Here is a 57,496-nt window from a genome sequence, read left to right on the forward strand (position 1 = left end):
AGCCCCGCGCGCAGCCCGGGGTCCGCGATGCGCGGCGCGAGCGCCCTCAGCTCGCCGTGGGCCGCCCGCACCTCCTCCCAGGCGCCAGGGGACAGCGGCGCGCCGGGACCGGCCGCCGCGGCGCCGTCCGCGCGGTCCAGCAGCCGGCGCGCCTCGTCGCCGACTGCCAGCGCCTGCTCCACGTCCCGTGCAGCGGCCACCGCCGCGTCGAAGACCCGGTCGCCGATCGGCAGCGGCGTCCGCAGCGCCCCGTACAGCACGCCCCGCACCCGCCGCCCCACGACCACCGGCACCGCGACGACGGAGCGCAGCCCCTCGGCCGCCACCGCCGTGTCGTACTCGTGGCTGATGTGGCGCGCCGCCGCGTAGTCGGCCACCCCGCACGGCCTCGCGAGCGCCAGCGCCTTCCCGCCGACGCCGAGGCCCGACGAGATCCGCAGGCCGCGCAGCGCGGCCGTGGTCGCGCCCGTCAGCTCGGTGAGCCTGAGGTTCGCCGCGTCGTGCAGCAGCCCGCCGAAGGCGACCGGTAGACCCGCCGATCTGCGCAGCCCGGCCAGCGCCGACCTGACCTCCCGCGACTCGCCCGCACCCGTCACGCGTCCGCACCTTCCGCCGCTTTTCCGCGTCACCCCCGTACGGGGGTGGTGAGACCTGTATCACTGATTGCACGATGCGGGTCAAGGGTCCGGCAAGGAAGCCGGCGACGAAGAGGGGCACCACGATGACGGCAGGCGGCACCACCGGCAGGGACGCGGCGCCGGACGGTCCCACCGGGCAGTTCAGGGCGGCACGCGACTTCCTGCTGGCACACCGCGAGGACTACCGGGGCGCGTACGACGGGTTCGCCTGGCCGCGGCCCGCGCACTTCAACTGGGCCCTCGACTGGTTCGACGAGATCGCCGCCGACCCCCGCAACGCGGACCGGCCCGCACTGCACATCGTCGAGGAGGACGGCACCCGCGCCCTGCGGACCTTCCCCGAGCTGGCCGCCCGCTCCGACCAGGTCGCCAACTGGCTGCGCGCGGTCGGCGTGCGGGCGGGCGACCGGATCGTCGTGATGCTCGGCAACCAGGTGGAGCTGTGGGAGACCGCGCTCGCCGCGATCAAGCTGCGGGCCGTCGTCATCCCCGCGACGCCGCTGCTCGGCACGGTCGACCTGCGCGACCGGGTGGAGCGCGGCGGGGCGCGGCACGTCCTCGTACGGGCCGCCGACACCGCCAAGTTCGACGGCGTGCCCGGGGGCTACACCCGGATCGCGGTCGGGGCCGACCCGCTGCCCCCGGGCTGGCTCGCCTACGAGGAGTCCGCGGCGGCGCCGTACGACTTCGCGCCCGACGGGCCGACCGCCGCCGGTGACCCGCTGATGCTCTACTTCACCTCGGGCACCACCGCGCGCCCCAAGCTCGTCGAGCACACCCATGTCTCCTATCCGGTCGGCCACCTCGCGACGATGTACTGGATCGGGCTGAAGCCGGGCGACGTGCACCTGAACATCGCCTCGCCCGGCTGGGCCAAGCACGCCTGGTCCAACCTGTTCGGGCCGTGGAACGCGGAGGCCACGGTCTTCGTCCACAACTACACACGCTTCGACCCGGTGCGGCTGATGGCCGAGATGGACGAGGCCGGCGTCACCAGCTTCTGCGCCCCGCCGACCGTGTGGCGGATGCTGATCCAGGCCGACCTGACGCAGCTGCGCACCCCGCCGCGCGAGGTCGTCGCCGCGGGGGAGCCGCTCAACCCGGAGGTCATCGAGACCGTGCGGCGCGAGTGGGGCGTCACCATCAGGGACGGTTTCGGGCAGACGGAGACGGCCGTCCAGGTCGCCAACTCGCCGGGCCAGCTGGTCAAGGCGGGCTCGATGGGCCGCCCGCTGCCCGGCTTCGCCATCGAGCTGCTCGACCCGGTGACCGGCGAACCCGGCGCGGCCGAGGGCGAGATCGGCGTCGTCCTCGCGGACCGCCCGGTCGGCGTGATGGCCGGATACCACGGTGACCCGGAGCGCACCGCCGAGGCCATGGCGGGCGGCCACTACCGCACGGGCGACATCGCCGCCAGGGACGCGGACGGCTACCTCACCTATGTGGGCCGCAGCGACGACGTGTTCAAGGCGAGCGACTACAAGATCAGCCCCTTCGAGCTGGAGAGCGCGCTGCTCGAACACGAGGCGGTCGCCGAGGCCGCCGTCGTGCCCGCGCCCGATCCGCTGCGGCTCGCCGTGCCCAAGGCGTACGTGGTGCTCGCCGAAGGCTGGGAGCCGGGACCCGACACGGCGAAGGCGCTGTTCGCGCACTCGCGCGCGGTGCTCGCCCCCTACAAGCGGGTCAGGCGCATCGAGTTCGCGGAACTGCCGAAGACCGTCTCGGGCAAGATCCGCCGCATCGAGCTGCGCGAGCGCACCGCCGCGGGCGCGGAGCCGGGCGCGGAGTACACGGAGGAGGACCTGACATGACGGAGGACTCCGGCGCGGCCGGGCTCTCGTACACCCACGGCACCGGCACCACGCCGCTGCTCGGCGACACCATCGGCGCGAACCTCGCCCGCGCGGTCGCCGCCCACGGCGCCTCGCCCGCGCTGGTCGACGTGGCCTCGGGCCGCCGCTGGACCTACGCGGAGTTCGGCGCCGACGTGGAGCGGCTCGCCCGCGCCCTGCTCGCCCTCGGCGTCGCCAAGGGCGACCGGGTGGGCATCTGGGCCGTCAACTGCCCCGAGTGGGTGCTCGTGCAGTACGCGACGGCCCGTGTCGGCGCGGTCATGGTCAACCTCAACCCCGCCTACCGGGCCCCGGAGGCCGCGTTCGTGCTGCGGCAGTCCGGCGTCTCGGTGCTGATCGCCACTCCCGCCCACCGCACCAGCGACTACCGGGCGATGGTCGACGCGCTCAGGCCCGACTGTCCTGCCCTGCGCGCCGTCCACTACATCGGGGAACGGTCCTGGGACGAGCTGACGGCCGCGTCCGACGGCGCCACCGCCGGGGAACTGGCCGCCCGCGAGGCCACGTTGTCCTGCGACGACCCCATCAACATCCAGTACACCTCCGGCACCACCGGCTTCCCGAAGGGCGCCACGCTCTCCCACCACAACATCCTCAACAACGGCTATTTCGTCGGGGAGTCGGTGGGCTACACCGCGGCCGACCGGATCTGCGTCCCGGTGCCCTTCTACCACTGTTTCGGCATGGTGATGGGGTGTCTCGCGGCCACGTCGCACGGCGCGTGCCTGGTGATCCCCGCCCCGTCCTTCGACCCGGCCGCGACCCTGGACGCCGTGCGGCGGGAGCGGTGCACCTCGCTGTACGGCGTCCCCACCATGTTCATCGCGGAGCTCGGGCTGCCCGACTTCGCCGCGTACGACCTGTCCTCGCTGCGCACCGGCATCATGGCGGGCTCGCCCTGCCCGGTGGAGGTGATGAAGCGGGTCGTCACCGAGATGCACATGACCGAGGTGGCCATCTGCTACGGCATGACGGAGACCTCGCCCGTCTCCACGCAGACCCGGCGCGGCGACGACCTGGAGCGGCGCACCGGCACCGTGGGCAGGGCGCTGCCGCACATCGAGGTCAAGGTGGTCGACCCCGCGACCGGCACCACCCTGCCGCGCGGCGAGGCGGGGGAGCTGTGCACCCGCGGCTACAGCGTGATGCTCGGCTACTGGGACGACCCCGCCCACACCGCCGAGGTGCTCGACGCGGGCCGCTGGATGCACACCGGCGACCTGGCGGTGATCAGGGACGACGGCTATGTGGAGATCGTCGGCCGGATCAAGGACATGATCATCAGGGGCGGTGAGAACATCTATCCCCGGGAGATCGAGGAGTTCCTGCACACCCATCCCAAGGTCGCCGACGTGCAGGTGGTGGGCGTGCCCGACGAGCGCTACGGCGAGGCGGTGGCCGCCTGCGTGATCCCCAGGGACCCGGCCGACCCGCCCGGTGCCGAGGAGATCGCCGCCTACTGCGCCGAGCGCCTCGCCCGCCACAAGGTCCCGCACCGCGTCGAGGTCGTGGACTCCTTCCCCATGACCGTCAGCGGCAAGGTGCGCAAGGTCGAACTGCGCGAGCGCCTGGCGGCCGCGGCGGGGGAGTGACCCCGCGCGGGCGGCCGTCACTTCGTGTCGACCCGGCCCAGCGGGGCGTCCGCCGCGGCCAGGGCCCGCCTGGCGGCTGGCCACGCCCCGTCGTCGAGCCGCAGCGCCGTGCGCAGGTACGCGAGCGTCGCCTGCCCGACGAGCGCCACGCGCTCGGGGTTCTCGTCGGTGGTCCGTGTGTCGTGGGAGCCCTGGATGCCGCCGAGCCCGTGCTCGGCGCCGAACAGGGTCAGCAGATCGGTGGCGCCGGGGGCGAGGCGGTAGCCGTCGGTGAACCAGTCGGGGCCGCGCACCGTCAGCGGGGACTGGTCGTGGTCGCCCGCGACGACCAGGCTCGGCGTCTTCATCTCCGCGAAGTCGGGGCTCATGAACGGGAAGTGCTCGGCGGCGAAAGGACTCAGGCCGGCGCCGCCCGTCCCCGGCAGGCTGAGCAGCACCGCCGCGCGGACCCGCGGGTCGGCCAGGCTCTCACCGGGTACGCCGTCGGCCCCGACGACCCGCGCGCCCGCGAGCACCGAGGCGCTCTGCGCGCCCCACGAGTGCCCCGCGACCGCCACGCGGACGCGGTCGACGCGCCCGGCGAGGCCGGGCAGCGCGCCCGCGACGGCCGGCAGGCGGTCGAGGATCGCCGCCAGGTCGTCGACCCGGATGCGCCAGAGGTCAGGGGTGCGCGGGTCGTCGGGTGCGAGGCCGGCCGAGTCGAGGTGGGTGGGCTGGACGACGACGAACCCGTGGGCGGCCCAGCGGCCGGCCAGGGGCTCGTAGTCGTCCATGGTCAGCGTCGCGCCGTGCGAGAGGAGGACGACCGGCAGGCCGTCTCCCGTGACCGGCGCCGAGACCCGTACCCGCAGGTCCTCGCCGCGTCCCGGCACGGTCAGGGTGACCGGCGCGACGGAGACGACCGGGGCGGCCTCGGTGGTGTGGTTCATCAGGTTCATCAGGGGGATGCCTTTCCGAGTGGGCAGCACGGCCGGCGGCGCGCTCTGGCACGATGGATGCGGAGCGCCGCTCCACATCACCATACGGAGCATTGCTCCGCTTTGCAACGGGAGGCTTCCGCGATGCCCAGGGACACCACTCCGCAGGCCGGCGCCGGCCAGAGCAGGCGGTCGGACGTCCGCAGGAACGAGCGGACGCTCCTGGAGGCCGCCGCGGCCGTCTTCGTCCGCGCGGGGATCAACGCCCCCGTGCGCGAGATCGCCGCGGAGGCGGGGCTCGGCATGGGCACCGTCTACCGCCACTTCCCCACCAGGGCCGACCTGGTGGTCGGTGTCTTCCGGCACCAGCTCGACGAGCTCGCCGCCGCCGCGCGGACCCCGCAGGCCGCCGGCACCCCGTACGAGTCCCTGCGGCTGTGGGTGCACCGGTTCGCCGACTTCCTGGTCACCAAGCACGGTCTCGCCGAGGCGCTCCACTCCGACCAGGCCGGGTTCGAGAGCCTGCACGAGGAGTTCGTCGAGCGCCTGCTCCCCGTGCTCGACCAGCTGCTGAGCGCGTCGGCGGCGGCCGGGCGCAGCCGGGCGGACGTGCGGGCCTACGACTTCATGCTCGCGGTCGGCAACCTCTGCGTCGGCGTCGGGACCTTCCCCGACTACCGGGTGCGCCGCATGATCGACCTGCTCCTCGACGGCCTGGCGGCGCCCGCTGTCTGACGTCGCGCCAACGGGCCCGCGGTGCAGGCCGCGTGATGGGCCGTCAGGTGTATCAGGCAGGTCAGGTGGGCCAGGTGGGCCAGGTGGGCCGGGTGGGCCGGTCGCGGCACGGGGCGGCACGTGCGCGGGCCCCGCGCCGGTCGCGGCGCGGGGCCCTCTGCGCTCCCCGGGGCCGTCCCTCCCGGGGCTCCCGCCAGCCTCAGGCCAGCGGGAGGATCTCGGTGGGCGCGTGGCCCGGCGCGGTCGCAAGATCCTCGAACTCGTGGACCGAGGCGATGTCGGTGCTGCTCATCGAGATGTTCGTGACGCGTTCGAGCACCGCCTCCACCACGACGGGCACGCGCAGCTCCGCCGCCAGCTTCTTCGCCTCCTGGAAGGCCGGCAGCAGCGCGTCGGGCTCCGTGACCCTGAGGGCGCGGCAGCCGAGTCCCTCCGCGACCTTCACATGGTCGACCCCGTAGCCGCCGGTCTCGGGCGAGTTGATGTTCTCGAACTCCAGATTGACCTGGAAGTCCATGTCGAACGCGCGCTGTGCCTGCCGGATCAGGCCCAGATAGGCGTTGTTGACCAGCACGTGCACATAGCCGATGCGGTGCTGCGCGCCCACCGCGAGCTCCTCCAGCATGAACTGGAAGTCGTAGTCCCCCGAGAGCGCCACCACGCTCGCCTCCGGGTCGGCCGTCGCGACGCCGAGGGCCGCGGGGATCGTCCAGCCGAGCGGGCCCGCCTGGCCGCAGTTGATCCAGTGGCGCGGCCGGTAGACGTGGAGCATCTGGGCCCCGGCGATCTGTGAGAGCCCGATGGTGGAGACGTACCGGGTCTCGGGGCCGAAGGCGCGGTTCATCTCCTCGTACACCCGCTGCGGCTTGAGCGGCACGTCGTCGAAGTGCGTCCTGCGGTGCAGGGTGGCCTTGCGCCCGCGCGCGGCCGCCACCCAGGCGCTGCGGTCGGGGAGTTCGCCCGCGGCCCTGAGCTCCTTCGCCACCTCGACGAAGAGGGCGAGCGCGGCGCCCGCGTCGGAGGCGATCCCGTAGTCGGGCGCGAAGATCTTGCCGATCTGGGTGGGTTCGATGTCGACGTGCACGAACGTGCGCCCCGCGCGGTAGACATCGAGCCTGCCGGTGTGCCGGTTGGCCCAGCGGTTGCCGATGCCGAGCACGAAGTCGGACTCCAGGAACGTGGCGTTGCCGTAGCGGTGCGAGGTCTGCAACCCCACCATGCCCGCGTTGAGTTCGTGGTCGTCGGCGATCGTTCCCCAGCCCATCAGCGTCGGCACGACGGGGGTGCCGGTGAGCTCCGCGAACTCCACGAGCAGCGCGGAGGCGTCCGCGCTCACCACCCCGCCGCCCGCGACGATCAGCGGCCGCTCGGACGCCGCGAGCATCCGCACGGCCTTCTCCGCCTGCGCCCGCGAGGCCACGGGGCGGTAGACGGGCAGCGGCTGGTAGGTCTCGGGGTCGAACTCGATCTCCGTCTGCTGCACGTCGAGCGGGAGGTCGACCAGTACGGGCCCAGGCCGGCCCGACCGCATCAGGTGGAACGCCTGCTGCACGACGCCGGGCACCTGCGCGGCCTCAAGCACCGTCGTCGCCGCCTTGGTGACGGGCCGGGCGATCGAGGCGATGTCGACGGCCTGGAAGTCCTCCTTGTGGATCACGGCGGTCGGGGCCTGGCCCGTGATGCACAGGATCGGGACCGAGTCGCCGATCGCCGAGTACAGGCCGGTGATCATGTCCGTGCCCGCGGGGCCCGACGTGCCGACGCAGACGCCGATGTTGCCCCGGTGCGCGCGGGTGTAGCCCTCTGCCATGTGCGAGGCGCCCTCGACATGGCGGGCCAGGGTGTGCTGGACGCCGCCGGCCGCCTTGAGTGCGGCGTAGAAGGGGTTGATCGCCGCCCCCGGCACACCGAAGGCATGGGTGACACCTTCGCGCTTCAGGATTTCAACTGCCGCGCGGGCGGCGGTCATTCGAGGCATGAGCGCTCCTCATTCGGCTGGCGGATTCGGGCTCTGTCGCGCCACCTGAGAGCGCCAATTCCGTAATGTGGAAGTGTTGTTTTGCTATACGGAAAGAATGTAGGAGCCGATCGGCCGCGGGGTCAAGGGGGAGCCCGGGGTCCTCTCCCCAACGCGTCGCTCGTGGTGGACGATGGTCCACGCGGCGCAACCGGCCGCGCGGCGGCAACGGGCGTAGGGGGCACGTGATGGAGGCGCAACGACCGGTCGGCGTGGACTGCCCGGTCTGCGGGCGCAGACACCGCTACGCCCCGCCCGCCTACGCCTGCGCCTGCGGAGCCCCTGTCGTCCCGCCGCTGTGCTCGGGCGCCAGGCCCGAGCCGGTGCCGCACCGCTCCAGGAGTGACGAGTGGGTCCTCGTGCGCTGCCCGGCCTGCGGGCGCGAAGGGCACTGGCCGCAGCCCCGGCTCGGCTGCCCCTGCGGCACGGTGCTCCGCATCCCGGTCCAGCCCGCGGCCCCGCAGGCGCCCGCCCTGCCTCCCGGGGGGCAGGCGGGCCCCCCGCACATCCCGCTGCCCCGCACCGCGGCCGCGCCCCGGCCCTCGTTCCGCCCGCTGACCATCCGCACCGCGCGGGACGCCGTCACCGCGGCCGGGCTCTATCTGCGGTGGCTCGGTTTCCACGGCGTCGCCGCCGAGCGGCGCCCCGAGTCCGGCGTCGATTTGCGGGGGCCCGAGGTGGTCGCCCGGGTGGACCCCACCACCAGCCGCACCACGCTGCGCGCGGTCGAACGCGTCTGGCTGTACGGCCGGTACGACACGGTGGCCGCCGTGGTGTTCTCGCTGGCCGGATACACCGAAGGGGCCCGCGCCCGCGCCGACGGACTGGGCGTCCCCCTCTTCGTGATGGACCTCACCGGCACCCCGCAGCCGGTGAACGGGGCCGCCGACGAGCTCGTCTCGTCCGAGCAGTAGGGCGGCGCCCGGTTCGGAAGGCGCTCGTGCCCTCGGTGTCCGGCGCCGGGCGTGCCCGGGTGCCCGCTGCCTTCGAGGAACATCGCGGTGACGGCTCTGGCGCCGCGCCGCGGCGTCCAGGTGCCGGCCCCGAGGGCCTCGGCGGCCGACGTCGGCGCTCGGTCGCGAGTACGTCGTCGGACTCGGTGCCGCGGCGCCGGCCGAATCAGCGCGCGGCATACGCGCGGATGAACGCGCGCGCTCCGTCGATCATGGTCTGGCGGATCCGGTCGGGGTCGGCGTGGGCGGGGACCGGTTGGCGTTCGTAGGCCAGCAGGAGAGTCAGGGCGCCGAAGTGATCGGCGGCCAGACGCGGGTTGTCCGTGTCCAGGAGCCCGGCATCGGCGAAGTGGGCGATGCGTTCCGCGAGCGCCGCCTGCATCGGCGCCGTCTCGATGTCGTCCTCGGTCGTCGGTGTCCGCAGGCGCTCCTGGGCGACGAGGGCGAACCCGGCGGAGTAGTCGGCGGAGCCGACGACCGCCGTGCCGAGGTCGATCGCCAACGCGGTGAAGGCCGCCTCCAGTTGCGGCACCGTGGTGATCGGCGCGTCTTTCGCGAGGTGTTCCTCGATCGCCCGGCGGCCCGTGGCCAGCAGTGACTCGGACACGTCGGAGAGGATGGCCAGGAAGAGGCGCCGCTTGTCGCCGAAGTAGTCGTACACGGTGCGTTTCGAGACGGCCGCCCGGGCCGCGACGGCGTCCATGCTGACGCGGTCCACACCCTCGTGGACGAACAGGTCCCGGGCGGCGGCGAGGATCGCCTTCCGCTTCTCCGAGGAGCCCTCGCGCACCGTCTTCTCCCTGCCGGCAGAGTTCACTTCCACCTCCGAGGGCAACTTTACACCGTCCGGTTTACTTGCTGCACTGCACGGTGTAGTTTCATTGCAGGCGCCGGCACCTCCCGCCGGCCCAGGTACCGGTTCCTGCCCGCCGTGGGAGCGCTGGGCGACGCACTCCGGTCCTGGCTCGAACGGGCCGCCCACGACGACGAGTTCCAAGACCTCGACGGCGCCGCGCCGCTGGGCCGCGCCCCGTCGGGCCGGCGCCGGCGGCGGCGGGTACTGGCCGACAGCCTGAACCTGCCGTGCCGCGCCGTCACCACAGGGCCGTACCTGGCCACCGGCAGGGCCGGGCTGTCGTGCCCGCCGACACGACCAGCGGGGAGCAGTGCCCCGGGAAGCCCGTCCCGCCGAAGGCGCACCTCAGGAAAACACCGACAAACCCGAAGGACCGAACATGACCGAGACACACCGCCGCCACCGCGACCGCTCCGTCCTCGTCTCCGGTGCGAGTATCGCCGGACCTGCGATCGCCTACTGGCTGCACCGTCACGGCTTCGACGTCACCGTCGTCGAGAAGGCGGCCGCCGTGCGCGGTGGCGGCTACCCCATCGACATCCGCGGCACCGCCCTGGAGGTCGTGCGGCGGATGAACATCCTGCCCCGGCTGCGGAAGGCCCATGTCAACACGCGCCGTGTCACCTTCGTGGACGCCGACGGCAGCACCATCGCCGCCCTGAGCGCCGAGAGCATGGCCATCGGTGCGGACGGAGACCTCGAGGTCCAGCGCGGCGACCTGACCGAGGCCCTCTACGACGCCGTCCGCGAGTCCGCCACGTTCCTGTTCGACGACTCCGTCGCCACCCTCGACGACCGTCCCGACGGCATCGGGGTGACCTTCCGCAGCGGCGCCCGCCGCACCTTCGACGTCGTCATCGGGGCGGACGGAATCCACTCCCACACCCGCCGGCTGGTCTTCGGCCCAGAGGAGCCCTTCCACCACTACCTCGGCGCGTGCTTCGCCGGTTTCACCGTGCCCAACCACCTCGGGCTCTCCCACGAGGGCATGCTGTGGAACACCCCCAGCCGGCGCGCCGCCCTCTACGCCGCCGGCTCCGGAGGGCAAGTGTTCGGGCTGCTCTCCTTCAAGCGCCCCGACCCGCCCTTCGGCGTCTTCCGCGACCTGGACGCGCAGCGCGAACTGGTCGCTGCCGCCTTCCCCGACGAGTGCTGGGAGATTCCCCGGATGGTCGCCGGGATGCGCGCCGCCGCGGACCTGTTCTTCGACGCCATCAGCCAGATACGGATGACGAGTTGGTCCCGTGGCCGGGTCGCCCTGGTCGGCGACGCCGCCTACGCCCCGTCGTTCCTGACGGGGCAGGGCACCAGCCTCGCCCTGGTCGGCGCGTATGTCCTGGCCGGAGAGCTGGCCACGCACACCGGCCACGCGGAGGCGTTCGACGCCTACGACAGGGTGCTGCGGCCGTTCGTGACCCTCAACCAGGAACTCGCGAACGGAGGCGACACGGCCCTCTTCCCCGCGACCGAGGAGTCCCTCAAGGAGCGCAACGCGGCCCTCCGCGCGCTCTCGGCCCTCCCCGCCGAGCCTGCGCACGCCACATACAGCGCACTCACCCTGCCTGACTACGAGTGACCTCGTCCTCCCGGGCCGGCGCCGCCGAGCAGAACACCGCGGCACCCCGGGCACCCGGCCTCGGCCGCTCGCCGCGAGCCCGACAGCTCCTCTCCCCGGCCGGTGCCCCGGACACCACGCCGGCGCGGGACCCAGGTCCGCGCGCAGAACCGGGGATCAGGAACAGCCCCTCACTTCGTCAGCACGTTCACCACGACGATGAAGAGGCCGAGCAGCACGTCGGCGCCCCCGGCCCGGCAGCAGGCGAGCCACCTCTGCCCGGCGGCCCGCGCCGCCCACAGCCCCCACCCGAAGAGGGCGGCGGTGTTGAGCGCTAGCGAGACGTCGAGTGCGCCCTCCTCGCTCCACCACCCGGCGTACGCGCCGAGCAGGGCCACCACGGTCGGCGTCGCAGCGGCGAGCAGCGGCCACTCGCTGAGCACCGAGGCGAGGATCCGCGGGGTGACTCTGCCGCGGACGATCCTGCGGTGGGCGATGGCGTGCGCGTACCCGTGGGCGGCCGCGGCGGCCACCGCAGCGGCGCACACCCATGCCGCGTCGTAGCCGGGGTCGGGCCGCCCGCCCTCGTTGCCGAGCGCGGCGGCGAGCGCGCTCGCCAGCACCGAGCCGTACACCCCGCCGAACAGGAGCCGCTGCAGCGGCTCGCCGCGCCGCACCGGGCGCGGCGGCCTGGCCGGGCCGGCCGTCGAGCCCGAAGGCCCGGCGGCCGGCGCCGGCTCGGGCCCGGGCCCGGCCGGGCCCTGCGCGGGCTGCCCGCCGTGGTGGTCGTCCGACGCGCCGCCGCCTCCGGGAGTGCGCCGCGCCCGTCAGCGCGGCGGCTCCATGTCCTCGGGGGTGAAGCCGGTGCCCTGGGTGAAGTACAGCTGCCAGCCGGCCCTTGCCGTCCTGCGCCACAGAAAGCTGCGGTGCGCCCGCCGCTCCCCGACGCTGACGTCGAAGGTGAGGAGCACCAGGTCGGGGGCGAGCTCCCGGGCCACGCGCCGGCTGACCGTGCCCGCGGCCGTCACGGCAGGGCCCCACTCGCGCAGCTCGTCGATGTACGACTGGCGGGCCCGCGCTCTGCCGGAGGCGCCGGACGAGCGGAAATCCGGGTGCAGCAGCTCACCCAGCAGCCGCGGCGAGGTGAAGACCGCGGGGTCGAGGAAGCGCGGCTCGCCCTCGATAGCGGCGGTGGCGGCATCCGATGTGTCCCGATTGCTCACCCCCACCATCCTGCCCGAGCCGGGGCCGCCGGGCGCGCGGTGCGCCGCCGGACGCGCCCTGCGGTGTCAGGCGTCCGCCGGACGGCACGCGTCGCACACGCCCCACCAGGTGATCTCCGCCTCGTCGAGCGCGAAGCCCTTGGCGTCGAGCGGGTCGAGGCACGGGGCGGCCCCCACGGTGCAGTCGACGTCCTCGATGCGCCCGCAGGCACGGCACACCAGGTGGTGGTGGTTGTCGCCGACGCGCAGCTCGTAGCGGGTGGGGGAGCCCGCGGGCTCGATGCACCGGACGAGGCCGGCGCGCGTCAGGTCGTCCAGCACGTTGTACAGGCCCTGGCGGGACAGCCCGGCGGCCAGGTGCGCCGCCTCGATGCGCTGCTCGACCTCCGCCGCGGTGGCATGGGAGCCGGCCGTCAGCGCGTCGAGCACGGCGCGGCGCTGCGCGGTGCTGCGCAGCCCCTTCTGCCGCAGCAGCTCGGTCGCCGTCCTCGGCGGGTTCTTCGCCGATGTCTCCATGGTGGGGGTCACACTCCTTCGGCCACTCCCCACAGTAGGCGACACAGTTGACCGGATCAATTTTACGCGGGTGCGGGGGCGGTGTGCCCGGCCGTGCGGCACGTGGGGCAGGCGATCCTCGGGGCGCCCCTGCCGACGCGGGCCGCCGTCATGCCGCTGAAGTGGCGTACGGCCGGGCGTACGACCTCGCCGTGGTGGGAGCAGACGCCCACGCCGCAGTGCGCGCAGGTGCCGACCGCGGCCGTCCGCGCGCTCAGCTGCTGGCAGTCGTAGCAGTTCATTCCTCTGGCTCCTGGGGTGTCTCGGGTCGTGGCGGCCGGGGGTGCGCCGTCCGGCGGTGTCGAGCCGGCGCCGTCGAATCTAGAGGTCAGATTTGACAGAGTCAACTTAAGCCTCTGCCCGGATGTCGCTCGGCCGCCCTGGCCGGCCCGCTCCGGCGGGGCCGGCGGTGTCGCGAGTCTGGTGGCGCCGTGGTCCAGTCCTTTACGCTGGCGCCAGTTCATGGGGATACCTGCTGTTCATGGACGTGAATATCCGGTGTCTCCGGTCATCTCTGCTCCGACCCGTACGCCCCCACCCCCGTACACCACCCCCACCACGGAAGGCCCTCCCATGGACCGACGGCACTTCCTCGGCACCGGCGCCGCGCTCGCGACCGCAGGGGCACCCCTGCTCGGCGGCGTAGCGCGGGCCGCCGCACCGCGCACCGCCACCCGCCCGGCGTCCGCCGGCGCGGACGCCCTGCCCTCCCGGGCCGACATCACCGCCGTGCTGCGCAAGGTCGCCGACCGGTGGATCGCCGCCCACCCGGACACCGGCGACAACCTGTGGGCCAACGCCACCTTCTACAGCGGCCTCATGGCCCTGTACCGGCTCACCCGGGACGCCCGCTACCTCGACCGCGCCCGCTCCTGGGCGGAGAGCCGCGCCTACGGCCTGAACGGCGGCACCACCACCCGCGACGCCGACAACCAGTGCGCGGGACAGGTCTACCTCGACCTGTACGAGGCCGAGCCCGACCCCGCCAAACTCACCGCGATCGAGACCTGCCTGCACCGCATGACCGCCGTCGACCCGGTGGACAAGAACGACGACTGGTGGTGGGACGACGCCCTGCACATGGGCATGCCGCCGTTCGCCGGGCTCGGCGCCCTGCGCGGCGACCCGGCCTACTGGACCAAGCTGCACAGCCTCTACACCCACACCAAGAGCGCCGAGGGCGGCCCCGGGCTCCTCGACCCCGCCACCGGCCTCTGGTACCGGGACAAGAACTTCCTGCCCGGCGGCATCCTCTCGCCCTCGGGCAAGCCCGTGGTGTGGTCGCGCGGCAACGGCTGGGTCGCAGCCGGCCATGTCAAGACCCTCAAAGCCCTCCCCGCCGACCGCTCCGACGCCGCCGAGTACCGCGACACGCTCAAGCGGCTGATCGACGCGGTCGCCCGGGTCCAGCGCGCCGACGGCTTCTGGAACGTCAACCTTGCCGACCCGGAGCACTTCCCCGGCCCGGAGACCAGCGGCACAGTCTTCTTCGCCTACGGCACCGCCTACGCGGTCGCCGCAGGGCTCGTCGACCGGGCCGCCCGCCTGCCCGTCGCGGCCCGCGCCTGGAACGGCCTCGTCGCCACCGCCGTCCACCCGGACGGCACCCTCGGCTACGTGCAGAAGGTGGGCGACCGTCCCGACTCCAGCCAGCCGGTCACCTACGACAGCACCGCCGACTTCGCGGTGGGCGGCTTCCTCCTCGCGGGCACCGAACTGGCCGGCCTGGCCTCCTGAGCGCGGGGCGCCGGGCGCGGGGGGCTCACATCCCGCGCCCGCGCGCCCCCTCGCGGGTGCGCGCCGCCAGCACATGGCGCTTGGGGTGGCGCCGCAGGTACTCGCCCTCCAGTTGCGCCGTGCGCGTGTTGTGGGTGTCCAGGGCGTCCTGCGACCCGTGCAGCAGCGTGTCGTGCCGGGTGCGGTGCAGTGTCTCCAGCTCGCGCAGCAGCTGCTGGTCCCCGAGCCGCGCCGGGTCGACCCCCATCGCCTCGCTGCCCGTGTCGTCCTTACCGGTCATGGGACGTCTCCTTCCGTCGGGGTCCGCCCTCACATACGTACCCGCATACGTACCCGCTGAGAACGGAACGTCTCCGCCCCGGCGCCCGCCCGGGGCCGCCCCGAACCCCTCCCGCACCGAGCGTGTTCCTCCGTACGCGTACCGTTACGGAAGCCTGTGCGAATCCCTTCTGTGAATAACCCGCACATTGCAAGCGTCCTGCGCCCCGCGCTGCACAGCGCCTCCCTGGGCGCGCGCCCCTCCGGCCGCTCGGCAGGGACGGAATGCGAGGTTGGCGCGGGTGGGTCCGGCGGCCACTGACCGATGTTCGGACCGCGGTGTGAAGGAAGCGCACCGCCCCCATGGCGGGCCCGTCACAACACCCAACAGATCAACGGCACATGTGGACCGGGGGCCGCCGCCGCAGGTGGCTGCCCGGAAGACGTCCGTGCTTACATCCCATCGCACGCAGCCGGCACCACGGCGATTTCGTCCCTGACGGGGAAGGCGCAGGTGCCGGACGCGTGCCGAATCAGAGCCATCCGAAGGGAAGCATCACTGATGAACTCCACCCCCCAGGTCGAGACCCAGGAAATCGCCGACGCCGACCTGGACAACGTGTCCGGTGGCCTCGTCGGTGACACCGTCTCGGGTGTCGTCGGCACCGTTTCCGGTGTGGTCAACGTCAGCGGCGTGCTGTCGACCGTCGACAACACCGTCGACCCGCTGGTGAACACGTCCGCCGTGACGGGCCTCGTCAGCGGCCTCTGAGCAACCGGTCGTACGACCAGTTGTGACTGACTGACACGTGTCCCGGGCCCGTATCCCGTACGGGCGCCGGGGCACGTTTCCGTGTGAGCGAAGACCGGGAAGACCGCCGTGCAATTCCGCCAACAGGCGCTCAGTAAACTTCAGTCGCCGGAGGAGCTCGACCTCCCCGTGCGGCTCGCCCGCCCCCGCGGCCTGATCACCCTCGCGGTGACGCTCGCCGCCATGGCCGCGGGGGCGCTGTGGGCGGTCGCGGGACAGGTCACGTCCACCGTCTCCGCGCCCGGCATCCTCACCTACGGGCAAGGCAGTTACGTGCTCCAGAGCCCGGTCGCCGGGCAGGTCACCGCCGTGCTCGCGCAGGAGGGCCAGCGTGTCGCCACCGGCGCGCCGCTGGTCACGGTGCGCCTCGCGCACGGGGGCACGGACCAGGTGCGCGCCCTGGCCGCGGGGCGCGTCACGTCGCTGACCGCCACCATCGGGGCCGTCGTCACCACTGGCGCGGACGTCGCGACCGTCGAGCGGGCCGCCCACGCCGACGACCCCCTCCTCGCGATGGTGTACGTGCAGGCCTCCGGCGGCGCGTCCGTGGCACCGGGACAGCACGTCGACCTCAGCCTGCCCTCCGTGCCCGAGCAGCAGTACGGCGTCCTGCACGGCACCGTCAAGGCCGTAGGCCGGGGCGCCCAGACCCGGCGGCAGATCGCCGCCTTCCTCGGCGACCCGTCCCTCGCTGAGCAGTTCAGCCGCGACGGGCAGCCCGTCGCCGTCCTGGTCGGCCTCGACACCGCCCGCGGCACCAAGTCCGGCTACGCCTGGTCCACCCCGGCGGGACCGCCGTTCGCGCTCGCCTCGATGACCCCCGCCGACGGGTCCGTGACCGTCGCGCGCCGCCACCCCGCCTCCTGGCTGCTGCCGTGAGCGGGTCCACCGTGCCGCCGCAGCGGCAGCTCCCGCCAGGCGGCCACGGCCGCCACCGCACGGGCCCCGCCAGGTCCGAGCCCGCCCCTGCCAAGCGCCGCGCACGCACCGTGCGCACGCCCACCGTCCTCCAGATGGAGGCCGTCGAGTGCGGTGCGGCCTGCCTCGCCATGGTCCTCGCCCACCACGGCCGGCATGTCCCGCTGGAGGAGCTCCGCATCGCCTGCGGCGTCTCCCGGGACGGCTCCCGCGCCAGCAACCTCCTCAAGGCGGCGCGCGGTTACGGCCTCGGCGCCAAGGGCATGCAGATGGAGTCCGCCGCCCTCGCCGACGTCCAGGGCCCGGCCATCCTGTTCTGGGAGTTCAACCACTACGTCGTCTACGACGGCATGGGCCGCAGGTTCGGCACCCGCGGCGTCCACATCAACGACCCGGGCAAGGGCCGCAGGTTCGTGCCCGCCGAGGAGTTCGACACCAGCTTCACCGGCGTCGCCCTCGTCTTCGAGCGCACCGGCGCCTTCACCACCGGCGGGCGCCGCCCCGGCGTCCTGCGCGCCCTGCCCGCCCGGCTGCGCGGCACGGCGGGCACCCTGTTCGCCGCGCTCCTCGCCGGACTGCTGCTCGTCGCCACCGGCGCCGCGGTGCCCGCGCTCAGCCGCACGTACATCGACATGTTCCTGGTGGGCGGCCAGTCGTCGCTCCTCGGCCCGCTGTTCGCCGCCATGGCCGCGACGATCGCGCTGACCGCCGTCCTCACCGGGCTCCAGCAGGCCAACCTGCTGCGCGGCCGCATCATCTCCTCCACGCTCGGCAGCGCCCGCTTCATGCGCCACCTGATGCGCCTGCCCGTCACCTTCTTCGCCCAGCGCAGCCCCGCCGACCTCGTCCAGCGCCTCCAGTCCAACGACTCCGTCGCCGAGACCCTCGCCCGCGACCTGTCGGCGGCAGGCGTCGACGGCCTCGTCGTCCTGCTCTACGCCGTGCTGCTGTGGACCTACGACCCCCAACTCACCGTCATCGGCGTACTGGTGGCACTCCTCAACGTCGTCGCCATGCGTGTCGTGATCCGGCTGCGCGCCACCCACACGCAGAAGCTCCGCGCCGACAGCGCCCGCCTCACCACCACCTCCTACACCGGGCTCCAGCTGATCGAGACCCTCAAGGCGACCGGCGGCGAGGACGGCTTCTTCCGCCGCTGGGCCGGGCAGCACGCCACCACCCTGGAGGAACAGCAGCGCCTCGGCGTGCCCAGCGCGGCCCTCGCCGTCGTCGCCCCGCTGCTCGCCACCCTCAACAGCGCGCTCATCCTGTGGATCGGCGGGCTGCGGGCCGTCGAGGGTCATCTCTCCATCGGCCTGCTCGTCGCCTTCCAGGCCCTCGTCACCCGCTTCACCGCGCCCATCACCCGGCTCAACGGCGTCGCGGGCCGCATCCAGGACTTCGCCGCCGACGTCACCCGGCTCAAGGACGTGGAGAACTTCCCCGCCGACAGCCTCTACACCCGCGACGGCGGCGACCCGAGCACCCGCCGTCTCACCGGCCATGTCGCCCTGGCAGACGTCACGTTCGGCTACAGCCCGCTCGACGCCCCGCTGCTCAAGGGGTTCTCGCTCACCGTGGGGCCCGGCAGGCAGGTCGCGCTCGTCGGCGGCTCCGGCAGCGGCAAGTCCACCGTCTCCCGGCTCATCTCCGGCCTCTACCGGCCCTGGGAGGGCACCATCTCCATCGACGGCCGGCGCATCGAGGACATCCCGCGCGGCGCGCTCGCCGCCTCCGTGTCCTTCGTCGACCAGGAGGTCTTCCTCTTCGAGGGGACCGTACGCGACAACGTCGCGCTCTGGGACCCGTCCGTGCCCGACGAGGCCGTCGTCGCCGCCCTGCGGGATGCGGCGCTCTACGACGACGTGATCGCGCGCAGACCCGACGGCATCCATACCCGCGTCGAACAGGACGGCCGCAACTTCTCCGGCGGCCAGCGCCAGCGGCTGGAGATCGCCAGGGCCCTGGTGCGCGGCCCCAGCGTCCTCGTGCTCGACGAGGTCACCAGCGCCCTCGACGCGGAGACCGAGCGGGTCATCATGGACAACCTGCGGCGGCGCGGCTGCGCCTGCGTGGTGATCGCGCACCGGCTGAGCACCGTGCGCGACAGCGACGAGATCGTCGTGCTCGACCACGGCACCGTCGTCGAACGAGGCCGCCACACCGATCTGGTGGCGGCGGGCGGCCCGTACGCCGCGCTGGTCGAGGAGCGCTGAGATGACCACGGCGACAGGACCGGGCACAGGACACGCGGGGCACGACGCCGTCACGGCGGCCCTCGCGGGCAGCGGTACGCCCGCCGGCACCGCGGACGGCACCGGGGTCGACCTCGAAGGGCCGCTCGTGCTCTGGCTGGTGGCCGCCGGGGTCCTCGACCTGTTCGCCGTGGACGCGGCGGGCGGCGGGCCCTGGCACTTCCTCGGCCGCCTCGAAGCGGGCACCCTCCTCCTCGGGCCCGTGGAGGGGCCCAGGCACACCCTGCTCGGCAGGCCGGGGCCCGGCTGTGTCCTGCGCCGCATCCCGCTGCGCGAACTCACCCGCCACCCCCAGCAGCCGCTGCCGCAGGAGCAGTCGGCGCTGGAGAGCGCCTTCGCGCTCGGTATCGCCCGCGGCCTCGGCGCCCTCTTCGAAGCGCCGCTCGACGCCCGGCTCGCCGGGGACGACCCGACGGCCGACGCCGTCGCCGACGACGACGTCCTCTGGATGCCCGTACCGCCCGGCAGCGTCGAGCACGGCGCCGCGTACAGCGCCGACTTCGCGGGCGACCTCCTGGTCGACGCCGCCATGTGGCAGGGCATGGTCGCCCAGCAGTACCGCCTCCTCGCCGCCGTCGACCGGTGGATCGACACCCGCGAACAGGCCCACGAGGAGCGCACCGCCGCCGGCATCAGGGCGGGTGAGCGCGAGCGGGAGAGCGCCGACCGGGCCCTCGTCGCCTCCCTGGAGCGCCGCGGCCGCACGGCACGCGAGCGGGCAGCCGCCCCCGACACGGGCGACGACGCCGTCTTCGCGGTGTGCCGCCTCGTCGCCTCCGCCACCGGCATCGCCCTCGGTGACCCGCCCCGCGACGGCGGCGCCGCCCGCTCAAGGCTCGGGCCCGTCGAGCGGATCGCCGCGCACGCCAGGGTCCGCACCCGGCCCGTGCGGCTCGCCGGAGAGTGGTGGCGCACCGACGTCGGCCCGCTGGTGGGCGCGCGGGCCCGCTCGGGCGCGCCGGTCGCCCTGCTGTGGCGCCGTGGCGGATACCAGGCGGTCAACCCGCTCAGCGGGTCGCGCACCCGGGTCACCGCGGGTACCGCGGAGGACTTCGCGCCGCGCGCCGTCATGTTCTACCGGCCGCTGCCGCAGCGCCCGCTGCACCCGCTGCGGCTGCTGCGCTTCGCCCTGCGCGGCGCCCGCGGGGACCTGCGCGCCCTGGTGCTCGCCGGGCTCGTCACGGTCGCGCTCGGCGCGCTCGTGCCGCTCGCGACCGGCCGGGTCCTCGGCGCGTATGTGCCGCGCGCGCAGAGCAGCCTCATCGTGCAGGTCTCCGTCGCCGTGATGGTCGCGGGCGCGGTGTCCGCCGCCTTCGGACTGCTGCAGAACCTCACCATGCTGCGGCTCGAAGGCCGGATGGAGGCCACCCTCCAGCCCGCCGTGTGGGACCGGCTGCTGCGGCTGCCCACCGCGTTCTTCGGTGGGCGCTCCACCGGCGAGCTGGCCGGCGCCGCCATGGGCGTCAGCGCCGTGCGCCGGGTGCTCTCCGGCATCGCGCCCGTCGTCCTCCAGTCCACCACCGTCGGTCTGATGAACTTCGGCCTGCTGCTCTACTTCAGCGTGCCCCTCGCCTTCGCCGCGCTCGGCATGCTCGCGGTCGTCACCGCGGTCTTCCTCGTGCTCGGACTGTGGCAGGTGCGCTGGCAGCGGCGGCTGGTGAAGCTCGGCAACAAGCTCAACAACCAGGCCTTCCAGACGCTGCGCGGACTGCCCAAGCTGCGCGTCGCCGCCGCCGAGCCCTTCGCGTACGCGGCCTGGGCGCGGGAGTTCGCCAAATCCCGGACGATGCAGCAGCGCGCCGGGCACATCAAGAACGTCAACACGGTGGTCGACGCCGTCTACCTGCCGCTGTGCACCCTGCTGATGTTCATGGCCCTCGCGGGCCCCGCGCGCGGCACGCTCTCGTCCGCGGCGTTCCTCACCTTCAACACCTCCGTGACGATGCTGCTGACCTCGGTCACCCAGCTCACCGGCGCGCTGGTCTCCGCGGTCGCCGCCCTGCCGCTGTACGAGCAGGTGCGGCCGGTGCTGCGCGGCGAGCCCGAGGTGCGCGAGGGCAGCGCGGCGCCCGGCGTGCTCACCGGCGCCTTCGCCGCGCGCGGGGTGTCCTTCCGGTACGGGGACGAGGGCCCGCTCGTGCTGGACGACGTGACCGTGGAGGTCGCGGCGGGGGAGTTCGTCGCGGTCGTCGGGCCGAGCGGCTGCGGCAAGTCGACCCTGCTGCGGCTGCTGATCGGCTTCGACCGGCCGGTCTCGGGCAGCGTGCTCTACGACGGCCAGGACCTCGCGGCGCTCGACCTGTCGGCCGTGCGCAGGCAGTGCGGCGTCGTCCTGCAGAACGCACAGCCGCTCACCGGCTCGATCCTCGACTGCATACGCGGCGCCGAGCCGTACACGCAGGAGGAGGTGTGGGCCGCGGCCGAACTCGCCGGGCTCGCCGAGGACATCAAGCGGATGCCGATGGGGCTGCACACGATGACCGCGGGCGGCGGCGCCCTCTCGGGCGGGCAGCGCCAGCGGCTGATGATCGCCCAGGCTCTCGTCAGGCGCCCCCGGATCCTCTTCTTCGACGAGGCCACCAGCGCGCTCGACAACGAGACCCAGCGCGTCGTCATGGAGAGCACCAGGCGCCTGCGCGCCAGCAGGCTGGTGATCGCGCACCGGCTGAGCACCGTGCTCGACGCCGACCGGGTGGTGGTGATGGACGGCGGCCGGGTGGTCGAACAGGGCCCGCCCGCCGCGCTGCTCGCCGACCCGGCGGGCCGGCTGACCGGGCTCGTACGGCGGCAGGTGGCCTGACCGACCCGCGGGGACGGGGCGGTGGGGCCGCGGTGCGCGGCGCGCGGTCCCGCGCGCCCGCCCTCACGTCCGCGGGACGCGCGGCCCTCGGCCGCCGCACCGGCCTCCCGCGCACCGCGGCCCTTCGCGGTCCGCGCCGGGCGGGCCCCAGGGGCCCCGCGGGGAGCGGGGCACCCGTGGCGGGGTGCCGGGCACGGACGGCCGGTACCGGGCGGCGGCGGCGCCTGGGCGCGACATGACAGGTGTCGGCGCCACCGCCGCCCGGGGTCTTCCGGGGGAGCCGGCCGCGGGAGCGCCCCGCGGCCCGCGGCTCAGACCCGCTCGCCCGAGAGGCGCTCCACGGCGCGCAGCAGCGCCGAGTGGTCGAGCCCGCCGTCGCCCTGCGCGCGCAGCGAGGCGACCAGCTGCGCCACCACCGCGCCGGCCGGCAGGGCCGCGCCCACCGCGCGGGCCGCGTCGGTGACGATGCCCATGTCCTTGTGGTGCAGGTCGACGCGGAAGCCCGGCGCGAAGTCCCGCCGGAGGAAGTTGTCCCGCTTGCGGGCCAGGACCGTCGAACCGGCGAGCCCGCCGCCGAGCACGTCGAGCGCCGCGGACAGGTCGACTCCGGACTTCTCCAGGAAGACCACGGCCTCCGCGCACGCCTCGATGTTGACGGCCACGATCAGCTGGTTGGCGGCCTTCACGGTCTGCCCCGCGCCGTGCGGGCCGCAGTGCACGACCGTCTTGCCGAGCGCGTCGAACAGCGGCCTGGCCGCGTCGAAGTCGGCGCGCTCGCCGCCGACCATGATGGAGAGGACCGCCTCGACGGCACCGGCCTCGCCGCCTGAGACCGGCGCGTCCAGGACGCGTACGCCCTTCTCGGCGCCGGCCGCGGCCAGGTCGACCGAGGTCTGCGGGGTGATCGAGGACATGTCGATCAGCAGGGTGCCGGGCCGCGCGTGCGCGAGGATCCCGCCGGGGCCGTAGGCGACGGCCTCGACCTGCGGCGAGGCGGGGACCATGGTGACGACGACGTCCGCGTCCGCGACGGCCTCGGCGATCGAGGCGGCCGGGGTGCCGCCCGCGGCGGCGAGGCGGTCCAGCTTCTCCTGCTCCAGGGTGTGGCCGGTCACGGGGTAACCGGCCTTGATCAGGTTCTCGGACATGGGCGAGCCCATGATGCCGAGGCCGATCCACGCGATCTGGGGAAGGTCGGTCATGACGGGAACCTTTCGATGTGCTCGGGGTGGTGCCGCGGGCCTGGGCCCCGGCCGTGCGGGAGGACGGGCTCAGCCGGCCAGCCAGCCGAACGCCTCGGTGCTCGGCCGGTCGCCCGGCTTGTACTCCAGGCCGATCCAGCCGTCGTAGCCCGCCTTGCGCAGCCGTGCGACGAGGTCGTCCAGGGGCAGCGCACCGGTGCCGGGCGCGCCGCGGCCCGGGTTGTCGGCGATCTGCACGTGGCCGGTGCGGTCCGCGTACCGGCCGATCACCGCGGGCAGGTCGGCGCCGTTCATCGACAGGTGGTAGAGGTCGAGCAGGAAGGCGGCGTTGCCGAGGCCCGTCGCCTCGTTGACCCGGTCGGCCACGGCGACCGCGTCCTCGGCGGTCAGCAGGGGGTAGCGCGGCGACTCCGGCGCGTTGAGCGCCTCGATCAGGAGCGTCGCGCCCACGCGGTGCGCGGCGCGTGCGGCCAGCGCCAGGTTCTCGAGCGCCAGCACGTCCTGCGCCTCGGGGGCGACGCCGTCCACACGGTTGCCGTACAGCGCGTTGAGCGCGGTGCAGCCGACGGACGCGGCGAAGTCGGCCGCCACGTCGACGTTGGCGCGGAAGCGGTCGGACTCGTGGCCGGGGACCGACAGCGCGCCCCGGTCGGGGCCCGGCAGCGCGCCGGCGTAGAAGTTCAGGCCGACGAGCCGCGTGCCCGCGTCGGTGAGCGCGCTGCGCAGCGCGTCGAGGTCGCTCTGCGGGGGAGTGGCGGTGTCGGTCCACGGCCACCACAGCTCGACGGCGTCGAATCCGGCCGCAGCGGCCGCCGCCGGCCGTTCGAGCAGCGGGAGTTCGGTGAAGAGGATCGACAGGTTCACGTCGTAGCGCTCGGTGTCGCGGGGCATGGGTCTCCAGCGTCCGTCCGGTGGCGAGTAGCTCCGCAACCCAGTAATTTCGTATTGCGGAATCTGCTTTCTGCTTAATGGAAGAGTGCCCAAAGGGTCGGATGCGTGTCAAGGGGCCCGTACGCCGTGGACGTACGGGCCCCTCGCGGCAGGACGACGGCACCGGCGGCGCCGTACACGGACCGGGGCCGCCGCACCCGGTGCACGGCGCGGACCCCGGCCCGGCGGCTCAGCGCAGCCCGACCCGGGCGGCCGCCGCCGACCAGGCGCGCTCGTCGCCCGACGGCTCGTAGCGGCGCAGCGGCTGCGTCCGCGCCACCAGCGCGCGCATCGCCCGCACATCGGGCACGAGGCCGAACGCCCGTGCCTGGACGAGGATGTTGCCCAGCGCGGTCGCCTCCGCGGGGCCCGCGACCACCGGCAGGCCCGTGGCGTCGGCGGTCAGCCGGCACAGCAGCTCGTTGCGGCTGCCGCCGCCCACCAGGTGCACCACCCGCACGTCGCGCCCCGCCAGCTCCGCCGCCGTGCGCAGCACCGAACGGTGCGCGAGCGCCAGCGACTCCACGACGCAGCGCACCACCGCGCCCTGCCCGCGCGGCGGCCGCTGCCCGGTGCGCGCGCAGTACGCCGCGATCCGCTCCGGCATGTCGCCGGGCGGCAGGAAGGACGGGTCGTCGGGGTCCACGAGCGCCGCGAACGGCTCGGCTGCCGCCGCCTCGTCGAGCAGCGGCCCGAGCTCCGCGGGCAGCCCGCGCGCCCGCCAGGTCCGCAGCGTCTCCGTCAGCAGCCACAGGCCCATGATGTTGCGCAGGAAGCGGACGGTGCCGTCGACGCCGCGCTCGTTGGTGAAGTTCGCCGCCCGCGCCGGCTCGTCGATCACGGGCGCGTCCAGTTCGAGGCCGGCCAGCGACCAGGTGCCGCAGGAGACGTACGCGAACGCCTCGTCCGCCGCGGGCACGGCCACCACGGCGGAGGCCGTGTCGTGGGAGGCCACCGCCGTGACCGGGGTGCCCTCCGGCAGCCCGGTCGCGGCGGCCACGGCGGGGCGCAGGGTGCCCGCGGGGTCCCCGGGGAAGCGGAGCGGGGGCAGCAGCCCGTGCGCGATCCCCAGCCGGTCGAGGACCGGATACGACCAGTCGCCGCGCCGCGCGTCGAACAGGCCCGTCGTGGAGGCGTTGGTGGCCTCCGCGCCCACGCTCCCCGTCAGCCAGTATGTCAGCAGGTCCGGGATGAGCAGCAGGGTCCTCGCGAGGCCGCGCTGCGGCGTGCCCGCCTCCGCGGCCAGCTGGTAGACCGTGTTGAACGGCAGGTGCTGGAGCCCCGTGACCTCGTAGAGATCCTTCGCGGGCAGCACGCCCTCAAGGCGCGCGGCCACCCCCTCGGTGCGGCCGTCCCGGTAGTGGTACGGGGTGCCGAGCAGCCGCCCGGAGCCGTCGAGCAGCCCGTAGTCCACGGCCCAGCTGTCGATGCCGAGGGAGGCCGCGCCGCCCGTCTCCCGCGCCGCACGCGCCAGCCCCTCAAGGACGTCCCCGTACAGCCCGACCACGTCCCACCGCAGCCCGTCGGGGAGTTCGACCGGCCGGTTGGCGAAGCGGTGCACCTCGGTGAGGCGCAGGGTGTCCGCGTCCGCGCGTCCCACCATCACGCGCCCGCTCGTGGCTCCGAGGTCGACGGCGGCGAAGGACGACGGGCGGCTCGGCATGGCGGCTCTCTCGGTGGGGCGGACGGCCCGGACCTCCCGGTGGGGGCGGCCGGGGCCTCGGTGGGGGCCGGTCCGGGGCGCTCGCCGGACGGCCGGGGCCTGGGACCGGCCGCGCTCAGCGCAGGAAGGCGGCGGCCACCCCGGCGTCCACCGGCACGTGCAGCCCGGTGGTGTGCGTCAACTCCCCGCCGGTCAGGGCGAAGACCGCGTTCGCGACGTGCTCGGGCAGCACCTCGCGCTTGAGCAGCGTGCGCTGCGCGTAGAACTCGCCGAGCTTCTCCTCCGGCACGCCGTACACCGCCGCGCGCTGGGCGCCCCAGCCGCCCGCGAAGATGCCGGAACCCCGCACCACGCCGTCGGGGTTGACGCCGTTGACCCGGATGCCCTGCCCGCCGAGTTCCGCCGCGAGCAGCCGCACCTGGTGCGCCTGGTCGGCCTTGGTCGCCCCGTACGCCACGTTGTTGGGACCGGCGAACACCCCGTTCTTCGACACGATGTAGACGATGTCGCCGCCCATGCCCTGCTCGCCCATCACCCGCGCCGCCTCCCGCGAGACCAGGAACGAGCCGCGGGCCATGATGTCGTGCTGGAGGTCCCAGTCCCGCGCGGTCGTCTCCAGCAGCGGCTTGGAGACGGAGACCCCCGCGTTGTTGACGACCAGGTCGATCCCGCCGAAGGCCAGCACGCCCGCGCGGAAGGCCGCCTCGATCTGCTCCTCCCGGGTCACGTCCACCGCGACCGCCACCGCGCGGTCCGGGCCGCCCAGCTCCTTCGCCACCGCCGACGCGCTCTCCCCGTCGAGGTCCGCGACGACCACGCAGGCGCCCTCCGCCGCCAGCCGCCTCGCCACCGCCCTGCCGATGCCGGAGGCCGCGCCCGTCACCAGCGCGACGCGGGTGGCCAGCGGCTTCGGCGCCGGCATCCGGCGCAGCTTGGCCTCTTCGAGCGCCCAGTACTCGATGCGGAACTTCTCCGACTCCTCGATCGGCCGGTACGACGAGACCGCCTCGGCGCCCCGCATCACGTTGACCGCGTTGAGGTAGAACTCACCCGCCACACGCGCCGTCTGCTTGTCCTTGCCGTACGAGAACATCCCGACGCCCGGCACCAGCACGATCGCCGGGTCGGCGCCGCGCATCGCGGGGGAGCCGGCGTCCGCGTGGCGCGCGTAGTAGGCGGCGTACTCGGCGCGGTACTCCTCGTGCAGCGCCCGCAGCCGGGCCACGGCCTCGTCGAGCGGCGCGGACGCGGGCAGGTCGAGCACGAGCGGGCGCACCTTGGTGCGCAGGAAGTGGTCGGGGCAGGACGTGCCGAGCGCGGCGAGCCTCGGATGCTCGGCCCGCGCCAGGAAGTCGAGTACGGGCTCCGCGTCGCTGAAGTGCCCGACCTGCGGGCGGTCCGTGGAGGCGAGGCCGCGCAGCAGTGGCGCCAACGCGGCTGCGCGGGCGTGCCGTTCGGCCTCGGGCAGCGGGCCGTAGCCGTCGAGCGGCGGTCCGAAGGGCTCGGGCCTGCCACGCTCGGCGAGGAAGCGCTCGGCCTCGTGGATGATCCGCAGCGAGTTGGCCTCGCACGCGTCGGAGGTGTCGCCCCAGGCGGTGATGCCGTGCCCGCCGAGCACACAGCCGATCGCCCGCGGGTTGGCGCGCCTGACCGCGGCGATGTCGAGGCCCAGCTGGAAGCCGGGCCTGCGCCAGTCCACCCACGCCACCAGGTCGCCGAAGCACTCCCGGGTCAGCGCCTCGCCGTCGGCCGCGCAGGCGAGCGCGATGCCCGAGTCGGGGTGGAGGTGGTCGATGTGCGGGGCCTCCACCAGGCCGTGCATCGCGGTGTCGATGGAGGGAGCGGCGCCGCCCTTGCCGTGGAGGCAGTAGTCGAACGCGGCGACCATCTCGTCCTCGCGCTCCACCCCCGGATAGACGCCGGCGAGGGCGCGCAGCCGGTCGAGCCGCAGGACCGCCAGGCCCGGCTCGGCCAGCGTGCCCAGGTCGCCTCCCGAGCCCTTGACCCACATCAGCTCGACCTCGCCGCCCGTCACCGGATCGGTCGCTGTGCCCTTCGCCGAGGTGTTGCCGCCCGCGTAGTTGGTGTTGCGCGGATCGGCGCCCAGCCGGTTGGAGCGCGCGAGCAGCGCGGCCTTCACTTCGGTGGCGTCGGGCATGTCTTCCCCTCCTGGGGCGGTGACGGCTGCGCGATGATGTGATGAATCGATTCAGAGGGACCGTAGGTGGCGTTCCTCGCACCTGTCAAGGCACGCGCAACGGGCGTTGAAACATTTCATCCAGAGCACCCGGATCCCCATGTGGCGACGTGTCACGGGCGCGGGGAGGCGCACCGCTGCCGCGCGGGCGTAGGCACCGTCCCGGCTCACGGGCCCGCGACGCCCGGCACGCGTGCTCGCCGCGTTGTCGGAGTCGGCCGAGTGTCTCCCGTACGAGGCTGATCTCCCCCAGACCACGTCCGGGGGCGCCCCACCGCTTGCGATCGCGCGCACCGGATGCCGCGAGCCCCGCCCTCCGGGCGGACGCGGCGACGTCACGGACACGGCCTAGCGCCCCGCGGGCCTCCTGCGCGGGCGCGGCGCCTCGCCGTCCTCGCCGAACAGCTCGGGGTGCTTCGCGCGGATCTTCTCCACATCGCTGAAGACCAGCCGCAGGTGCTCGCGCAGCGAGCCCTCAGCGGCCGCCGGGTCACCCGCCGCGAGCAGGTCCACCACCTCGGCGTGCTGCCCGATGAGCAGCGGGAGTTGCTGTGTCAGGGGGAGCGAAAGCCGCCTCGCCCGGTCGAGTTGGGCCTTCGCCTGGGCCACCACCGGCCAGGCGGCCGCGTGTCCGCCGACCGCCATCAGCCGGGCGTGGAAGTCCTCGTCGAGCTGGAAGAAGGCGTCCGTGTCGCCGTCCTCCGCCGCGTCGCGCTGGGCCCGCAGCAGCCGCCGCAGGTCGGTGAGGTCGCGCGGCCCCGCGCGCCCCACCGCGTCGCGCAGGGCCGCGCACTCCAGCGCCTCGCGCACGAACTGCGCCGAGGCGATGTCGCCCAGCCTGATGCGCGAGACGAACGTGCCCAGCTGCGGATAGACGTCGACCAGGCCCTCGTCGCCCAGCAGGATCAGGCTCTCGCGCACCGGCGTGCGGCTCACCCCGAGCTCGGCCGCGAGGTCGTTCTCGGAGAGCGCGGAGCCCGGCTCAAGTTCGAGCCGGATGATGCGCGCGCGCAGCCGCTCGTGCACCTGCTGCCGGGTGTTCGCCACGGACTCCCCTTCGCCGAACCGTCGTCCCCGGACGCTATCGCGCCCGCCGCGCCCGTCCCCCCTGGCGGGGAGGCGCGGGGCCTTGACCGCGCCCGCTCGCATACTTGTATGGTAGCCGACATCCTCCGATGACGAAGGGCCGAGGACACCGCCATGAACGAATCCGTCACACCTGATCCGGCACCGCCGGTGAGGGCCGAGCCTGCGCCGGCGGACTCCGGCGCCGCCGGGGTGCCGCCGCGCGCCCTCAGGCGGATCGTGTTCGCGTCCGTCATCGGCACGGTCGCGGAGTACTACGACTTCTTCATCTACGGCACCGCCTCGGCGCTCGCGTTCAACAAGATCTTCTTCCCGGACGTCTCGCCCGCCCTGGGCACCCTCGCCTCGTTCTCGACGTACGCCGTGGGTTTCTTCAGCCGGCCGCTCGGCGGACTGGTGTGGGGCCTGGTGGGCGACCGCCTCGGCCGCAAGCGCGCCCTCGTGTTCACGCTCCTGCTGACCGGCCTCGGCACCTTCGCGGTCGGGTGCCTGCCGACGTACCACCAGATCGGCATCTGGGCCGCCGTCATCCTCGTCTTCGTCCGGCTCGTCCAGGGCTTCGGCGTCGGCGGCGAGCAGGGCGGCGCGATCCTGCTGACCGCGGAGGCCGCGCCCCGCGCCAGGCGCGGCTTCTGGGCGAGCTTCGTCCAACTCGGCTCGCCCGCCGCGTACCTCGTGCCCACCGCGCTGTTCGCGGTCCTCGACGGCCACCTCTCCGACAGCGCGTTCCTCTCCTGGGGGTGGCGTGTCCCGTTCTGGCTCAGCGCCTTCGTGGTCCTCGTCGGTCTCTTCGTCCGCAGCAGGATCCAGGAGTCCGAGACCTTCCGCGCCGCCACGGCGGACACCGCGGGCCGTGCGCCCTCCCCGGTCCGCACCCTGTTCGCGCGCCACCGCCGCGAACTCGTCGGCGGCCTGCTCGCGAAGTTCGTGGAGGCCGCGGTCTTCCCCTTCTACACGGTCTTCCTCGTCTCCTACGCCGACTCCCTGCACCACGACACGGACACCGTGCTCGACGCCGTGATCATCGCGGTCGTCTGCGAGCTCGTGGCGCTGCCGCTGCTCGGCCGGCTCACCGACAAGGTCGGCCGCCGCCCGGTGTTCCTCGCCGCCGCCGTGCTCAACCTCGTCCTGGTCGTGCCCGCCTTCGAGGCCGTGCGGTCGGGGAACACCGCCGTGATCACGGCCGCCCTGATCGCGGGGCTCGCGCTCGGCCACGCCGGCACCTACGCGCCGCAGGCCGCCTACTTCCCCGAGCTGTTCCCCTCCGCGGCCCGCTACAGCGGGGTGTCCCTGGTCTGGCAGTTCGGCTCGATGATCGCGAGCGGCCCGTTCACCGTGGTCGCGGCGGCGCTCCTGATCGCCGGGGACGGCTCGTACGTCTGGGACGCCGTCTACGTCGGCGCGCTGATCGCCGTCAGCGTCGTCGCGCTCTCCCTGCTGCCGGAGACGGCGCCCGGCAGACTCGGCGGCAGGGAGTACGCGCACTGGCCGCACCGTGACGAGCGCGCCCCCGCCTGAGACCCGGGGCCGCGGGAGCGGGACAGCTCCGCGGAACCCGCACCACCGACGGAAAAACCGTGCACAACTGACGGAAAGAGGAACCGGCCCATGGCCACCATCACCGCCGCCGAGGTGTTCGTCACCTCGCCGGGACGCAACTTCGTCACGCTGCGGATCACCACGTCCGACGGTGTCACGGGACTCGGCGACGCCACACTCAACGGCCGTGAACTGTCCGTCGCCTCCTACCTGCGCGACCACCTCGTCCCGCTGCTCGTCGGCCGCGACCCGGCCCGCATCGAGGACATGTGGCACTACCTCTACAAGGGCGCGTACTGGCGGCGCGGCCCCGTGACCATGACGGCGATCTCCGCCGTCGACACCGCCCTGTGGGACATCAAGGGCAAGGTCGCGGGGCTCCCCGTCTACGAACTGCTCGGCGGCCTCGCCCGCGACGGCGCCCTCGTCTACGGTCACGCCAGCGGCGAGGACACCGCCGAACTCCTCGACGACGTCGCCCGGTTCAGGGACCTCGGCTTCCAGGCCGTCCGCGCGCAGGCCGCCGTGCCCGGATCGCCGGGCAGCTACGGCGTGCGCCACGGCGAGGGCCAGGGCTACGAGCCCGCGGCGACCGCACTCCCCGACGAACAGGCCTGGCACACCGAGGACTACCTCGACTTCGCGCCCCGCTACCTCACCGCCGTGCGGGAGCGCTTCGGCTTCGGCTTCCACCTCCTGCACGACGTGCACCACCGCCTCACCCCCACCGAGGCGGGACAGCTCGGCCACCGCCTCGAAGACCTCAGGCTCTTCTGGATGGAGGACCCCACCCCCGCCGAACTCCAGGAGAACTTCCGGCAGGTGCGCGCCGCCACCCGCACCCCGATCGCCGTGGGCGAGGTCTTCAACTCCATCTGGGACTGCCAGCAGCTGATCTCCGAGCGGCTCATCGACTACATCCGCGCCTCCGTCGTGCACGCGGGCGGCATCACCCACCTGCGGCGGATCTTCCACCTCGCGGAGCTCCACCAGGTGCGCACCGGCTCGCACGGCGCCACCGACCTGTCGCCCGTCAGCATGTCCGCCGCCGTCCACCTCGACGTGACCGTGCCGAACTTCGGCATCCAGGAGTACATGGCCCACGACCCCCTCACCCACGAGGTGTTCAGGCCCGGCTACACCTACCGCGACGGCGCGCTGTTCCCTTCGCAGCGGCCTGGCCTCGGCGTCGAGTTCGACGAGGAGGCCGCGGCGCGCTTCCCGTACGACCCCAAGTACCTGCCGGTCAGCCGCCGCCGCGACGGCTCGGTGCACGACTGGTGAGCGCCGTGCCCCGCCTCTCGTACGACGCGCTGCCCGCGCGGCTGCGGCCCGCGGCCGACCCGCGCGCCCTCCCGGTGCGCGCCGTCCATCTCGGACTCGGCGCCTTCCACCGCGCCCACCAGGCCCTCTACACCGAGGCCGCGGGCGGCGACTGGGGCATCGCGGCGGTCGCCCAGCACAGCCGCACCGTCCTCGACGCCCTGCGCGCCCAGGACCACCTGTACTCGGTGACCCTGCGCCACCCCGAGGGCGCGCGCACCCGGGTGGCCGGCGTCCTCGCGCGCACCCTGCACGCCGAGGCCGACGCGGGGCAGCTCAGGGACCTGCTGGCCGCGGAGGAGACGGCCGTGGTCACCACCACCGTCACCGAGAAGGGCTACCGCAGGGACCCCGTGACCGGCGGCCTGGACCTGGCCGACCCGCTGGTCGCCGCCGACCTCGCCGGCCGCGGGCCCGCCACCCCGGTCGGCCAGCTGGCCGCCGGGCTGCGCGCCAGGCTGCGCGCGGGCGGCGCCCCGCTCACCGTCGTGTGCTGCGACAACATGGCCGGCAACGGCCCCGTACTGGAGCGCCTGGTACGGGAGTTCATCGAGGCTGCCGGCTGGCGCGAGCGCGCCGCGCTCGCCGAGTGGGTCGCGGGTGCCGCCGTCGCCTTCCCCGCGACCGTGGTCGACCGCATCGTGCCCGCCACCGCCCCGGACGACCTCGACGCGGCACAGCGGGCGCTCGGCGTGCGCGACGAGGCGGCCGTGACGTGCGAGCCGTACACCGAGTGGGTGCTCCAGGACGCCTTCGCGGGGCCGAGGCCCCGCTGGGAGGCGGGCGGCGCGCGGTTCGTCGCCGACGTGGCGCCCTATCAGCTGACCAAGCTGCGGCTCCTCAACGGCTCCCACTCGCTCCTCGCCCACCTCGGCCTGCGCGCCGGCTGCCGCACGGTCGCCGACGCCCTCGCCGCGGGCTGGGGCGAGGAGGCGGTGCGCGGCTACTGTGCGGAGGTCGCGCCCACGCTGCCCGGCGCGGGACCCGACCCCGCGGCGTACACGGAGGCCCTGGTGGAGCGGTTCCGCAACCCGGCGATCCACCACCGCCTCGACCAGATCGCCGCCGACAGCTCGCTGAAGATCCCCGAGCGCTGGCTCACCCCGCTGCGGGAGCTGCGCGCCGCGGGCCGCGACACCCCCTGGCTCGCCCGCGCCCTCGCGGCGTGGGCGGCGTCCTGCCGAAGCGGCGCGGGACACGCCGACCCCGCGGCCGGGCGGCTGCGGGACGCGTGGCGGGCCGCGGCGCCCGCCGACGCGGTGCGGGCCCTGCTCGGCCTCCTCGGCGCGCCCGACCTGGCCGACGACGCGCCGCTGGTCGCCGCGGTGACCGAGCGGCTGCCCGCCGCGCACTGACCGGGAGCCGCGCGGACGTGCCCCGCCCCGACCGGAGCCGGGGCACACCCGCGCGGGCTCAGGGCGCCTCGCCCGTCCCGTACACCTCCGTCGTCCTGGCCTGCGCCCGCCCGCTCAGCGGTCGGCCGGGGCCGGGGGCGGCCCTGCGCCGGCATCGTGCGTGAACCGGCCGGAGCCGCCGCCCCGCTGGCGTACGTGGCGTACGTGAAGCCGGAGGCCGTGCCGCCCGTGCGCGGTGGCGATGTCCGCGAACGGCAGCCCCACCTCCGTCATCGGCCGCGACGGCCCGGCCAGCGCCCTCACGTCGCCGACGGGCACCGCGAGCGGCAGGCGCACGGCCGGCAGCCCGGCCCAGGAGACCGTGTCGTGAGCGGTCAGGTGCCCGGCATCCCCAGGGACGCGCCCGGCGCGTGCGCCCGTTAGAGTCGCTCTGGCCGGCAGGCCGGCCGGGAAGCCACAGGTCACAGCGATTCGGTGGGGGCACAGTGCGGCTGAGGGTGGAGTACACGACGGAGCCCTTCGACCTGGAGGAGGCGCCGGAGCACGCGGTCGTCGCCCGCGAGGTCGTCGCGGCGGCACGGCTCGACGCCTTCGACGTCGGGCCGTTCGGCAACACCGCGGAGGGGGGCGCCGACGAGGTGCTCGACGCGGTGGGCAGCCTGTTGCGCGCCTCGCTCGACGCCGGCGCGACCCGGATCTCCGTGCAGGTCAACGTGGTGCCGGAGGGGGACAGGTGAGCGGCGGGCCCGACCACCCGCTGGCGGTGGCCGTCCGCCCGCTGGTGGACGCGATGGGAGGCGAGGTCGTGCCGCACGAGGAGGCGGGCCCCGACGACGTGGTGCTCTCCTGGGAGGGAGCGCCGGTGGTCGCCGTACGGCTGCCCCAGCTCGCGGACTCCCTCGACCACATCCTCGCGGCCCTCGAACGCACCCACGGCAGGCCGCTCGCCGACCTGGACCGCCGCGCCAAGCAGGAGGTCGTGCGCGGTCTTGAGGCGCGCGGCGCGTTCTCCGTGCGGCACGGGGTCGAGACCGTGGCGTCGGCGCTCGGTGTCAGCCGCTTCACCGTCTACAACTACCTCAACCGCGACAAGGCGCCCTGACCCGGCCGGCCGGCGCGCGAACACGGGCGCGTTTTTTCAACAAAGTGTTGACGCCTGTGCGGTGCGGGGCGTTAGCTGAGGCGCAGCCGGTCCAGCACTGCCAGGAGGCTTCGGTGACGTCCCCCCTCGCCCGGTTCAACTCCGCCCCGCGCCCCGACGCGCTCGCCGCACTGCACGAGGTGTGCGCGAGCTCCGCCTGGGCCGCACGGCTGGTCGCCGGGCGGCCGTACGCGTCGGTGGAGGCGCTGCTCGCCGCGAGCGACACCGCCACCGGGGCGCTCACGGGGACCGACCTCGACGAGGCGCTCGCCGGGCACCCCCCGATCGGCCGCCCCACCCCGGGCGACCCCGTCTCGGCGCGCGAACAGCGCGGCGTGGCCGGGGCGTCCGACGCCCTGCGGGCCGAGCTCACCGACCTCAACCTCGCCTACCAGGACAGGTTCGGCCACGTCTTCCTCATCTGCGCCACCGGCACCACCGGCGAGCAGGTGCGGGACGCGCTGGTGCGCCGGCTCGCCCACACCCCCGGACAGGAGCGCGACATCGCGCGCTCCGAGCTCGGGAAGATCAACCGGATCCGGCTCACCCGCCTGGTGGCGGGGCCCGCCCCCTCGGTGTCCACGCACGTCCTCGACACCAGCAGGGGGCGGCCCGCCGCCGGAGTGCCGGTCGCCGTGTCGGCCCGTACGGGCGCGGACGCCGCCTGGACCGCGCTCGGCGCCTCGGCGACCGACGCGGACGGCCGGTGCAAGGACCTCCCGGCCCTGCCGGAAGGCACCCGGCACGTGCGCCTGGTCTTCGACACCGGGGCCTACCACGCGGCCACCGCCGGTACCGCCACCACCACCCCAGCCGAGGCACAGCAGGACGCCCCCGCGCTTCGGGACAGCGGCGCGTTCTTCCCCGACGTCACGGTCGCCTTCGCGGTCGCGCCGGGTGAGCACCACCATGTGCCGCTGCTGCTCAACCCGTTCGGCTACTCCGTATACCGAGGGAGCTAGCAGATGCCCACCACCGTTCTCGGCCAGAACCAGTACGGCAAGGCGGAGTGCCGCGTCGTCAAGGTCGTACGCGACGGCACCACCCACCACATCAAGGACCTGAACGTCTCCGTCTCCCTCTCGGGCGAGATGGACGAGGTCCACTACTCCGGCTCCAACGCCAACGTCCTGCCGACGGACACCACCAAGAACACCGTGTACGCCTTCGCCAGGGAGCACGGCATCGCCTCCGCCGAGGAGTTCGCCGCCCTCCTCGCCCGGCACTTCGTCGCGGGGCAGGAGCAGATCCACCGCGCCCGCGTCCGCGTCGAGGAGTACGCCTGGGACCGCATCGCCGCCACCGGCCACTCCTTCGTCCGCGACGGCCGGGAGACCCGCCTCGCCCAGGTGGCCTACGACGGCGAGCAGCTCCAGGTGATCGCCGGGCTCAAGGACCTCACCGTCCTCAACTCCACCGGCTCCGAGTTCTGGGGCTACGCCAAGGACCGCTACACCACCCTGCCCGAGACCCACGACCGCATCCTCGCCACCGACGTCTCCGCGCGCTGGCGCTACGGCTGGACGGGCGCGGACGGCGCGCCCGCGCCCGACTGGGACGCCGCCTACGCGCGGGCGCGGACCCACATCCTCGACGCGTTCGCCGAGACCTACTCGCTCTCGCTCCAGCAGACGATGTACCGCATGGGCAGCCGCGTCGTCGAACACGACGCGGACATCGAGGAGATCCGCTTCTCCCTGCCCAACAAGCACCACTTCCTGGTGGACATGGAGCCGTTCGGCCTCAAGAACGAGCCGGACGCGCCGGGAGGGCCCGTCTACTTCGCCGCCGACCGGCCGTACGGTCTGATCGAGGCGACGATCCTGCGCGAGGGCGCGGAGCAGCTCATCCCGGTCGACCTGACCACTCTCTGAACCGCCTCGCAGCGCACCACGGCACCACCCCTCGACGCGCGCGCCGGCGTCGCCCCGGGCGGGAGACCGCCCGGGGCCGCGAGGGAGAGCGGGGGCATCTGCGCACCCCTGACGCGCCGGCGTCCCGCACCACAGGGACGGCGGCGCACCGCGGACCCGGTCGTCACCCCGCTCGGCCCCCGGGTCCTTACGCTCAAGGGACCGGACCCGGCATGCCCGGCGCTCCGGCCCGCCACAGGGAAGAGGAACCGCCATGGCGGCTTCGCGCATCGTCATCGAGAACTGCGCCGTCGCGACCGTCGACGCCGCGGACACCGAGTACGCCTCGGGCCATGTCGTCGTCGCGGGAACGCGCATCGAGTCCGTGGGGGCCGGGCCCGCCCCGCACGGCCTCACGGATGTCGTACGGCGGGTCGACGGCACCGGGCACCTGCTCACCCCAGGCCTCGTCAACACCCACCACCACTTCTACCAGTGGATCACCCGCGGCCTCGCCACGGACCACAACCTCTTCGACTGGCTCGTCGCTCTCTATCCGACCTGGGCCAGGATCGACGAGCCGATGGTGCGCGCCGCCGCGCAGGGCTCCCTCGCGATGATGGCCCGCGGCGGTGTCACCACCGCCACCGACCACCACTACGTGTACCCGCGCGGCGCGGGCGACCTGTCGGGCGCCGTGATCGGCGCCGCCGCCGAGACCGGCGTGCGGTTCACCCTCGCGCGCGGCTCGATGGACCGCGGCGCCTCGGACGGCGGACTCCCGCCCGACTTCGCCGTCGAGACCCTCGACGAGGCGCTCGCGGCGACCGAGGAGACCGTCGACCGCTACCACGACGCCTCGCCCGACGCGATGACCCAGGTCGCGGTCGCGCCCTGCTCGCCCTTCTCCATCTCCACCGAACTCCTCAAGCAGGGAGCTGAGTTGGCGCGCCGCAAAGGGGTGCGGCTGCACACTCACGGCAGCGAGACCGTGCAGGAGGAGCAGTTCTGCAAGGACCTGTTCGGCATGGGCCCCACGGACTACTTCGAGTCCACCGGCTGGCTGGGCGCCGACGTGTGGATGGCCCACTGCGTCCACATGGGCGACGCCGACATCGCCGCCTTCGGCCGCACCGGCACCGGCGTCGCACACTGCCCGTCCTCCAACGCCCGGCTCGCCGCGGGCATCGCCCGCGTCCCCGACATGCTCGCCGCCGGGGTGCCGGTCGGCCTCGGGGTGGACGGCACCGCCTCCAACGAGTCCGGCGAACTCCACACGGAGCTGCGCAACGCCCTGCTGATCAACCGGCTCGGCGCGCACCGCGAGTTCGCGCTCACGGCGCGCCAGGCGCTCCGGCTGGGCACCTACGGCGGCGCCCAGGTGCTCGGCAGGCAGCGGGACACCGGCTCCATCGAGCCGGGCAAGCTCGCCGACCTGGTGCTGTGGCGCATGGACACCCTCGCCCACTCGTCCATCGCCGACCCGGTCGCCGCGCTGGTGCTCGGCGCCGCGGCGCCCGTGACCCTCTCGTTGGTCGGCGGGGCGCCGGTGGTCGAGGACGGGCGGCTGACCCGCGTGGACGAGGACGCCGTGGCCCGCGCCGCCCGCGCGGAGGCGCGGCGCCTCGCGCGCCTCGCGGACGGGGGCTGAGAGCCGGGGACTCCGGCCGGGGGGGACGGCCCCCGGCCGGCCGCCGCGGGCCCGAGCGGGGCCCACGGCACGCCGGGCCGGGAGGACACCGCGAAGCCGTCGCGGCCTCCCGGCCCGGCGCATGCCTCGTGCGCGCCTTCCGCGAACGGCCCGCGTCCCCGGCCCCCCGAACCGGTACCGCGTCACCGGTTCGGCCGAATGCGGGTCTGCTTCCTGTCTCTGTTACGGTGTGTCACCGCCGGGCGTGCTCCGAGCGGTCAGGGATGCCGAATTTCACAGTGTCGTGAGCGGTGCGGCTCCGGCCCCGGGGGTAGACGGACGCTCGGCGGATCATGGAAGCGTCCCGCGCGCACCGCGCGTGCCCGGCACGGCCGCGCCCAGCGGCCCCCGGTACGGCCCTCCGGTCGGCGGAATGCTTACATGGATCCGAGCGAAATGGACCGTTTCATACTGATTTGCCCGGCAGGTGGCCGGGTGACGTACGCGAGGTGATGGCCGTATGGCCCAAACTGTCAGAGAAGCAGGGGCGCCGAGCCGCAAGGGCAAGGCGCTGGGGGTCTCCATCGCCGCCGCCGTGGGCGGCTTTCTCTTCGGCTTCGACTCGTCGGTCATCAACGGTGCGGTGAACTCGCTCACCGGCCACTTCCACCTCGGGTCCTTCCTCTCCGGCTTCGTCGTCTCCATCGCGCTCCTCGGCTGCGCGGTCGGCGCCTGGTACGCGGGCCGGCTCGCCGACCTGTGGGGCCGGCGCAATGTGATGCTGCTCGGCTCGGCGATGTTCATCATCAGCTCGGTCGGCTCCGCGCTCGCCTTCTCCGTGCCCGACCTGCTGGTGTGGCGCGTGATCGGCGGCCTCGGCATCGGCATCGCCTCGGTGATCGCCCCCGCGTACATCTCCGAGGTGGCCCCGGCGAGCGGCCGCGGCGCGCTGGGCTCGCTCCAGCAGCTCGCGATCACCATCGGCCAGCTGGTCGTGCTCAGCTCCAACAAGGGCCTCGCGGGCGCCGCGGGCGGCGCCTCGAAGGACCTGTGGTGGGGCCTGCCCGCCTGGCGCTGGATGTTCCTCGTCGGCGTGATCCCCGCCGCCGTCTACGGCGTGCTCGCGCTCTCGATCCCCGAGTCCCCGCGCTACCTGGTCCAGAAGGGCAGGCTCGACGACGCGGCGGGCGTGCTGGAGCGGATCTCGGGGGAGCCGGACGGCGCCGCGAAGGCCGCCGAGATCCAGCAGACCCTCCGCAAGGAGCACCGCACCAGCTTCGCGGACATCCGCGGCCCGCGCTTCGGCCTGCACCCGCTGGTCTGGGTCGGCATCATCATGGCCGCGCTCCAGCAACTCGTCGGCATCAACGCGATCTTCTACTACTCGACCACGCTGTGGCAGTCGGTGGGCTTCAGCGAGTCGAGCTCGTTCACGACCTCCGTGATCACCGCGGCGATCAACGTGGTGATGACCGTCGTCGCGATGCTGTTCATCGACCGCGTCGGCCGCAGGCGGCTGCTGACCATCGGCTCCATCGGCATGTTCCTGGCGCTGCTGCTCACCGCGATCGCCTTCTCCCAGCAGCAGGGCAGCGGCAAGTCCATCAGCCTTCCGCACCCGTACGGGCCGCTCGCGCTGGTCGGTGCCAACGCCTTCGTGGTCTTCTTCGCCCTGTCGTGGGGCCCCGTGATGTGGGTCATGCTCGCGGAGATGTTCCCCAACCGGATGCGCGCGATGGCGCTGGCCATCGGCACCGCCTCCAACTGGATCTTCAACTTCATCGTGACCTTCGCCTTCGAGCCGGCCACCCGCAACGTCGGCCTGTCCTGGCTCTACGGGGCGTTCGCCCTCTTCGCCTTCCTCTCGATCTGGTTCGTCCGGTACAAGATCCCGGAGACGAAGCAGAAGACGCTGGAGTCCATGACGGGCGACACCTACCGCCGCCCCGACGCCACGGCCCCCACCGCCTGACGCCCTCCCGGCACCCGAAGGGCGCCCGCACCCCTCCGAGGGGTACGGGCGCCCTTCGCCGTACGGACCCGGCGCGGCTCAGCCGCGGAGGCGTTCGTAGGCGGGGAGGGTGAGGAAGTCGGCGTAGTCGGCGTCGAGGGAGACGGTGAGCAGGAGGTCGTGGGCCTGCTGCCACTCGCCGGCCGCGTAGGCGTCCTCGCCGAGCTCCGCGCGGATCGCGGCCAGTTCGCGTGCCGCGAGGTCGCGGACGAGTTCCCGGGTGACCGGCACGGCGCGGCCGTCGTGCTCCAACTCGACGCCCGCGTTGATCCACTGCCAGATCTGCGAGCGGGAGATCTCCGCCGTGGCCGCGTCCTCCATCAGGTTGAAGATCGCGACGGCGCCCGCCCCTCGCAGCCAGGACTCGATGTAGCGCAGGCCGACCTGGACGGCGTTGACGAGGCCCTCGTAGGTGGGGCGGGCGTCGAGGGAGTCGACGGCGATCAGGTCGCCCGCGGCCACCGAGACGTCCTCGCGCAGCCGCTCCTTCTGGTGCGGGCGGTCGCCGAGCACCGCGTCGAAGGACGCGCGGCAGACCGGCACCAGGTCCGGGTGGGCGACCCAGGAGCCGTCGAAGCCGTCGTGCGCCTCGCGGTCCTTGTCCGCCTTCACCTTCTCCAGGGCGACCTTGTTGACCTCGGGGTCGCGGCGCGAGGGGATGAAGGCGGCCATGCCGCCGATCGCGTGCGCGCCCCGCTTGTGGCAGGTGCGGACGAGGAGTTCGGTGTACGCGCGCATGAACGGCGCCGTCATCGTCACCGCGTTGCGGTCGGGCAGCACGAACTTGGCTCCGCCGTCACGGAAGTTCTTGACGATGGAGAACAGGTAGTCCCAGCGGCCCGCGTTGAGCCCCGAGGCGTGCTCGCGCAGCTCGTAGAGGATCTCCTCCATCTCGTACGCGGCGGTGATGGTCTCGATCAGGACCGTGGCCCTGACGGTGCCCCGCGCGATGCCCAGGTGGTCCTGTGCGAAGACGAAGACGTCGTTCCAGAGCCGCGCCTCCAGGTACGACTCGGTCTTCGGCAGGTAGAAGTACGGGCCCTGCCCGCGCTCCAGCAGACGGCGGGCGTTGTGGAAGAAGTACAGCCCGAAGTCGACCAGGGCGCCCGGCACTTCGCGGCCGTCCGCCGCGCGCAGGTGGCGCTCCGCCAGGTGCCAGCCGCGGGGCCGCACCACGACCGTGGCGAGGTCGGCGTCGTCGCGCAGCGCGTACGACTTGCCGGTCCGCTCGTCGGTGAAGTCGATGCGCCGCTCGTAGGCGTCGATCAGGTTGAGCTGGCCACCCACCACGTTCTCCCAGGTGGGCGCGGAGGCGTCCTCGAAGTCCGCGAGCCAGACCCTCGCGCCCGAGTTGAGCGCGTTGACCGTCATCTTGCGGTCGGTCGGGCCGGTGATCTCCACCCGCCGGTCGTCGAGCGCCCGCGGCGCGGGCGCCACCCGCCAGCTGTCGTCGGCGCGGACCGCCGCCGTCTCCGCCGGGAAGTCCAGCGTGGACGTACGGGCGATCTCCGCGCGCCGCTCGGCACGGCGTGCCAACAGTTCGTCGCGGCGCGGGGTGAACCGCGCGTGCAACTCGGCGAGGAAGGCGAGCGCGGGGCCTGTCAGCACCTCCTCCTGCCGCGGCAGGGGTGCGGGGGCGACGACTTCCAGCGGTGACGGCGCTGGTGCGGACATGGGGTCACTCCTTGGGCGGCGGGTCCTGCGGCGCTCGGCGGCGCGGAGCGGCGGCACCGGGTGCCACCGCGGGTGGCGGTGGCGGTACGTACCGTTCCGGGATGCCGAAAGCTTCTGACCAGTGGATAGTAGTTTCCTCATGGTGGAATTTCAATGGTTTGTTGATGTCGAGACTCTCCGGGTCGAGGCAAACCGGCCCGCAGTGCCATCGTTCGCCCCAAGTCCTCTTGTTCCACGGGCCGTTCGGCGTCCTACTCCAGCCGGGACAGGTCCTCGGGTGTGTCAATGTCGTAGGGCTCCGCCACGTCGCCGCACTCGACGAGCGTGATCTCCTCCTCGTGTGCGCGCAGATAGGCGCGGGCCCCGCGGTCGCCGACCGCGTCCCGCGCCACCTCGGCCCAGCGGTCCGCGCCGAGCAGCACCGGGTGGCCGCGCCTGCCGCCGTACGCGGCGGCGGCGAGCGCGGCCCGGGAGCCGTCGTACTCCGCGAGCACCCGGGCCACCGCGCGCGCCCCGATGCCCGGCTGGTCCACCAGCAGCACCAGCGCGGCGCCCGGACCGTCGAGTGAGGCGAGCCCCGCGCGCAGCGACGAGCCCATGCCCTGCTCCCAGCCGGGGTTGTCCACCACCGTGCAGCCCGGGAGGTCGGCCTGCTCGCGCACCTGCCCGGCCGCCGCGCCGAGCACCACGTGCACAGGACCGCAGCCGCCCTCCCGCAGCACGCGCACCGCATGCTCGACCAGCGGCCGCCCCCGGTGGGGCAGCAGCGCCTTGGGCCGGCCGCCGAGCCTGCGCCCGCCCCCGGCGGCGAGCAGCAGGCCCGCCACCGGCGCCGCGGTCTGCTCCGTGTGCTTCTTCGCTGTCCGTTCCATGGCCCCTGCATATCCCATGGCGGTCCGTTCCCCGCGTATCCGGTACGCCGGCTGGCGCATACTGACCGGTACGCGTTAACTTGCCCGCGAAACCACGGAGGTTGACCGCCGACGTGGGGCACATGCCAGCACAGCGCCGTGCGAGGGTGAGGGGGAGAGCCGTGCTCTGGAGCGTGGGGCGGGCGCGCGTGGCGGAACAGGAGCCGCCGGGGGCCGGCCGGGCGGCGGCAGGAGCGGACGCCGGGGAGCCGGTCGCGGCACTGCGGGCGGCGGTCGCCCGGCTGCGCAGGCAACTCGCCGCCTGTCCCGTCGAGTTCCGGGACCGCGGGGTGGCGGAGGAGGAACTGGCCTCGCTCGCCTCGATGGCGGCGGCCGGCGGGCCGCCCGAAGTCGCCAGGGTCCGCCGCTCGCTGCTGCTGGTCGTCGGCTCGATCGGCTCGGTCAGCGCGCTGGGCCCGGCGCTGCTTGACGTGCGCGCGGCAGCCGAGGCCCTCGGCGCCGCCGCCCCGCCCGGATCCGGCTGACCCGCCGCGCGGTGCCGGGCGGCCCGGCCGCCCGCCGCGCCCGGCCGGGATGCGGCCGGACGGACCGCGCGGGGCACCCCGCGCCCAGGTCGCGGAGGCGCGGCCCCGCCGCCCGCCCGTCGCTCAAGGGGCGGGCGCACGGTCCGGTCAGGGCGCACGGCCCCGGCCACGGTCAGGCGCGCACGGCCCCGTGCCACGGTCAGGCGCGCACGGCCCCGTGCCACGGTCAGGTGCGCACGGCCCCGTGCCACGGTCAGGTGCGCACGGCCCCGTGCCACGGTCAGGCGCGCACAGCCCCGTGCCACGGTCAGGCGCGCACGGCCCCGTGCCACGGTCGGGCGCGCACAGCCCCGTGTCACGGTCAGGCGCGCACGGCACCGTGTCACGGTCGGGTGCGCACGGCCCCGGACGGGCCCTTCGCTCAGGGCGCGGTGTTCCTGAGGACCGCGGAGAGCGCCGCCGCCACCTCTTTCAGCACCGGCACGATCCGGTCCGTCGCGGACTCCGTCACCCGGCCGGCCGGGCCCGAGATGGAGATGGCCGCGGCCGTCGGCGAGCCGGGGATCGGCACCGCGAGGCAGCGGACGCCGACCTCCTGCTCGTTGTCGTCGACCGCGTAGCCCGCGGCACGCACCTCGTCGAGCGCCGCGAGGAAGCGGTCCGGCGTGGTGATCGTCCTCTCCGTCGCCGCGGGCATGCCCGTACGCGCGAGGAGTTCGCGCACCTCCTCGCCCGGCAGGTGCGCGAGCAGCGCCTTGCCCACGCCGGTGGAGTGCGGCAGCACCCGGCGGCCGACCTCGGTGAACATCCGCATGGAGTGCCGGGAAGGCACCTGCGCCACGTACACCACCTCGTCGCCGTCGAGCAGCGCCATGTTGGCCGTCTCGCCGGTCTCGTCGACCAGCCGGGCGAGGTACGGGCGTGCCCAGGTGCCGAGCAGCCGGGAGGCGGACTCGCCGAGCCTGATCAGGCGGGGCCCCAGGGCGTAGCGCCGGTTGGCCTGCTGGCGCACGTAGCCGCACGCGACCAGGGTGCGCATGAGGCGGTGGATCGTCGGCAGCGGCAGTCCGCTGCTCGCCGACAGCTCGCTGAGGCCGACCTCGCCGCCCGCGTCCGCCATCCGTTCGAGCAGGTCGAAGGCGCGCTCCAGGGACTGCACGCCACCGCTCGCGGCGGTGGGTTTCCCGGCGTCTGTGGTGCTGGCGCTGGACGACGGCACGTGGGCGGTCCTTTCGCGGACGGGCGGCTGAGGTTCGAAGCCTAGCGGCCGTGCGGCGCCCTCAGCCTCCCGGTCAACGGTACCTTCTGCTGGTCGGAATTCACCTTTCGTGTCGCGGAAAACTCGAATGGCGGCCCCTTGACGGACCCTGGCGGGCGGACAAGACTCTTCAACAGTTCGTTGAATTCGCATGACGGCCGGCGGCCGCTGCCCCGGTGACCCCCACCCGAGAGGTGCGCATGCCCGAGGTGAGTCTTGTCCTGCGCTCGACCCGCGTCGTCACGCCGGAGGGCATCCGCCCGGCCGCCGTGGCCGTCGCGGGGGAGCGGATCGCCGCCGTCCTGCCGTACGGCGCGGAGCTCCCACGGGGCGCCGGAGTGGAGGACGTGGGGGACCACGCGGTCCTGCCCGGGCTCGTCGACACGCACGTCCACGTCAACGACCCGGGCCGCGCCGAGTGGGAGGGCTTCCCGACCGCGACGCGGGCGGCGGCGGCCGGCGGCGTCACCACCCTCGTGGACATGCCGCTGAACTCGCTGCCGCCCACCACGACCGTCCCGCACCTGCGCGTCAAACAGGACGCCGCACGCGGACGCGTCCACGTCGACGTCGGCTTCTGGGGCGGGGCGCTGCCGGACAACACCGGCGACCTGCGGGCCCTGCACGAGGCGGGTGTCTTCGGCTTCAAGTGCTTCCTCTCGCCGTCCGGCGTACCCGAGTTCCCCGAGCTCGACCGCGAGGGACTCACCGCCTCCCTCACCGAGATCGCGGGCTTCGGCGGGCTGCTCATCGCGCACGCCGAGGACGCCGCCGCCCTGGCGGGCGCCCCGCACCGCGCGGGCCCCGCCTACGCCGACTTCCTCGCCTCCCGCCCGCGCGACGCGGAGAACGACGCCGTGCGCACCCTGGTCGACGCGGCCCGGCGTACCGGCGGCCGGGTGCACGTCCTGCACCTGTCGTCGTCCGACGCGCTGCCGCTGCTCGCGCGGGCCCGTGCCGGGGGACTGCGGGTCAGCGCCGAGACCTGCCCGCACTTCCTCACCCTCACGGCGGAGGAAGTGCCGGACGGCGCCACCGAGTTCAAGTGCTGCCCGCCCATCAGGGAGCGTGCCAACCAGGACGCCCTGTGGCAGGCGCTCGCGGACGGCACCGTCGGCTGCGTCGTCTCCGACCACTCGCCGTGCACCGCCGATCTGAAGACCCCCGACTTCGCCACCGCCTGGGGCGGCATCTCCTCCCTCCAGCTCGGCCTGCCCGCCGTGTGGACCGAGGCGCGCCGCCGCGGCCACGGCCTGGACGACGTGGCGCGCTGGATGTCCACCGCGCCCGCCGAGCTCGCGGGCCTGGGCACCAAGGGCGCCGTGGCCGCGGGCCGCGACGCCGACTTCGCCGTCGTCGCGCCGGACGAGGCGTTCACCGTCGACCCGGCGCACCTGCACCACCGCAACCGTGTGACGGCCTACGCGGGCCGGACCCTGTACGGGGTGGTCAAGGCCACCTGGCTCAGGGGCCGCCGGATCGCCGGAGCCGGCAGCACAGGACAGCCCACAGGACGACTCCTCGAAAGGAACCACTGAGGTGACGGAAGCGCCGCAGACCACCCTCGTCCCCGACGCGGGGGCCCCGCCGGTCCAGGCGGCGGCGCCCGCCGCGTTCACCGGGGACGTACGCCCCTACGCGGGCGGTGACCCGTACGCCGACTACCGGGCGGCCGACTTCCCCTTCACCCGCCTCGCCGACCTGGCGGACCGCAGGCTCGGCGCCGCCGTGGTCGCCGCGAACGACGAGTTCTTCGCGGAGCGGGAGAACCTGCTCAAGCGGACGCCCGCCGTCTTCGACCCGGCGGCCTTCGGCCACAAGGGCAAGATCATGGACGGCTGGGAGACCCGCCGCAGGCGCGGTACGGGCCCCGAAGCCCCGCACCCCGCGCCCGACGACCACGACTGGGCGCTGATCCGCCTCGGCGTGCCGGGCGTGGTCCGCGGACTCGTCGTGGACACCGCCCACTTCCGCGGCAACTACCCGCAGTCCGTGGCCGTCGAGGGCGCCGCGCTGCCCGGGCAGCCCTCGGTCGCCGAGCTGACCGCGGACACCGTCGCATGGGTGCCGCTGGTGCCGCGCACGGCGGTCGGCGGTCACGCGGCCAACGGCTTCGCCGTGGACGTGCCGCGGCGCCTCACCCACCTCAGGCTCCGGCAGTTCCCCGACGGCGGCATCGCGCGGCTGCGGGTGTACGGCGAGGCCGTGCCCGACCCGGAGTGGCTCGCCGCGCTCGGCACCTTCGACGTCGTCGCGCTCGAACACGGCGGGTACGTCGAGGACACCTCCGACCGGTTCTTCTCGCCCGGCTCCAACACCCTTGCGCCGGGCCGCTCCACCACCATGGACGAGGGCTGGGAGACCCGGCGCAGGCGCGACACGGGACACGACTGGATCCGCTACCGCCTCGCGGCGCAGGCCGAGATCAGGGCCGTCGAGATCGACACCGCCTGCTACAAGGGCAACGCGGCGGGCTGGGCCGCGCTCCTCGTCCGCGACGGCGCGGACGGCGCATGGCGCGAGGTGCTGCCCCGCACCCGGCTCCAGCCCGACGCCGTGCACCGCTTCGTGCTGCCCGAGCCCGCGGCCTGCGACGGCGTGCGCCTCGACACGTTCCCGGACGGCGGCATCTCGCGGCTGCGCCTGTACGGCTCGCTCACCCCCGCGGGCGCCGAGCGACTGGCCGCGCGCCACCGGTCGCTCGCCGGCTGAGCCGGGAGCACCGCGTCGGTCAGGGGCGCGGGCGCGCCGCCCTCCAGGGCGAACCGGGCCGCGCGCCCGCCCCGGGCGAACCGGGCCGCGCCCGCGCCAGGGCCCCGCCCCCCCTTACGCCGCAGGCGCCACCCCTCACGCCCCGCGCACCGCGAACAGCGCCGCCTCGGCCGCCGCGCGGTCGGGCGCGTCCCACCCCGTCACCAGGATTGTCGCGCTCTCGCCCGGCAGCAGGGTGAGAAGGCCCCGGTCCGCGGCGGCGCCCGGCGCCAGCCTGTCGGCCTGGAGCAGCAGGTCACGCACCAGCGTCCGCGCGGTGACCCGCACCGCGGCGCACCCCTCGCCGAGGTGCTCGACCGCCACCTCGTAGGACGGCTCCGGATAGGCGAACTCCCGGTCGCGCACGGGGAAGTGAAGGGCGCGCAGGCCGTCCGCGTCCGCCACCAGATACTCCGTGCCCGACCCGGCGGCGGGCAGCAGCTCCTGGGGCACCGCGCACTCGGCCACCGCGCGCGGCCCGGCCGTGATCCGTACCCGCGCCTCGGCGAGCACCTCGCCCGCCGCCGACATCCGGCGCAGCAGCACCTCGGCGTCCCAGGCGCCGGCCGACTGGTTCACCGCGCACACGACGGGCCCCGCGGCACGCCGCTGGACGGTGAGCAGCCGGTCGGCATAGAGGCGGCGCAGTTCGTGCCAGAGGGGCTTGGGCCGTGCGTCGCCGTCAACGGCCGCCCAACTCGTCACCGGCCAGCAGTCGTTGAGCTGCCAGACGATGGTCCCCGCGCAGCGCGGCCAGTGCGAGCGCCAGTGCTCGACGCCGGTGGCGACCGCCCGCGCCTGGTTGACCTGCGTCAGGTAGTGCCAGGTGTCGAAGTCGGTGGGGACGTCGAAGTGGCGGGCGAGCCCGCGCTCCAGCTTCCCGTCGCCGTCCTCGGCCTTCTGGTGGTGCAGCATGCCCGGGGAGCCGGGCGCGAGCTCCTCGCCCGGCAGGGCACGGCGCAGCGTGGCGTACGCGGGCGGGGCCTGCCAGCCGAACTCGGCGACGAAGCGCGGTACGTCGTCCAGGTAGTCGGTGTAGTCCGCGGTGTTCCACACGTCCCAGGAGTGCACGACCCCGTGCGCCGGGTCATTGGGGTGGTGCTCCCACGAGCCCGACCAGGGGCTGCCCGCCCAGTAGGCGCGCGTGGGGTCGGTGTCGGCCACGACGCGCGGCAGCAGCCCCAGGTAGTACCCCTCGCCCCAGGAGTCCCCGGCGAGCGGCCCCTCCCACCCCCAGTCCCTGAAGCCCCAGAGGTTCTCGTTGTTGCCGTTCCACAGCACGAGGCTGGGGTGCGGCATCAGCCGGGCGACGTTCTCCCTGGCCTCGGCCTCGACCTCGCCGCGGAGCGGCTGCTCCTCGGGGTAGGGCGCGCAGGCGAAGAGGAAGTCCTGCCAGACCATCAGGCCCAACTCGTCGCAGACGTCGTAGAACTCGTCGCGTTCGAAGATGCCGCCGCCCCAGACCCGTACGGTGTCGGCGCCCGCTCGCGCGGCCTGGGTGAGCCGTTCGCGGTAGCGGGCCGCGGTGACCCGGGAGGGGAAGACGTCGTCGGGGATCCAGTTGACGCCCCTGGCGAAGATCCGCTCCCCGTTGACCACGAAGGTGAAGCCGGAGCCGTGCTCGTCGGCGCCGGTGTCCACGACGACGTCGCGGAAGCCGACCCGCCGCGCCCAGGTGCCGAGCGGGGCGCCGTCCGCGGTACGCAGGGCCACCTCGCAGTCGTAGAGCGGCTGTTCGCCGTATCCGCGCGGCCACCACAGCGCCGCGTCCGGGACCTCGGCGGTCACGGCGGCCGTACCGCCCTCGAACTCCACGGCCGCGTGCGCGCCGCCCACCCGCAGCTCCGCGATGAGCGCGAGACCCGCGCCCGCGCCGGTCCGCTCGACGTCGATCCTGGCCTCCACCCGGCCGGTGCCGGTGGCGGTGTCCACGGTGACCAGCGGGCGCACCCGCGCCAGCCGCGCCGTAGACCAGTGTTCGAGCCGCACGTCTTTCCAGATGCCTGCCGTCGGCAGGGACGGGCCCCAGTCCCACCCGTAGGCGCAGGCCATCTTGCGGATGAAGGGCCGCGGGTCGGTTCCGTACGCCTCCGGGGACGCGCCGAGGTGTTCCCGTACCGCCTCCGCGGCGTCGTACGAGCAGGCGAAGCGCACCGAGAGCGGCACCCGCTCCGCGAGGTGCCCGGTGATGTCGAAGCGGTAGCCGCGGTGCATGTTGGCCGTCCGGCCGACGGGTTCGCCGCCGAGGGTGATCTCCGCGACCGTGTCGAGGCCGTCGAAGACCAGGTCGGTGCGCTCGTGCGCGGTGGCGCGCGCGGGCAGCACCGTGTCGTACACCCAGTCCCTGCGGCCGACCCACTCCACGGCGGTCTCGTTCGCCGAGAGGAAGGGGTCCGGGATGGCGCCCGCGGCGAGCAGGTCGGTGTGTACGCACCCCGGCACCTCGGCGGGCAGCGCCCGGCCTTCGTGGCGCAGCGTCCAGCCCTCGTGCAGCGAAACTGCTTCGAGGGGCGTGCCGTCGTTCCGGGGCCGGGCCGTCGTCGTCACCGTGCTCACCGTCGTTCCGCCGTTCTCTTCGGGGGGAGGGAGGATGCGCGCCGCGACCGTAACCGGGGTTTCCTTCCGCCGTCAATATATGTGCGGCACCGCGGAACGGCGGGTGGCAGGACCCGGAGAGCGGCGGGTGCCGACCCGCCGTGCGCGGGCCCGGCCCCCCGGCGGCCCGTCAGCCGGGCGCGGGCACCGCCTGCCCGGCGAGCCACACCCGGGCGGGGCGCAGCCCCGCGTCCAGTTCCACCAGGTCGGCCCGCAGACCGGGGCGCAGCTCGCCCCGGTCGCGCAGCCCCAACAGGCGGGCCGACGTGCCGGAGGCCATGCGCACCGCGTCGGGCAGCGGGAGCCCCACCACGCGGACCGCGCGGCGCAGGGCCTCGGCCACGAACAGCGTGGAACCGGCGAGCGTGTCGCTGCCGCGCAGCCGTGCCACCCCGCTCTCGACGGTCACCTCGCGGTCCGCGAAGGCGTACGCGCCGTCCGCCGTGCCCGCGGCCGGCATCGCGTCAGTCACCAGCGCGAGCCGGCCCGGGCCCGCGAGCCGGTGTGCCAAGCGGACCGTGTCGTCGGCGAGATGGTGCGCGTCGAGGACCAACTCACACACCGGTCCGTCGTCGAGCAGCGCGGACGCGACCGGTCCTGGCTCCCGGTGGTGCAGCGGCGTCATCGCGCTGAACAGGTACGTCACCGCGCGCGCCCCGAGGTCCGCGGCCCGCGCGAAGCGCTCCGCGTCCGCGTCGGTGTGGCCGAGGCGGAACAGCAGCCGGCCGGCGAACCGGCGCACCAGCTCGTCCGCGCCCGGCAGTTCGGGCGCGAGCGTCATCGAGACGGCGTGCCCGTCGGCCGCGTCGAGCAGCCGCGTGAGCAACTCCGGGTCCGGGTCGCGCAGCGCGCCGAGGGTCTGCGCGCCGCGCCGCGCCGGCCCGAGGAACGGACCCTCGAAGTGGATGCCCGCCAGGTTCGGCGCGGAGCCGTCGTCGATCACCCGCGCCACCGCCGCCGCCACCGCCACCGCCACCGCCTCGGCCGTCGCCGGCGCCTCGGCCGTCGCCGGCGGGTCGATCGACGCGCCGGACGCCGGTATCGACGTCGTACCGCGCGCCAGGTGGCCCGTGGCCGCGGCCCGCACGTCGTCCGGGTCGCCCGTGTAGACGGAGAGCCCCGCACCGCCGTGGCAGTGCGGGTCCACGAGCCCGGGCACCACCAGCCGCCCCGCAAGCTCCGCCGCCGGCTCCGGCACGCGGGGCGGCTCTCGCGAGCCGAGCGCCCGGATGCGCCCGCCCCGCACCAGCAGTCACCCCGCCACCGTCCCCGCGTCGGGCGTCACGAACCGTCCGTCCGTCAACAGCCGCCCGCCGCCCGCAGGTTCCGGCCGTACGTCCGGCGCCGTCACCGCAGGCCGCCGGTCACCGGACGCCGAGCAGCACGTCGACCGCGGCCCGCGCGCAGACCTTCGACGCGCCGAACGTCCGCACCCAGCCCCGGAACCCGCCGAAGTCGTCGCCCGGCACGCCCATGTCGACCACCAGGCAGCCCGGGTGGCGCTCAAGCAGCTCGTCCGGGACCGGCCGCTGCCACGGGAGGCGGTGCGAGCCGCGCACCAGCAGCACCACGTCCGCGTCGGCCCCGAACTCGTCCAGGAGGAGCCCGATCCCGGCCCTGATCGTGCCCTCGGCGTGGTACGTGTCGCCCGCCACGGACGACGCCTCGACCTCGACGCCCGCCGCGCGCAGCGGCTCCTCGACGCCCCAGGACGCGCCGCCTGCGCGGGGGAGTGCGTGGGGTCCAGCCGTACGACCAGAGCCCTGCGCCCCCTCAGGACCTGGTCGCCGTGCACCTCCACCCGGAACGGGCCGAGGCAGTGGTCCACCAGCTCCTGCCGCGACAGGTCCACCACCGGCGTGCCGAGGTGAGCGTCGGTCGAGCTGAGGCCGTGGCCGGGGAAGTGCCTGGCGCAGGCGCTCACCCCGGCGCCCTGGAGCCCCTCGATCCAGGCCGCCGCGTGCCGTGCCACCAGCGCGCAACCCTTGCCGAGGGTGCGGATACCGTTCGGGGAAAGCGGGTTGACCGCGGTGTCGACGGCGGGCGCCAGGTCCCAGCCGACGCCGGCCGCCACCAGCGAGAGGCCGATCTGGCACGCGGCCTCGCGGGTGCGCTCCGGGTCGTCGAGCCGGCCGAGGGCGTGGTTGCCCGGCACCGACGTACCGCCGTGGTTCTCCAGGCGGTCGACGTCGCCACCCTCCTCGTCGATGGAGAGCAGCACATGCTCGCGCAGACCGTGCGGGCCCGCCGTCAGCTCGCGCACCCGGGCGGCCGACACGACGTCCCTGCCGAACAGGACGGAGCCGCCGAGACCTTCGGATGCCGGTGTGCAGCACGTACAGGATTCGGTGTGCAGCACCTTCAGGATCCCGCACTGCGCCTGCCGGTCCGGGAACGGCGGGCGGCCGGGGTGGTGGTACCGCCGTTCCCTCTTGGGCAGCGGCGGCTCGATCCGCTCCCGGATGTCGTCCGGCACGATCCGCGGTGATGTCCCCATGGGCCCGGACAACGGGCAACTCGCCTGTCAGACACGGCCGCCAGGGCCGATGCACCTCATTGTGCCAGCCGTCCTTGACCACGCCGCACCGGCGATAACCAGACAGGTGCGCTACGTTCCCGTAAACCTCCGCGCGGCCGACCGCCTCCCCGCACCGGGCGGCGCGACGTAGGCTGGGGCGATGGCTGTGATCGAACTCGCCGACCTCGGCGCGGACTTCACCGAGAACCCCTATCCGCACTACGCCGGGCTGCGGCAGCTTGGCGCGGTGCACGAGGTGCGCGGCGGCGACGGCTGGCGGTTCTGGCTGGTCGTCGGGTACGACGAGTGCCGGGCCGCCTTCGGCGACGCCCGGCTGGTCAAGAGCTCGCCCGCGCAGGACGAGGAGGACCGGATCATGGGCCGCCACCTGCTGATCTCGGACCCGCCCGACCACACCAGGCTGCGCCGCCTCGTCTCCCGCGAGTTCACCCCGCGGCGCGTGGCGCAGCTGCGTCCGCGGGTGCAGCAGATCACCGACCGGCTGCTCGACGCGATGCTGCCCGCGGGGCGCGGCGACCTGGTGGACGCCCTCTCCTTCCCCCTGCCCATCACCGTCATCTGCGAGCTGCTCGGCGTGCCCGACGGCGACCGCGACGCGTTCCGCGCCTGGTCCAACGAGATCGTCACCCCGACCGACGCCCAGCTGGCCAGGGACTCGGTGCTGGCCATGCGCGACTACCTGGACGCGCTCATCGGCCGGCGCAGGGACGCGGAGCCCGGCGACGACCTGCTCTCCGCGCTGCTGCGCACGGAGGCGGAAGGCGACGACCGGCTTTCGGCGGCCGAGGTGCGCGCGATGGCGTTCATCCTGCTGGTCGCGGGCCACGAGACGACCGTCAACCTGATCACCAACGGCGTACGCGCGCTGCTCGACCACCCCGACCAGCTCGCCGCGCTGCGCGCCGATCCCGGCCTCCTCGACGGCGCGGTCGAGGAGGTGCTCCGCTACGAGGGCCCGGTCGAGAACGCGACCTTCCGCTTCACCCGCGAGCCGGTGGTCTACGACGGCACCGAGATCCCCGCGGGCGAGCCGGTGCTCATCGGCCTCGCCTCGGCCGACCGCGACCCCGCGCGCTTCGCCGAGCCCGACACGTTCGACATCCGCAGGACGGCCGAGGGCGGCGCGGGGCACCTGGCGTTCGGCCACGGCATCCACTTCTGCCTGGGCGCGCCGCTCGCCAGGCTGGAGGCGAAGGTCGCCATCGGCACCCTGCTCGAACGCGCCCCGGACCTCGCCCTCGACCGTGCGGCCGAGCGGCCCGAGTGGCTGCCGGGGCTGCTGATCCGCGGGACCCGGCGTCTGCCGCTGCGCTGGTAGCGGCGGGCCCGGCCGATCAGGCCGCCTCGGCGGACCGGACGGGCCCGGCGGACGGGGCGACGGCGGTCAGGCGCCGCCGTGCGGGGCACGGGCCGTGGACCGCGAGGGGGCGGGCGCCGCTGCGCTGGCAGCGGCGGGCCCGGCAGGCCGGTGGGCGGCCTGCCGGGCCCGCCGGGCCGTGCCGTCTGGGCGCTATACCTCGGGGATCTCCGTCAGCGCCACCGGGCGGTGCTCCGCCCGCGACCGCTCGCACGCCTCCGCGATGCGCAGCGCGTGCAGGGCCTCGCGGGCGTCGCAGGGGTTGGCGCGCTCGCCGCGCACCACGTCGACGAACGCGTCGAGCTCCGCCTCGTAGGCCGGGGCGAACCGGTCGAGGAAGCCGGGCCAGGGGTTCTCGCAGCGCGGCGGGCCCTTGGGCTCGGTCGAGGTGATGGGCGTCCGGTCGTCGAGGCCGACCGCGAACTGGTCGTCGGTGCCCGCGAGCTCCATGCGCACGTCGTAGCCCGCGCCGTTGCAGCGGGTCGCGGTCGCCGTGGCGAGCGTGCCGTCGTCCAGGGTGAGCAGTGCGGCCGCCGTGCTGACGTCCCCGGCCTCGCGGAACATCGCAGGACCCGCGTCCGAGCCCGTCGCGTACACCTCGGTCACCTCGCGGCCCGTCACCCAGCGCAGGATGTCGAAGTCGTGCACCAGGCAGTCCCGGTAGAGGCCGCCGGAGAGCGGCAGGTACGCGGCGGGCGGCGGCGCGGGGTCCGAGGTGGTGGCGCGCACGGTGTGCAGCCGGCCCAGGGCGCCGCCCGCCACGAGGTCGCGCGCCGCGGCGTACCCCGCGTCGAAGCGGCGCATGAAGCCCAGCTGGAGGACGGTGCCGGCGGCCTCGACCTCCCGGATCGCGCCGAGCGTGCCGGAGAGGTCGAGCGCGATCGGCTTCTCGCAGAACGCGGGCAGCCCCGCCTTGGCGGCCCGCCCGATCAGCTCCGCGTGCGAGGAGGTGGCCGACGCGATGACCACCGCGTCCACGCCCCAGCGGAAGACGTCGTCGACGGAGGGCGCGGCCGTGGCCCCCGTACGCTCCGCTACGGCCGCCGCGCGTGCCGCGTCCGTGTCCGCCACCACCAGGGAGCCGACCTCGCGGTGGCGGCTGAGCACGTCCGCGTGGAAACTGCCGATGCGGCCTGTGCCGATGAGTCCGATGCGCATGGCCCCAAGGTGTCGTCAGCCGGTTCGCCCTGTCAAGCATGTGTCCTGACAATCGGACCTGCGGGTTTCCGGGCCGCGGCCCGGGGTCTACGCTCTGCGGCGTGACCGATCAGAGAGGCGCGCCACTCCCGCTCGAAGTGGACCGTACCAGTCCGGTGCCCCTCTACTACCAGCTGGCCCAGCAGCTGGAAGCCGCCATCGAACGCGGGCGGCTCGCCCCCGGCAGCCTGCTCGGCAACGAGATCGAGCTCGCCGGCCGCCTCGGCCTCTCCCGGCCCACGGTCCGCCAGGCCATCCAGTCCCTCGTGGACAAGGGGCTGCTCGTGCGCCGCCGCGGCGTCGGCACCCAGGTCGTGCACAGCCAGGTCAAGCGCCCGCTCGAACTCTCCAGCCTCTACGACGACCTGGAGGCGGCCGGCCAGCGCCCCGCCACCCGGGTGCTGCGCCACACCGTGCGGCCCGCGACCGCCGAGGTCGCCGCGGCCCTCGGGGTCGCCGAGGGCGCCGACGTGCTGCTGCTCGAACGGCTGCGGTACGCCCACGACGAGCCGATGGCGTACCTGCGCAACCACCTGCCCGCCGGTCTTGTCGACTGCGCAAGCGCGGACCTGGAGGCCACCGGCCTCTACCGCCTGATGCGGGCGGGCGGGACCACGCTGCACAGCGCCCGCCAGAGCGTCGGGGCCCGCCGCGCCACCGGGGAGGAGGCCGTCCTGCTCGGCGAGGAGACGGGGGCGCCGCTGCTGACCATGGAACGGGTCACCTTCGACGACACCGGGCGCGCCGTGGAGTTCGGCTCCCATGTCTACCGCGCGTCGCGCTACTCGTTCGAGTTCCAACTCCTGGTCAGGCCCTGACGCTTCGCGTGACGACGGGCCCCGGCGCACGCAAACGGGAGATGGCCAGGCAAAGTATTGACGGGGCCGCGTACCCCGGCTAAAAAGCAGCGACCACTCGGAAGGGCACACGGTTGTGACAGGTAAGCGAACAGGGGTACGACTCGGGGGGCGGAGGCGCACCCTCAGACGGGCCGCGGGCGCGGTGCTCGCTGCCGGCCTCGCGGCCGGCGTGCTCGCCGGGTGCAGTGCCACCGGCGGCAAGCGCGCGGAGGAGCGCGCGGCGGCGGCCGAGGCGGGCGGCCGCTCCGCGGTGAACACGCCGAAGTGGACGTTCGGCATGGTCACCCACTCGGCCGACGGCGACACCTTCTGGGACATCGTCCAGAGCGGCGCGGAGCAGGCCGCCGTGAAGGACAACGTGAAGTTCCTCTACGCCCACAGCGACCAGGCGCAGGACCAGGCCCAGCTCGTCCAGTCGTACATCGACAAGAAGGTCGACGGCCTGATCGTCACGCTGGCCAAGCCGGACGCCATGAAGGCGGTCGTCACCCAGGCCACCAGAGCCGGCATACCGGTCATCACGGTCAACTCGGGTGCGGAGCAGTCCAAGGCATTCGGCGCGCTCGCCCACATCGGCCAGGACGAGACCACCGCGGGCGAGGCCGTCGGCGAGCAGCTCGACAAGGAGCACCGCAAGAAGGCCCTCTGCGTGATCCACGAGCAGGGCAACGTCGGCCTCGAACAGCGCTGCGCGGGCGCCAAGAAGACCTTCTCCGGTCGGCTCCAGAACCTCTACGTGGACGGCACGAGCACTCCCGACGTGCAGTCCTCCATCGAGGCCAAGCTCCAGGCCGACAGCTCCATCGACTCGGTCGTCACCCTCGGCGCGCCCTTCGCCGACGCCGCGCTCCAGGCCAAGCGGACCGCGGGCAGCAAGGCCGAGATCGACACCTTCGACCTCAACCAGCAGGTCGCAGCCAAGCTCAAGTCCGGCGCCCTCGGCTTCGCCGTCGACCAGCAGCCCTACCTCCAGGGCTACGAGGCCGTCGACCTGCTGTGGCTGTACAAGTACAACGCCGACGTCCTCGGCGGCGGCAAGCCGGTGCTCACCGGACCGCAGATCGTGACGGAGAAGGACGCGTCCGCCCTGGAGGCCTACGCGAAGCGGGGCACGCGATGACCGCGACCGCCCCCTCCGTACGACCCCCCGGCGGCGACGAGCGGCTGCTGCGCACCTCGCCGCTGCGCAAGCTGATGGGACGGCCCGAGCTCGGCTCCGTCGTCGGCGCGATCGCCGTCTTCCTGTTCTTCGCGTTCGTCGCCGACTCCTTCCTGCGCGCGTCCAGCCTCGCCACCGTGCTGTACGCGGCGTCCACCATCGGCATCATGGCCGTGCCGGTGTCCCTCCTGATGATCGGCGGCGAGTTCGACCTCTCCGCCGGTGTGATGGTGACCAGCTCGGCGCTGATCTCCTCCATGTTCAGCTACCAGATGACGGCGAACGTCTGGGTGGGCGTCGGGGTCTCCCTGCTGGTCACCGTGGGGCTCGGCGCGTTCAACGGCTTCATGCTCACCGTGACGAAGCTGCCCAGCTTCATCATCACGCTCGGCACGTTCCTCATGCTCACCGGCCTGAACCTCGGCTTCACCAAGCTCATCGACGGCACCGTCTCCACCAAGACCATCGGCGACATGTGGGGCTTCTCCTCCGCGCACCAGGTCTTCGCCGCCACCTGGACGGTCGGCGGCATGGACCTCAAGGTCACCATCCTGTGGTGGCTCGTGATGGTCGCCGTCGCCACCTGGATCCTGCTGCGCACCCGCTTCGGGAACTGGATCTTCGCCGCGGGCGGCAACGCCGACATGGCGCGTGCGGTCGGCGTGCCCGTCAAGCGCACCAAGATCCTGCTGTACATGGGCGTCGGCTTCGGCGCCTGGGTCACCGGGCAGAACCTGCTGTTCTCGTTCGACGCGGTGCAGTCGGGCGAGGGCGTGGGCAACGAGCTGATCTACATCATCGCCGCCGTCATCGGCGGCTGCCTGATCACCGGCGGCTACGGCTCGGCGGTCGGCTCGGCCGTGGGCGCCCTCATCTTCGGCATGACCAACAAGGGCATCGTCTTCGCCGAGTGGAACCCCGACTGGTTCAAGTTCTTCGTTGGAGCCATGCTGCTGCTCGCGACCCTGCTCAACACGTGGGTCCGCAGGCGCGCTGAGGAGTCACGGTCATGATCGAGCCGCCCGAGGACGTCACCCCCGCGCGCACCGGCGGGCGCACCCCGCTCGTCGAGCTGGACGGCGTCAGCAAGTACTACGGCAACATCCG

General features: G+C 74.1%; 49 protein-coding genes and 1 pseudogene (1 of these 50 cut by a window edge). 28 read left to right on the forward strand and 22 right to left on the reverse strand.

What is annotated here, in order from left to right; all coding sequences use genetic code 11:
* A partial coding sequence (locus ABEA77_RS11455; protein WP_345644893.1) for a GAF domain-containing protein occupies positions 1-596 on the reverse strand: 596 nt, incomplete at its 3' end.
* A 125-nt stretch (positions 597-721) separates the two neighbouring features.
* Between ABEA77_RS11455 and ABEA77_RS11460 the strand changes: the two genes are divergently transcribed.
* Positions 722-2,449, forward strand: coding sequence for an AMP-binding protein (locus ABEA77_RS11460; protein WP_345644896.1), 1,728 nt, complete (start codon positions 722-724; stop codon positions 2,447-2,449).
* Positions 2,446-4,083: an AMP-binding protein gene (locus ABEA77_RS11465; RefSeq protein WP_345644899.1), complete on the forward strand. Its 1,638-nt coding sequence runs from the start codon at positions 2,446-2,448 to the stop codon at positions 4,081-4,083. Before ABEA77_RS11460 ends, ABEA77_RS11465 begins: the two co-directional genes overlap by 4 nt.
* Positions 4,084-4,100: 17 nt before the next feature.
* Here the strand turns inward: ABEA77_RS11465 and ABEA77_RS11470 are convergent, their stop codons facing one another.
* Positions 4,101-5,012: an alpha/beta hydrolase family protein gene (locus ABEA77_RS11470; RefSeq protein WP_345645214.1), complete on the reverse strand. Its 912-nt coding sequence runs from the start codon at positions 5,010-5,012 to the stop codon at positions 4,101-4,103.
* A 132-nt stretch (positions 5,013-5,144) separates the two neighbouring features.
* Between ABEA77_RS11470 and ABEA77_RS11475 the strand changes: the two genes are divergently transcribed.
* Positions 5,145-5,735, forward strand: a complete 591-nt coding sequence (locus tag ABEA77_RS11475) for a TetR/AcrR family transcriptional regulator (RefSeq protein ID WP_345644902.1) — start codon at positions 5,145-5,147, stop codon at positions 5,733-5,735.
* A 199-nt stretch (positions 5,736-5,934) separates the two neighbouring features.
* Here ABEA77_RS11475 and gcl read toward each other — a convergent pair whose 3' ends face one another.
* Complete coding sequence (gene gcl / locus ABEA77_RS11480) at positions 5,935-7,713, reverse strand: glyoxylate carboligase (protein WP_345644905.1); 1,779 nt, start codon at positions 7,711-7,713, stop codon at positions 5,935-5,937.
* Between the two features lie 227 nt (positions 7,714-7,940).
* Here gcl and ABEA77_RS11485 point away from each other — a divergent pair, with 227 nt between their 5' ends.
* A complete protein-coding gene (locus tag ABEA77_RS11485; RefSeq protein ID WP_345644908.1) occupies positions 7,941-8,666 on the forward strand; it encodes a hypothetical protein in 726 nt (241 codons plus the stop codon).
* Between the two features lie 205 nt (positions 8,667-8,871).
* On the opposite strand, the gene ABEA77_RS11490 is transcribed toward ABEA77_RS11485, so the two are convergent.
* On the reverse strand, positions 8,872-9,522 hold the full coding sequence (locus tag ABEA77_RS11490; RefSeq protein ID WP_345644911.1) for a TetR/AcrR family transcriptional regulator: 651 nt from the start codon (positions 9,520-9,522) through the stop codon (positions 8,872-8,874).
* Between the two features lie 418 nt (positions 9,523-9,940).
* Between ABEA77_RS11490 and ABEA77_RS11495 the strand changes: the two genes are divergently transcribed.
* Entirely contained in the window at positions 9,941-11,137 is a 1,197-nt protein-coding gene (locus ABEA77_RS11495; protein WP_345644913.1) for an FAD-dependent monooxygenase, read from the forward strand.
* Positions 11,138-11,307: 170 nt separating this feature from the next.
* Here the strand turns inward: ABEA77_RS11495 and ABEA77_RS11500 are convergent, their stop codons facing one another.
* The 4 genes from ABEA77_RS11500 to ABEA77_RS11515 all read right to left on the reverse strand — a co-directional run bounded on the left by ABEA77_RS11500 (position 11,308) and on the right by ABEA77_RS11515 (position 13,136).
* On the reverse strand, positions 11,308-11,793 hold the full coding sequence (locus ABEA77_RS11500) for a hypothetical protein (RefSeq protein WP_345644916.1): 486 nt from the start codon (positions 11,791-11,793) through the stop codon (positions 11,308-11,310).
* A gap of 150 nt (positions 11,794-11,943) precedes the next feature.
* Entirely contained in the window at positions 11,944-12,339 is a 396-nt protein-coding gene (locus tag ABEA77_RS11505; protein WP_345644919.1) for a DUF4440 domain-containing protein, read from the reverse strand.
* Between the two features lie 66 nt (positions 12,340-12,405).
* Entirely contained in the window at positions 12,406-12,855 is a 450-nt protein-coding gene (locus ABEA77_RS11510) for a Fur family transcriptional regulator (protein WP_345644921.1), read from the reverse strand.
* Between the two features lie 62 nt (positions 12,856-12,917).
* A complete protein-coding gene (locus ABEA77_RS11515) occupies positions 12,918-13,136 on the reverse strand; it encodes a DUF2180 family protein (protein ID WP_345644924.1) in 219 nt (72 codons plus the stop codon).
* 331 nt (positions 13,137-13,467) lie between these two features.
* On the opposite strand from ABEA77_RS11515, the gene ABEA77_RS11520 reads away from it, so the two are divergent.
* On the forward strand, positions 13,468-14,631 hold the full coding sequence (locus ABEA77_RS11520) for a glycoside hydrolase family 88 protein (protein ID WP_345644927.1): 1,164 nt from the start codon (positions 13,468-13,470) through the stop codon (positions 14,629-14,631).
* A gap of 25 nt (positions 14,632-14,656) precedes the next feature.
* On the opposite strand, the gene ABEA77_RS11525 is transcribed toward ABEA77_RS11520, so the two are convergent.
* Positions 14,657-14,911, reverse strand: coding sequence for a DUF6158 family protein (locus ABEA77_RS11525; protein WP_345644930.1), 255 nt, complete (start codon positions 14,909-14,911; stop codon positions 14,657-14,659).
* Positions 14,912-15,451: 540 nt separating this feature from the next.
* On the opposite strand from ABEA77_RS11525, the gene ABEA77_RS11530 reads away from it, so the two are divergent.
* The 4 genes from ABEA77_RS11530 (at position 15,452) to ABEA77_RS11545 (ending at position 21,673) form a co-directional block, all read left to right on the forward strand.
* The gene (locus tag ABEA77_RS11530; protein ID WP_345644933.1) at positions 15,452-15,661 is read left to right on the forward strand and encodes a type A2 lantipeptide; all 210 of its coding nucleotides are present in this window, start codon (positions 15,452-15,454) and stop codon (positions 15,659-15,661) included.
* Positions 15,662-15,769: 108 nt separating this feature from the next.
* On the forward strand, positions 15,770-16,579 hold the full coding sequence (locus ABEA77_RS11535; protein ID WP_345644936.1) for an HlyD family efflux transporter periplasmic adaptor subunit: 810 nt from the start codon (positions 15,770-15,772) through the stop codon (positions 16,577-16,579).
* Positions 16,576-18,834 carry an NHLP family bacteriocin export ABC transporter peptidase/permease/ATPase subunit gene (locus tag ABEA77_RS11540; RefSeq protein ID WP_425588259.1) on the forward strand — a complete coding sequence of 753 codons (2,259 nt, stop codon included), beginning with the start codon at positions 16,576-16,578 and terminating at the stop codon, positions 18,832-18,834. The genes ABEA77_RS11535 and ABEA77_RS11540 overlap by 4 nt, the downstream gene beginning before the upstream one ends.
* Before the next feature lies 1 nt (position 18,835).
* The gene (locus tag ABEA77_RS11545) at positions 18,836-21,673 is read left to right on the forward strand and encodes an NHLP bacteriocin export ABC transporter permease/ATPase subunit (RefSeq protein WP_345644939.1); all 2,838 of its coding nucleotides are present in this window, start codon (positions 18,836-18,838) and stop codon (positions 21,671-21,673) included.
* Positions 21,674-21,984: 311 nt separating this feature from the next.
* On the opposite strand, the gene ABEA77_RS11550 is transcribed toward ABEA77_RS11545, so the two are convergent.
* The 5 genes from ABEA77_RS11550 to ABEA77_RS11570 form a co-directional block, all read right to left on the reverse strand.
* Positions 21,985-22,875, reverse strand: coding sequence for a 2-hydroxy-3-oxopropionate reductase (locus ABEA77_RS11550; protein ID WP_345644942.1), 891 nt, complete (start codon positions 22,873-22,875; stop codon positions 21,985-21,987).
* Positions 22,876-22,944: 69 nt separating this feature from the next.
* Entirely contained in the window at positions 22,945-23,766 is an 822-nt protein-coding gene (locus tag ABEA77_RS11555; protein WP_345644945.1) for a TIM barrel protein, read from the reverse strand.
* Between the two features lie 229 nt (positions 23,767-23,995).
* On the reverse strand, positions 23,996-25,468 hold the full coding sequence (locus ABEA77_RS11560; RefSeq protein WP_345644948.1) for a rhamnulokinase: 1,473 nt from the start codon (positions 25,466-25,468) through the stop codon (positions 23,996-23,998).
* Between the two features lie 115 nt (positions 25,469-25,583).
* Positions 25,584-27,626, reverse strand: coding sequence for a bifunctional aldolase/short-chain dehydrogenase (locus ABEA77_RS11565; protein ID WP_345644951.1), 2,043 nt, complete (start codon positions 27,624-27,626; stop codon positions 25,584-25,586).
* Between the two features lie 387 nt (positions 27,627-28,013).
* Positions 28,014-28,712 (reverse strand): GntR family transcriptional regulator, encoded by a 699-nt coding sequence (locus tag ABEA77_RS11570; protein WP_345644954.1) that lies wholly within the window; start codon positions 28,710-28,712, stop codon positions 28,014-28,016.
* 153 nt (positions 28,713-28,865) lie between these two features.
* On the opposite strand from ABEA77_RS11570, the gene ABEA77_RS11575 reads away from it, so the two are divergent.
* From ABEA77_RS11575 to ABEA77_RS11620, 10 genes are all read left to right on the forward strand, one after another.
* Positions 28,866-30,269 (forward strand): MFS transporter, encoded by a 1,404-nt coding sequence (locus tag ABEA77_RS11575; RefSeq protein WP_345644957.1) that lies wholly within the window; start codon positions 28,866-28,868, stop codon positions 30,267-30,269.
* Positions 30,270-30,359: 90 nt separating this feature from the next.
* Positions 30,360-31,574 (forward strand): D-mannonate dehydratase ManD, encoded by a 1,215-nt coding sequence (gene manD, locus ABEA77_RS11580; protein ID WP_345644960.1) that lies wholly within the window; start codon positions 30,360-30,362, stop codon positions 31,572-31,574.
* The gene (locus ABEA77_RS11585) at positions 31,571-32,968 is read left to right on the forward strand and encodes a mannitol dehydrogenase family protein (RefSeq protein WP_345644963.1); all 1,398 of its coding nucleotides are present in this window, start codon (positions 31,571-31,573) and stop codon (positions 32,966-32,968) included. Before manD ends, ABEA77_RS11585 begins: the two co-directional genes overlap by 4 nt.
* Before the next feature lie 241 nt (positions 32,969-33,209).
* A complete protein-coding gene (locus ABEA77_RS11590) occupies positions 33,210-33,338 on the forward strand; it encodes a hypothetical protein (RefSeq protein ID WP_345644965.1) in 129 nt (42 codons plus the stop codon).
* Positions 33,339-33,453: 115 nt separating this feature from the next.
* Entirely contained in the window at positions 33,454-33,705 is a 252-nt protein-coding gene (locus ABEA77_RS11595) for a YkoF family thiamine-binding protein (protein WP_345644968.1), read from the forward strand.
* Positions 33,706-33,758: 53 nt separating this feature from the next.
* A complete protein-coding gene (locus tag ABEA77_RS11600) occupies positions 33,759-34,070 on the forward strand; it encodes a helix-turn-helix domain-containing protein (protein ID WP_345645219.1) in 312 nt (103 codons plus the stop codon).
* Between the two features lie 113 nt (positions 34,071-34,183).
* A complete protein-coding gene (gene uraD, locus ABEA77_RS11605; RefSeq protein ID WP_345644970.1) occupies positions 34,184-35,071 on the forward strand; it encodes a 2-oxo-4-hydroxy-4-carboxy-5-ureidoimidazoline decarboxylase in 888 nt (295 codons plus the stop codon).
* 3 nt (positions 35,072-35,074) lie between these two features.
* A complete protein-coding gene (gene pucL, locus ABEA77_RS11610; RefSeq protein ID WP_345644973.1) occupies positions 35,075-35,983 on the forward strand; it encodes a factor-independent urate hydroxylase in 909 nt (302 codons plus the stop codon).
* Between the two features lie 253 nt (positions 35,984-36,236).
* Positions 36,237-37,613 carry an 8-oxoguanine deaminase gene (locus ABEA77_RS11615; RefSeq protein ID WP_345644976.1) on the forward strand — a complete coding sequence of 459 codons (1,377 nt, stop codon included), beginning with the start codon at positions 36,237-36,239 and terminating at the stop codon, positions 37,611-37,613.
* A 499-nt stretch (positions 37,614-38,112) separates the two neighbouring features.
* Positions 38,113-39,564, forward strand: a complete 1,452-nt coding sequence (locus tag ABEA77_RS11620; protein ID WP_345644979.1) for a sugar porter family MFS transporter — start codon at positions 38,113-38,115, stop codon at positions 39,562-39,564.
* A 78-nt stretch (positions 39,565-39,642) separates the two neighbouring features.
* On the opposite strand, the gene aceB is transcribed toward ABEA77_RS11620, so the two are convergent.
* Complete coding sequence (aceB, locus tag ABEA77_RS11625) at positions 39,643-41,277, reverse strand: malate synthase A (protein ID WP_345644982.1); 1,635 nt, start codon at positions 41,275-41,277, stop codon at positions 39,643-39,645.
* Between the two features lie 251 nt (positions 41,278-41,528).
* Complete coding sequence (locus ABEA77_RS11630; RefSeq protein WP_345644985.1) at positions 41,529-42,149, reverse strand: nucleotidyltransferase family protein; 621 nt, start codon at positions 42,147-42,149, stop codon at positions 41,529-41,531.
* Positions 42,150-42,310: 161 nt separating this feature from the next.
* On the opposite strand from ABEA77_RS11630, the gene ABEA77_RS11635 reads away from it, so the two are divergent.
* A complete protein-coding gene (locus ABEA77_RS11635; protein WP_425588260.1) occupies positions 42,311-42,673 on the forward strand; it encodes a DUF5955 family protein in 363 nt (120 codons plus the stop codon).
* Between the two features lie 421 nt (positions 42,674-43,094).
* Here the strand turns inward: ABEA77_RS11635 and ABEA77_RS11640 are convergent, their stop codons facing one another.
* A complete protein-coding gene (locus tag ABEA77_RS11640; protein WP_345644988.1) occupies positions 43,095-43,892 on the reverse strand; it encodes an IclR family transcriptional regulator in 798 nt (265 codons plus the stop codon).
* A 239-nt stretch (positions 43,893-44,131) separates the two neighbouring features.
* Between ABEA77_RS11640 and allB the strand changes: the two genes are divergently transcribed.
* Positions 44,132-45,469: an allantoinase AllB gene (gene allB, locus ABEA77_RS11645; protein WP_345645224.1), complete on the forward strand. Its 1,338-nt coding sequence runs from the start codon at positions 44,132-44,134 to the stop codon at positions 45,467-45,469.
* A gap of 1 nt (position 45,470) precedes the next feature.
* Complete coding sequence (gene alc, locus ABEA77_RS11650) at positions 45,471-46,643, forward strand: allantoicase (protein WP_345644991.1); 1,173 nt, start codon at positions 45,471-45,473, stop codon at positions 46,641-46,643.
* Positions 46,644-46,778: 135 nt separating this feature from the next.
* Here alc and ABEA77_RS11655 read toward each other — a convergent pair whose 3' ends face one another.
* The 4 genes and pseudogenes from ABEA77_RS11655 to ABEA77_RS33955 form a co-directional block, all read right to left on the reverse strand.
* Positions 46,779-49,238, reverse strand: coding sequence for a glycoside hydrolase family 2 protein (locus tag ABEA77_RS11655; protein ID WP_425588261.1), 2,460 nt, complete (start codon positions 49,236-49,238; stop codon positions 46,779-46,781).
* A gap of 169 nt (positions 49,239-49,407) precedes the next feature.
* Positions 49,408-50,475, reverse strand: coding sequence for an N-acetylglucosamine-6-phosphate deacetylase (locus ABEA77_RS11660; protein ID WP_345644994.1), 1,068 nt, complete (start codon positions 50,473-50,475; stop codon positions 49,408-49,410).
* Between the two features lie 166 nt (positions 50,476-50,641).
* Entirely contained in the window at positions 50,642-50,932 is a 291-nt protein-coding gene (locus ABEA77_RS11665) for a hypothetical protein (protein WP_345644997.1), read from the reverse strand.
* A gap of 197 nt (positions 50,933-51,129) precedes the next feature.
* Positions 51,130-51,774 (reverse strand): annotated as a pseudogene (locus ABEA77_RS33955) (glycoside hydrolase family 3 N-terminal domain-containing protein); the annotation flags it as partial.
* 181 nt (positions 51,775-51,955) lie between these two features.
* Here ABEA77_RS33955 and ABEA77_RS11675 point away from each other — a divergent pair.
* Entirely contained in the window at positions 51,956-53,134 is a 1,179-nt protein-coding gene (locus ABEA77_RS11675; protein WP_345645002.1) for a cytochrome P450 family protein, read from the forward strand.
* A 192-nt stretch (positions 53,135-53,326) separates the two neighbouring features.
* Here ABEA77_RS11675 and ABEA77_RS11680 read toward each other — a convergent pair whose 3' ends face one another.
* A complete protein-coding gene (locus ABEA77_RS11680) occupies positions 53,327-54,331 on the reverse strand; it encodes a Gfo/Idh/MocA family protein (RefSeq protein ID WP_345645005.1) in 1,005 nt (334 codons plus the stop codon).
* A gap of 137 nt (positions 54,332-54,468) precedes the next feature.
* Between ABEA77_RS11680 and ABEA77_RS11685 the strand changes: the two genes are divergently transcribed.
* From ABEA77_RS11685 to ABEA77_RS11700, 4 genes are all read left to right on the forward strand, one after another.
* Entirely contained in the window at positions 54,469-55,188 is a 720-nt protein-coding gene (locus ABEA77_RS11685; protein WP_345645230.1) for a GntR family transcriptional regulator, read from the forward strand.
* A 184-nt stretch (positions 55,189-55,372) separates the two neighbouring features.
* The gene (locus tag ABEA77_RS11690; RefSeq protein ID WP_345645007.1) at positions 55,373-56,350 is read left to right on the forward strand and encodes a sugar ABC transporter substrate-binding protein; all 978 of its coding nucleotides are present in this window, start codon (positions 55,373-55,375) and stop codon (positions 56,348-56,350) included.
* A complete protein-coding gene (locus ABEA77_RS11695; protein WP_345645009.1) occupies positions 56,347-57,402 on the forward strand; it encodes an ABC transporter permease in 1,056 nt (351 codons plus the stop codon). The genes ABEA77_RS11690 and ABEA77_RS11695 overlap by 4 nt, the downstream gene beginning before the upstream one ends.
* Positions 57,399-57,496, forward strand: partial view of an ATP-binding cassette domain-containing protein gene (locus ABEA77_RS11700; protein WP_345645011.1) — the 5' portion only. Its footprint extends 763 nt past the window's final position; the window shows 98 of its 861 coding nt (coding positions 1-98); the start codon lies at positions 57,399-57,401; the stop codon falls past the right edge of the window. Before ABEA77_RS11695 ends, ABEA77_RS11700 begins: the two co-directional genes overlap by 4 nt.

It is taken from the genome of Streptomyces tremellae (assembly GCF_039540215.1).
GTDB classification, from domain to species: domain Bacteria; phylum Actinomycetota; class Actinomycetes; order Streptomycetales; family Streptomycetaceae; genus Streptomyces; species Streptomyces tremellae.

Bases quoted from the DNA above. Each gene is read 5' to 3' on its own strand.
- ABEA77_RS11460 (WP_345644896.1), top strand. From the start codon at position 722: ATGACGGCAGGCGGCACCACCGGCAGGGACGCGGCGCCGGACGGTCCC.
- ABEA77_RS11545 (WP_345644939.1), top strand. From the start codon at position 18,836: ATGACCACGGCGACAGGACCGGGCACAGGACACGCGGGGCACGACGCC.
- ABEA77_RS11630 (WP_345644985.1), bottom strand. From the start codon at position 42,149: ATGGAACGGACAGCGAAGAAGCACACGGAGCAGACCGCGGCGCCGGTG.
- ABEA77_RS11555 (WP_345644945.1), bottom strand. From the start codon at position 23,766: ATGCCCCGCGACACCGAGCGCTACGACGTGAACCTGTCGATCCTCTTC.
- ABEA77_RS11620 (WP_345644979.1), top strand. From the start codon at position 38,113: ATGGCCCAAACTGTCAGAGAAGCAGGGGCGCCGAGCCGCAAGGGCAAG.
- ABEA77_RS11560 (WP_345644948.1), bottom strand. From the start codon at position 25,468: ATGCCGAGCCGCCCGTCGTCCTTCGCCGCCGTCGACCTCGGAGCCACG.
- ABEA77_RS11600 (WP_345645219.1), top strand. From the start codon at position 33,759: ATGGGAGGCGAGGTCGTGCCGCACGAGGAGGCGGGCCCCGACGACGTG.
- allB (WP_345645224.1), top strand. From the start codon at position 44,132: ATGCCCGAGGTGAGTCTTGTCCTGCGCTCGACCCGCGTCGTCACGCCG.
- aceB (WP_345644982.1), bottom strand. From the start codon at position 41,277: ATGTCCGCACCAGCGCCGTCACCGCTGGAAGTCGTCGCCCCCGCACCC.
- pucL (WP_345644973.1), top strand. From the start codon at position 35,075: ATGCCCACCACCGTTCTCGGCCAGAACCAGTACGGCAAGGCGGAGTGC.
- ABEA77_RS11525 (WP_345644930.1), bottom strand. From the start codon at position 14,911: ATGACCGGTAAGGACGACACGGGCAGCGAGGCGATGGGGGTCGACCCG.
- ABEA77_RS11530 (WP_345644933.1), top strand. From the start codon at position 15,452: ATGAACTCCACCCCCCAGGTCGAGACCCAGGAAATCGCCGACGCCGAC.
- ABEA77_RS11615 (WP_345644976.1), top strand. From the start codon at position 36,237: ATGGCGGCTTCGCGCATCGTCATCGAGAACTGCGCCGTCGCGACCGTC.
- ABEA77_RS11680 (WP_345645005.1), bottom strand. From the start codon at position 54,331: ATGCGCATCGGACTCATCGGCACAGGCCGCATCGGCAGTTTCCACGCG.
- ABEA77_RS11520 (WP_345644927.1), top strand. From the start codon at position 13,468: ATGGACCGACGGCACTTCCTCGGCACCGGCGCCGCGCTCGCGACCGCA.
- ABEA77_RS11510 (WP_345644921.1), bottom strand. From the start codon at position 12,855: ATGGAGACATCGGCGAAGAACCCGCCGAGGACGGCGACCGAGCTGCTG.
- ABEA77_RS11465 (WP_345644899.1), top strand. From the start codon at position 2,446: ATGACGGAGGACTCCGGCGCGGCCGGGCTCTCGTACACCCACGGCACC.
- ABEA77_RS11575 (WP_345644957.1), top strand. From the start codon at position 28,866: ATGAACGAATCCGTCACACCTGATCCGGCACCGCCGGTGAGGGCCGAG.
- ABEA77_RS11550 (WP_345644942.1), bottom strand. From the start codon at position 22,875: ATGACCGACCTTCCCCAGATCGCGTGGATCGGCCTCGGCATCATGGGC.
- ABEA77_RS11475 (WP_345644902.1), top strand. From the start codon at position 5,145: ATGCCCAGGGACACCACTCCGCAGGCCGGCGCCGGCCAGAGCAGGCGG.
- ABEA77_RS11515 (WP_345644924.1), bottom strand. From the start codon at position 13,136: ATGAACTGCTACGACTGCCAGCAGCTGAGCGCGCGGACGGCCGCGGTC.
- manD (WP_345644960.1), top strand. From the start codon at position 30,360: ATGGCCACCATCACCGCCGCCGAGGTGTTCGTCACCTCGCCGGGACGC.
- ABEA77_RS11495 (WP_345644913.1), top strand. From the start codon at position 9,941: ATGACCGAGACACACCGCCGCCACCGCGACCGCTCCGTCCTCGTCTCC.
- ABEA77_RS11590 (WP_345644965.1), top strand. From the start codon at position 33,210: ATGTCCGCGAACGGCAGCCCCACCTCCGTCATCGGCCGCGACGGCCCG.
- ABEA77_RS11695 (WP_345645009.1), top strand. From the start codon at position 56,347: ATGACCGCGACCGCCCCCTCCGTACGACCCCCCGGCGGCGACGAGCGG.
- ABEA77_RS11565 (WP_345644951.1), bottom strand. From the start codon at position 27,626: ATGCCCGACGCCACCGAAGTGAAGGCCGCGCTGCTCGCGCGCTCCAAC.
- ABEA77_RS11470 (WP_345645214.1), bottom strand. From the start codon at position 5,012: ATGAACCACACCACCGAGGCCGCCCCGGTCGTCTCCGTCGCGCCGGTC.
- gcl (WP_345644905.1), bottom strand. From the start codon at position 7,713: ATGCCTCGAATGACCGCCGCCCGCGCGGCAGTTGAAATCCTGAAGCGC.
- ABEA77_RS11675 (WP_345645002.1), top strand. From the start codon at position 51,956: ATGGCTGTGATCGAACTCGCCGACCTCGGCGCGGACTTCACCGAGAAC.
- ABEA77_RS11485 (WP_345644908.1), top strand. From the start codon at position 7,941: ATGGAGGCGCAACGACCGGTCGGCGTGGACTGCCCGGTCTGCGGGCGC.